Raw genomic sequence first — 57,671 nt, forward strand, 5'->3', positions numbered from 1 at the left:
CTACTTGCATGTATTAGGCACGCCGCCAGCGTTCGTCCTGAGCCAGGATCAAACTCTCATTAAAAGTTTGAGTTCTCACTCATTTCTGTCACTGACAGATTTATTGTTTTTTCATTGTTCAGTACTACAACTAAAGTTGTAGTGCCCTGCACATTGGTTCGTCTTGTTCAGTTTTCAAAGGTCTTTGTCACTCTTTCTCTCTCAAGCGACAACTATATTAGTATATCACAGCTGCTGATCTTTGTCAACACTTTTTTGAAACTTTTTTTACTTTTTTCAACCCTGCGATACACCATAGTCCGTACGGGATTCGAACCCGTGTTACCGCCGTGAAAAGGCGGTGTCTTAACCCCTTGACCAACGGACCTGAGCTTTTCAACTCTTTCTATTATACCTACTTTTTTGCCTTTGTCAAGAACTTTTTTCCATCCTATACAAATTCTTTGAAGATAATAGAAAAGAGCCAGTTTAACCGACTCTCTATTTGGCTTGCCAATTAGCCGCACGTTCTTCTCCCCACCAGTAAGGGATCAACTCGGCAGCCTTGATTGTTTTTCTTGTTTCGTAGTCCATCATGAACTCTGCTTCTTTATTTTCAGCATTCAATTCTAAGAGAAATTCTCTGCAAGCGCCACAGGGCATGCCTGATCCTTCGCCGTAGGGAGGTTTATCTCGAAAGGCGAGGATTTTCTTAACTTTAGTTTGTCCTGAAAATTGATACATATTGAAGAGAGCTGCTCGTTCTGCACAGAGATGAAAAACGCCACAAGTGCCCTCCATACAAAATCCTGTGAAGATCTGACCATCTTCTGCTTCTACCGCAGCAACAACATGGTTAGCATAAACAAAGTCAGAAACTTCATGGGGATTGAATAAGGTTCGTGCTTCTTCATACATTTTTTCCCATGTATCCATCGGAAGTCCTTTTTATTTAGAAATCTCTTTCAGCATGTTTTCAATATGCTGGATTGACTTTTCACGTCCGAGTAAGAAAATGGTGTCTGGTAATTCTGGTCCATGCATTTCACCTGAAACGGCAATACGAATCGGCATGAAGAGGTTTTTCCCTTTAATACCCGTTTCTTTTTGAACTGCTTTGATTTGTGGGAAGATGTTTTCTGTCACAAATTCTTCATCTGTCATTGCTTCTAGTTTCGCTTTGAAGGCTTCTAGAACAACAGGAACGGTTTCTCCTGCCATGACCTCGCGCTCAGCATCTGTCAGCTCTGGGAAATCTGCAAAGAAAAGATCTGTCAGTGGGACGATTTCGTCCACTGACTTCATTTGTGGTTTGTAGAGTTCCACCATTTTTTCAGACTTGTCAGTCAAACGCCCTGCTTCTTCTAAGTAAGGTTTAGCCATTTCAAAGATAGTAGCTAGATCAGCTCTCTTGATGTAGTCGTTGCTCATCCAGTCTAGTTTCTTCTGGTCGAAGGCTGCTGGAGACTTGCTGAGGCGGTTTTCGTCAAAGAGTTTAATCAATTCCTCACGTGAGAAAATTTCATCTTCACCACCTGGGTTCCAACCAAGAAGGGCAATAAAGTTAAAGACTGCTTCTGGAAGATAGCCTTTTTTACGGTAGTCTTCGATAAACTGAAGGGTGTTAGTGTCCCGTTTAGACAATTTTTTACCCGTTTCAGAGTTGATGATCAAAGTCATGTGACCGAACTCTGGCGCTTCCCAACCAAGCGCTTCATAGACCATGAGCTGTTTTGGGGTGTTGGCAATGTGGTCATCACCGCGGATAACGTGAGAAATCTGCATATCGTGGTCATCAATAACAACAGCAAAGTTGTAAGTTGGGTAGCCATCTTTCTTTTGGATAACCCAGTCACCACCGATGTTGCCACCTTCAAACTCGATATCACCTTTGACCATGTCATGCCATTTGTAGATACCAGACTCATTAACAGCCAAACGGACAGTTGGGATGATACCAGCTGCTTCACGTTCTGCGATGTAAGCTACTTTTTTTTCTTCGCTCATGCCAAGATATTCATTGATGTAACGTGGTGTTTCACCTGCTGCTTCTTGACGTTCGCGCTCAGCCGCCAACTCTTCTTCTGTAACGTAAGATTTGTAGGCTTTTCCTTCAGCTAGCAATTGGTCGATGTATCTTTGATAGAGTTCCAAACGCTCTGATTGGCGGTAATTTTCATGAGTTTCTGGGCTTTCATCCCAATCCATGCCCAACCAGCGAAGATTTTCAAGTTGTGAGCGTTCTCCATCCTCAACATGGCGTTTACGGTCAGTATCTTCGATACGAATGATAAAAGTTCCACCATGATGGCGTGCGTAAAGGTAGTTAAACAATGCTGTACGGGCATTTCCGATGTGTAGGAGTCCTGTTGGACTTGGTGCGTAGCGTACGCGGATATCTTTTGACATAGTTTCTCCTATAAAGTCTCTAGGCGTCTGCCTTTTTGCTTTCTATATTATATCACAAGTCTCGCCTGAGTCCAATGTCTACGAATAAAGAGAGTAAAAAGAGTGGGCAAGCCACTCTTTTCTTCTATTATAGACGTGCGTTAAGCTCTTTGCTCAATTCTTCAAATCCTGGTTTTCCAAGAAGGGCAAACATGTTGCGTTTGTATGCTTCAACACCTGGTTGGTCAAATGGGTTGATGGCATTCAAGTAACCTGAAAGGGCGATTGCCAATTCGAAGAAGTAGATCGTGTAGCCAAGAGTAAAGGCATCTTGCTCTGGAAGAGTCACATACATATTTGGTACGTCACCGTCAGTGTGGGCAAGAAGAACACCGTCAGTCGCTTTTTTGTTTACAAAGTCAACGTCTTTTCCTTGAAGGTAACCAAGTCCATCAAGGTCTTCTTCCAAAGTAGGAATGATCACGTTCTTACGTGGTTTGTCAACACGGACAACTGTTTCAAACATGATACGAGTTCCTTCTTGGATAAATTGACCCAATGAGTGTAAGTCAGTTGAGAAGTTAGCTGAAGTTGGGTAAATACCTTTTTGGTCTTTCCCTTCTGTTCAGGCACCCCTTGTGGATCCATCTGCTGGGAATTCCCTTGCACTGACTGGCTAGTTTGATTGACTTGCCAATCAACCACTGCGTCATCTATTTTTTCTAATTTAGACCCAGAAGCCTGGACTTTTTGTCCAAGCTCTGAATCAATTTTTTAGACTTTTATTTTTCTAAATTGCTTGATTTGAAATTTTATTATGGTCAAGCAGTTTCGAAAATCTGAATGGTAGAGTCCTTTTCAATTACTACTGCTTGGTCTGCTGCAACATGGAGAGTGCCCGGCAGGCTGCCCTCTTTTGAACCATCAAAAGAAATCGTGATATGGCCCAGTCCAGTTAAATTTTTTTCTACTACATTTCCTACGGCAGTAATCGAATATTCCTGACTATCTACCACCAGCTTTCCACCTTCTAGTATTGCACCTAGAAGATTTTTGTTATCGATTTTAAAACAATACTCTGCTAAGTCTTCCGGAGCTTCTTCTCCAAACAAAATGAGCATATTGGCATCTTGAATCATATTCTGAGCTTCAGGCCCCACTTGAATTACTTTAGCTTCAAAAATTTTCTTCATCTAATTCCTATTCATCCTTTCTCAAATCTGTCATAAACTTATGCTTATAGATAAGTTTAACATAATAGTTGCTATGTTTACGTGCATCTATCAAAAGTTTACTGATAAAGGCCAATACTAGCTATCCAAGCTACTAGCACCCGCGGAACACCATTGAGAAAGCGTGAATAAAGCACAGAAGGGACACCAACCTCAACTGTTTCAGCCTTGGCTTCAGATAGACCGAGTGCTACAGGAATGAAATCACAACCGTTTTGAGTGTTGATAGCAAATATAGCTGGCAGAGCCATTTGGGGCGGAATAGTCCCTTTGCCGATTTCAACTCCAATTAAGGTTCCAATAATCTGACTGATAACAGCTCCGGGGCCTAACAAAGGAGATAGGAATGGCAAGGAACAGATAAAGCCAATCAAAATGAGTCCCCAGATGTTCCCAGCTAGGGGAACCATTAATTTTGCCAGCCAATTTCCAACACCTGAACCTTGAATAACCCCAATCAGCAAGGAAACAAAGGCCATGAAAGGAATGATCGTGTTGAGCATTGTTTGGATGGCTTCACGAGCAGCCTGGTTGAAAGTCGCAACGACCTTCCCAGCGCCCATCCCAATTCTTGCTACAATACTTGTTTCAGCTTTTTGCTCTGTAATTTTTTTACTAGTATCGTAAGTTGGCTTTTCTGTTACCACAGTTGTCGCTTTTTCGTCTTCATTAGCAGCAGAAATTTGATTAAGGCCAACTGCTGACACATAGATTTCCTCGGTTATATATTGAGCTAGAGGCCCACTTTTCCCTGTAGCGACAATATTTATTGTAGGGATCCCCTTTTTAGGATAAATACCACAGCGAAGAGTACCGCCACAATCCACGATTGCTAAAGCAATTTCCTCATCTGGGATAGAAGTTTTAAACCCATTAACAGCTTCCATACCGGTCAAATCAGCAATTTTATCTACAATATCTGGCTTTTCTCCTCCGCCAGTGATATAGATGAATTTATGCTTAGCTTCACTAGGTGTAATGACCAAAGGTCCTCCGAAACCGCCATTTCCTTTAACAACTTTTATACTCTTATATGACATAATTTCACTCTTTCTATAAATCAAATGTTTTACTCAAGGTAACACCTTGCTGTTTTGCTACATAAGCAGTTGTAAAATCGGTCACCCAACCGCCTACAAAGTTCATGACAAGCCCAACAAGCATGTAACGAATGGCTAAGTCCATTTGACTTAAACCTAAAGTTTGAATTCCTGTTGCAATTCCCATCCATACAAACAATTCCCCAGGATTGATATGCGGAAATACACCATTTGAAGTGTGGCAGAACTGCATCTGAGCTGCTACAAAACTAGGTTTATAATATTCTGGTAAGAAACGTCCCATACTGATTGCCATCGGATTCCCCAGCATAAAGGCAGAAATGAAAGGTAAAATCATATACCGGCTAACAGGATTTTTGGCAGAAATCTTAGCCAGGGAATTGACCTTCTCTTCTCCCAAGAAAGCGATAAGGGTATTCATTGCAATCAATAGCATCAAGACAAGCGGTACAATATTTGTCATCCAGCTAATAAAGGTTTCTCCACCTAATTGGAAGAGTTTCATAAAACTCTCTGCAAAATTTGTAATGTGATTCATAAGGAACTCCCTTTCTTATTTTTTTTAAATAACTGTTTAATAGATAATTGTAAGTAATTCGCATAAAAGCCGAATCCCAGAAAAGAATCAGATGAACTTGTCTCTTTCTCAATACCTGCCTCATTCCAAAGATAGACTTTTCTAGCATCTTCTATGGCTGATTGCATCAACTTATTTTCTTTTCTCACAAGAGGATTATACTTGTCAAAATAATGGATGTCTTCTCCAACATAATCGTCCATATTTTGAAAACGTGCTAAGATTGTGACTCCTTGCATTTTGCTAGCTTTAAGAACCCGACCGTTTTCATCAACCGCGAACATGACAATCGTACCGGATTTGATTCTTCCGGACTTCCTGCCAATCGCTACGCGCCCCAGTTTTCGGAGCATCGTATAGGTCTTATTGAAGTCTTTGAGTTGCTGCCAGCCGAGGAACATTTGAAATATATAAGCTGCCATGACAAATACAGCGAAAATTATTAGCGAATTCATTAAAATACTCCTTTGCTCTTAGAAAATGATAGAAACTCTGTCTCTGTTTCTACAGCCCTCAATGCTTCTTTTAGAGAAGGCTCTCCTGCAATTCGAAAAATGTCGTCATACAATTCCAGCAATTCACTCTCCATTTTGCTTTCAATTTCTGAGGGAATGGCGACTAGAAAGATAAATTCAATCCAATCATCTCCTTTTTGATAAGGCTCTTCTAGCTTTCCAAACATTAAAATAGTCTTTGCATAACCCTGGTTAATTGTATGGGGGAAGGCAATTCCTCCACCAAAAATGGTTGATTGTTTTTTATCCCTATCAATTATCCGATTTCTAAAACCTTCATCAATCATCTGAAGTTTCTCTAACTCTGCAACCATATTTAGCAAGTATTGCTGATAGGTTTTTTGGGGAGTCAAACGAAGAAAACGTAAGCTGACTGTTTCTAGATTTTTTTGATGAAAAGCATTGGCCCTCTGCCATTCTTCCTGCAGCCATTGATCATCAAAAAGATGATTAACTTGAATGACTGGAGATTTAGAATCTTTATATTTTAGAGGAACTGTCGTAAAAATCGCGAAATAGTCCTGATTCAAATCCAGATTAAAATCCTCTTCAGAATACTGAGTAATGTCTACATCATTTCCAAGAATTCGTCTGAGTTGCTGAATAATCATCGCAGCAGTTCCTCTTCCTGTTGTGCAAACTACAGCTATCTGCTTGCGAGAACCATTTACAACAGAGTTTTGCTTTCTTAAAATCATTTCAAAATACAAAGCCAGATATCCGATTTCAGATAATTCCAATTCAGAACCAAAAATTGCAGATAGTTCTTCTCCAGCAATTTTCGCCATTTCAAAAGCAAAAGGATATTGAGTTTGAACCTCGCCATGGAATATATCATTAGCTTGCACATGGAAAATCAGTCGATTGATTAAGGAGCCTAGATGAGACTTGATTTCTTCAAATAATTCTTCATCATCAAAGTTAACCAACATTGTTTCTTTGACTTTCTTGACAATCCCTTGAAAAATGTTTGCAAGCTGTTCAGATTGATAAGACGGCTTGCTTAAAGTGTCAATAAAACGGATATTAAACGGAAAACACAAAAAGTCTATCTCAAACTGACTGAGGGAAATCTTATAAGTCATCTCAATATGATAGATTAATTTTTCAACCAAAGGTGTCTCTGTTAAATCATTCCTATAGTAAGGAATAGGGCAACTCAACACCCTAGATGCATGAATACGCTCCACCATAATTGAAATGGTCTTTCGAAGGAGTTCCTTTGTTTCTTTCGGGATTTTATACTCCTGGAGTAGCGTCTCCAGAAAAGAAGATGTTGCCTCGGTGAGTGTCTTTCCTTCAAAGTAAGGGGCCACTTGGTGAATATAGAGCAAGCGCAAATTCAGCTCGGACCCCAAGACCTCCAGCCCACGGTTGGGCTTTCCTGAAATAGTGATAGAGTAACTCTCTGCCAAAGATTTTACTTGTTTTAAATCCTTATTAAGGGTACTTCTACTAACACCTGCTTCCTCAGCCAAGTCGTCAATAAGAAGAGGGGAGGTTGACTCAATTAAACGTTTTAGTAAATAGGCAATTCTTTTACTGGAAGAATTGAAGTCACTCTCCCGTTTTAAACTACCAGATAAAATCCTTTCCAACTCAGTATAGTCATACACCTCTAACATTAACTGATCATCTTGTGAGATAATCTGGATACTCGGAGCCAAAACATCATTTAATTGTTGGATACTCTTTTGCAAGGTTTGCATACTAATATCCAGCTCTGAGCGCATATCTACCAAGGAATAAGTTGGCTGTGAGACCATTTTTTCTAAAATATTATACCATCGATTTACTATGGTCAACTCTCTTCCTCACCTTCATTTTTTTAACCGCGAGTTTTCCCTCCGGCAATATTTGTAGTGACTCCAGTTATATAGCTAGAACGGTCTGAAATATAGAATGCTACAAGGTCAGCTACTTCCCGTAGTTTACCACTTCGTCCCAAAGGAGTTGTTGAAGTTGAAGCATAACCAGCTCGAATATCTTCTACCGTCTTTCCACGGGTATAAGCAAGAGCTTCCTCATAAGAAAGAGTTCGAAGTCCCGTAGCTTCCATAATTCCTGGAGCAATTCCAACCACACGTACACCATGCTTACCCAGCTCTTTTGCCCATGAACGAGTGTAACTATAGACTGCTGCTTTTGTGGCAGCATAGGCACTTTGTCCTTCAGAACCTTCCAAGCCTGCTTCTGAAGCCATGTTCACAATTACACCTTTTCCATTTTTCACTAAAATACGTCCTACTGCCTGACTAACCAAATACAAACCTTTTTGATTAATCATTGTTACTTTTTCAAACGTTTCATCGTCTAACTCGTAAGGACCTTTAGGATTTTCTGCATCAATTAATAATCTGGGAACATTAATCCCTGCATTATTGACTACCGCATCAATATTGCCAAATCTTTCAACTATTTTGGCAACACCCTCTTCTACTTCAGAGCGAGAAGTTACATCAACTTTTACAAATAATAGATTCGGGTGACGCAAATCGTTGTCGCTAAGATCAAAATTCGCTACATTGACTCCTAATTCCAGCAATTCTTCAACGATTGCCTTACCGATCCCAGATGACGCGCCAGTCACAAGAACTGTTTTGCCTTTTATGTTTAACCAATCATTCATTTTGATACCTCTCAAATTTTATTTACAAGGCAATTATACAGCGCTTTCATAAAAGAATTAAGACACTCTTTTTTACACTTTTAAAAAAAATAATAAACTAATTAAGAGGCTTGTACTAAAAATCCACAAGAAATGAACTTGTGGATCTTTTTATATTCTAAATGAACTCAAAGCATATGAGAATCAAAGGCGTGCATTCAACTCAGCACCCAGCTCTTCAAAGCCTGGTTTCCCAAGAAGAGCAAACATGTTTTTCTTATAAGCTTCAACTCCAGGCTGGTCAAATGGATTGATACCATTCAGGTAGCCAGAAAGAGCAATAGCCAACTCAAAGAAGTAAATAGTGTAGCCCAAAGTGAACTCATCTTGCTCAGGCAGTGTCACAAACATATTTGGAACTCCACCATCAGTGTGTGCTAACAGCACTCCATCTGTAGCTTTTTTATTGACAAAGTCAACATCTTTTCCTTGCAAGTAGCCAAGACCGTCCAAGTCTTCTGCCAATTCAGGAATCAGCACATTTTTGCGAGGTTTATCTACACGGATAACTGTTTCAAAGAGGATACGGGTACCTTCCTGGATAAATTGTCCCAGAGAGTGCAAGTCTGTTGAGAAGTTAGCTGAAGTTGGATAAATCCCTTTTTGGTCTTTCCCTTCTGACTCACCAGCCAGTTGCTTCCACCACTCAGAGAAGTATTGCAGAGATGGTTCATAGTTAGCTAGAACTTCTGTCAGATAACCTTTACGGTACAAGATATTGCGTACAACTGCATATTGATATGCTTCATTTTCAGCCAACTTATCAGAAGCATAAGCCTTGCGAGCAGCATTTGCTCCTTCCATTAACTTGCTGATATCAGCTCCTGCAGCTGCGATTGGCAAGAGCCCCACTGCTGTCAATACTGTAAAACGACCACCTACACTATCAGGCACTACAAAAGTATCCCAGCCATTAGCATCTGCTTCAACTTTAACTGCACCTTTAGCGCGGTCTGTAGTTGCGTAGATACGTTGGTTAGCTTCTTCTTGACCGTACTTCTTAACCAAGAGTTCTTTGAAGACACGGAAAGCAATAGCCGGTTCAGTTGTTGTACCTGATTTAGAAATCACGTTTACTGAGAAATCTTTGTCTGATACATAGTCTACCAAATCAGCCAAATAGCTTGAAGAGATAGAGTTTCCAGCATAGAGGATCTGAGGTGCCTTGCGTTCTTCCTTTCTTTGCAAGTTTACAAATGAATTATTCAAGAAATCAATAGCTGCACGAGCTCCTAAATAGGAACCACCAATACCGATTACGATCAATACCTCACTATCAGATTGGATTTTAGCAGCAGCCTTTTGAATACGAGCAAATTCATCTTTGTCATATTCTTCAGGTAAGTTCAACCAGCCAGTCATTTCTGCCCCAGGACCTGTACCATTTCTCAGAGCAGAATCTGCTGCAGTCACTTGAGGCTGCATATAATCTAGTTCATGTGGTGCAACAAATTTATCTAATACTTTTGAATAATCAAATTTAATATGTGACATAATATTCCTCCAAAATTTCTTCTCTTCTATCATAACCCTTACCTTAGATTTTTTCAAGTTTTTATACTGAATTTTTCCAAATTTTATCATAATTTAAACATTTGCGTAAAAAATGTTACAATATTAAAATTTGAACGAAATAAGACAAAAAAACGGCTAGAGATTCTAACCGTTACAATTCATTTAATAAATACTCAAATAATTCTAAATTGCCATCTTCTTCATTGACCAGGAACTCTGGGTGCCACTGTAAACCGATAATACGATGCTCGTCGACAGACTCAATCGCTTCCACTGTCTGATCTCGAGGGTCCACCGCTGTCACACGGAAATTAGGTGCCAGATCTTTGATACTCTGACGATGGACTGAGTTGACCTGACTTTCTTTGCCAAACAACTTAGCCACCACGCTTCCTTCTACTGTCTCAATAGTATGAGAAGTTCCAAAAGGCAAGCCTTGCCAGTGACCTTCAATTTCTTGGTGGAGGGTGCCACCAAAAGCAACATTGACAAGCTGAACCCCACGACAGATTGCCATAATTGGTTTATTCTGACGGAGCGCTTCTTTCAAGAGGGCTAGTTCAAACTCATCGCGTACAAGGTTGTAATCATCGCTCTCAATGGTCTTTTTCTCTCCATAAAACTGGGGATGGACATTTTGCCCACCTGTCAAGATGAGTTTGTCAATCATTTCCACATAATCACGAACAATGGACTCATCCCCTACAGGAATTACTAAAGGAAGACCACCGACTTGACGAATGCTCTCTGCAAATTTACAGGATACAGATGAATGAATGTTTTTCCCTTCTGCATCTACAGGACATAGATTTGCAGCAACTCCTACAACCGTTCTAGCCATGATGGGGCTCCTTTCGATTTTCTAACGATAGCCCTATCTTATCATTCAAGCTCTCTGCTGTCTAATATGTTTTTTAAAAGACAGTGATAAGTATTTTTTATGGGCAAGAAAAAGTTGCCCAAGAGGACAACTTTTTTCTTATTCAAATACAAATTGATTGTGATACAGTTCCGAGTAGAAACCGCCGAGTTTAAGCAACTCGTGATGATTTCCGCGTTCAATGACCTCTCCATCTTTGAGGACAATAATCTGATCGGCATTGAGGATGGTCTTGAGACGATGGGCAATCACAAAACTGGTTCGTCCTGCTACAACTGCCTCCATGGCATGTTGAATCTTGCTTTCTGTTACGGTATCGACATTAGAAGTCGCTTCATCTAAGATTAGGACTTGAGGATCAGTCATCAGAGTTCGAGCGATGGAAATCAATTGTTTCTGACCAGTTGAGAAGATATTTTGCTCATCATCAATAACGGTATCATACTTGTCAGGCAAGCTTTCGATGTAGTCATGAATATGGGTTGCCTTAGCAGCTACTTCGACCATTTCCTGGCTGGCATCTGGCACACCGAAGCGGATATTATCCCGAATCGTTCCACTAAACAAGACCGAATCCTGCAAGACAATACCAACCTTGCTCCGCAAACTGTCCAAGTCGTAGTCACGTATGTCTTTGCCATCAAAGGAAATGCTACCTGCATCCACATCGTAGAAACGATTGATGAGGTTCATGATGGTCGTTTTCCCCGAACCAGTCGGGCCGACAACTGCTATCATCTGCCCCTTAGGAGCAGAAATGCTAACATCTTTCAAAATCGGCTTGTCAGGCACATAAGAAAAATCAACATGACTGATTTCAACACCTTCTCGCAATTCCGTAAAGGCAGGTGCATTTTGCGGGCGAATCTCTTCTTCTGCATCGAACATTTCTTGGATACGATCTGCCCCAGTAAAGGCCAACTGGAGACTCCCCCAGCTAGCAGCCACCTGGATAATCGGCTGGTAGTACTGCTGAGAAAATTGGGTAAACATGACAATCAAACCTAGGGCCGTCGTTGTTTCGATACTTGGATCGTTCAGCAAGACAGCCGAACCTGCAAAAATGACGATGGCCGTATTGACCAGGCTCATCCCATTCATAACTGGAAAGAGGATACCTGAGAACATTCTCCCTTTAAAGGTTGCCTTGCGTACGCGCTCATTTTGCTCCACAAATCCTGCTACGATGTCGTCCTGAATCCCTTGAACGATAACAGCTTTCTGTCCAGAAATACTTTCATCCATGTAGGCATTGAGTTTTCCAACCTCTTTTTGCTGGAGATTGGTGTACTTGCGGGCCATTTTCACGATGAAGACCAGCATGAGAAAGGCCACTGGGGTGCTGGCTACTGTTATCAGGGCTAGCGTCACATTTTTTGAAAACATGACAAAAATCAAACCGATGTAAAGAGCAATATTGCTCATAACCTGAACTAGGCTTTCATTGAAGGCTTGAAGGATGTTATCCAAGTCACTAGTGAAGCGAGAGAGAATATCCCCATCCTGATGGCGGTCAAAGAAAGAAACCGTCAAACGGGAAAGTTTGCCAAAGAGGCCCTTACGCATCTCATTTGTCGACTCGGCAATCACACGGGTCATCAAGGTCATGTAAATCAAGCTAGACACTACTAAGGCAAGGACAACTAGAGCTAGATTCAGCATCAGAGCTGATAAACTCTGCCAGGCTAGTTCGGAAGTCCCATTTTGATAAGCCAGAACCAGGTTAGCGAGCTCTGTGACTGCTTGGCCTGAAAAAACTGGAAAGAGGGCTTGGGCAATTGTCGCAATCGCAACCATCAGAATCACAATGACAAAGGAGAGCTTGTAAACTTTAAAATAATTCCAGAAAAATCGAACTGTTTTCATTTTATTCCTCCTTTCCCTTTTGTGTTTCGTAGATTTCACGGTAGACGGCATTGCTAGCTACTAGGTCTGCATGACTTCCTTCTCCAATCAATCGCCCTTGGTCCAAGACCAAAATCTTGTCTGCATGGACGACTGAACTGATCTTTTGAGCGATGATAATGGTTGTTGTCCCTTTCAGATCATTGTTCAAAGCTTCCTGTACGAGTCTTTCTGACTTAGCATCCAAGGCCGAAGTTGAATCGTCAAAAATCAGGATACGGGGATTGCTGACAATCCCACGGGCAATGGACATCCGTTGCTTTTGTCCACCAGAAAAGTTGGTGCCACGTTCTTCGACCTGACTCTCAAATTTGTTTTCCATGCGTCCGATAAATTCGCTGGCTTGAGCGATTTGTGCTGCACGTTCCAGTTCTGACACGCTGGCATTACTTTTTCCTTGACGGAGATTATCTGCAATGGTTCCGCTAAAGAGAATAGCACGTTGCAAGACGATGGAAACTGTTTTACGCAAGGTTCCCTCGCTGACATTTCGAATATCTTTACCACCAATCTTGATAGAACCCTCCTGTGGGTCAAAAAGTCGTGGAATTAACTGAGCAAGAGTGGACTTCCCTGCTCCAGTCGCTCCAACCACACCGACCATCTGACCAGGCGCAATATCAAAGGTTACATTTTTCAGAATAGGCTCATCATCATTGGGATAGGTAAAGGTCACATTTTCAAAAGAGAGACTTCCTTCTAACTCTTCATCTGGGAGATTTTTAAAGGTCATCGCTGGCTCGGTATCTAAAATCTCACGAATACGGCGCAAGGAAATCATGGCACGGCTGACAGAATTTCCCAAAAAACCAACCATGATGATAGTAAAGATAATCTGGCTGAGATAATTGATAAAGGAAGCAATTGAACCCACTACAGATGGATCTGACTGAGCCATTCCAGCCACCAACCAGATAGAGAGGAAGACCGCTCCATAGCCGACTAACATCATGAAGGGTTCTATAACCGAGAAGGCATAGCCGATATAAAGATTTTGACCGAGAAGTTCATCAGAAACATCAGTAAATTTGTCAAATTGTGCTTTTTCTTGTACAAAGGATTTGACCACGCGCACACCACGTAGATTTTCTTTTGCAATAGCATTGATCCGTTCAAGAAGGGTTTGAAACTTGGCAAATCGTGGTCCCATCATTCCCATCATAATGGCAGTTAGTGCAAAGATTAGGAGCACCATAAGGACAATTACCCACCAAAGTGATGGAAGAGTGTGAACCGCCAAGATAAAGGAACCGATAAAGAGAAGAGGGAGACGGAAGAGGATTTGAAAAGCCATCATCACCACGTTCTGAATTTGGTTGATATCATTGGTCATACGGACAACAAGGTTGCCGGCATTAAACTGCTCGATATTAGCGTAAGAAAAAGTCTGAATCTTGCGAAAGGCGTCTTCCCGAAGATCCGAAGACACTCCTTGAGCAATATAGGCTGCAAGTGTCACATTGACCCCACCTGCAACCAAACCGACTAGGGCTACTCCTATCAACCAGGCACCAATGCTATAGATGGCCTCATGTTGATCAGCCAACAATGCCTCTAACACCTCTTGCAAATAGCGCGGTTGCAAGAGCGAGCTTGCAACCATCAAGCCTGTCATTACTAGGGATGCCAAGGCCTGCCATTTATAGGTTTTTATTTTTTTAATGAGCATAATTCCTCCTAATAAAATAGATAAAGGGAGCGACATCCTGCGTCAGCTCCTTCTCATTCGTTCATATTGATGTTATTCTAGCAAAAAAGAGGAATCTTGTCAAAAAAGTCTCCTTATTATAAATTAGTACGCTTTCATCCACAGATGATGCATGAAAAGGCTTTTTATGGTAAAATGAAAGGAAGAACTCTTACAAGGAGGAAAAAATGAAGAAACAAACCATCGCTGTCTTGGGTCCTGGTTCTTGGGGAACTGCCCTTTCGCAGGTCCTAAACGACAATGGACACGAGGTTCGCATTTGGGGAAATGTCCCTGACCAAATTGATGAAATCAATAGCCAACATACAAATAAACGCTACTTTAAAGATATCCTACTCGACGAAAACATCAAAGCCTACCATGACTTAGAAGAAACACTAAAGGATGTGGATGCTGTTCTATTTGTAGTCCCAACAAAAGTAACGAGACTGGTTGCCCAACAAGTAGCAAAGGTACTCGATCACAAGGTTGTCATCATGCATGCCTCCAAAGGCTTGGAACCAGATAGTCACAAACGCCTCTCAACCATTCTTGAAGAGGAAATTCCAGCTGACCTCCGTAGTGACATTGTTGTTGTTTCAGGACCTAGCCACGCTGAGGAAACTATTGTACGCGATATCACCTTGATTACGGCAGCATCTAAAGATCTTAAAACTGCCCAGTACGTCCAAAACCTCTTTAGCAATCACTACTTCCGCCTCTATACCAATACCGATGTTATCGGGGTTGAAACCGCTGGTGCTCTTAAAAACATCATCGCAGTTGGTGCAGGGGCACTACATGGCCTAGGCTTTGGCGACAATGCCAAAGCGGCCATCATCACTCGTGGCTTGGCAGAAATCACCCGCCTAGGGGTCGCTCTTGGGGCAAATCCTCTAACTTATAGCGGTCTTTCTGGAGTTGGGGATTTGATTGTAACGGGAACATCTGTCCACTCTCGTAACTGGAGGGCCGGTAATGCTCTCGGTCGTGGAGAATCCCTCGCAGACATCGAAGCAAACATGGGCATGGTCATCGAAGGCATCTCAACAACTCGAGCAGCTTACGAACTAGCTCAGGAATTGGGTGTCTACATGCCAATCACGCAGGCTATTTACCGAGTTATCTATGAAGGTGTCAATATCAAAGAAGCAATCAACGACATCATGAGTAATGAATTTAAAGCAGAAAACGAATGGTCTTAGACCTTTAGAGAAAGGAATATTATGAAACAAAAAGTAAGAAAAGCAATTATCCCTGCAGCTGGATTAGGAACTCGTTTCCTCCCAGCAACTAAGGCCTTGGCTAAGGAAATGTTACCAATCGTCGACAAACCAACGATCCAGTTTATCGTTGAAGAGGCCCTCAAATCTGGCATTGAAGACATCTTGGTTGTTACGGGTAAGTCAAAACGTTCCATTGAGGACCACTTCGACTCAAACTTCGAATTGGAATATAACCTCAAAGAAAAAGGAAAAACGGATCTTTTGAAGCTAGTTGATGAGACAACTGGCATGCGCCTGCATTTTATCCGCCAAACTCATCCACGTGGTCTTGGAGATGCTGTTTTGCAAGCCAAAGCTTTCGTTGGAAATGAACCTTTTGTCGTTATGCTTGGCGATGACTTGATGGATATGACCAACGAAAAGGCTGTTCCACTTACCAAACAACTCATGGATGACTACGAGCGTACCCACGCGTCTACTATCGCTGTCATGCCAGTCCCTCATGACGAAGTCTCTGCTTATGGGGTTATCGCTCCGCAAGGCGAAGGAAAAGACGGTCTTTACAGCGTTGAAACCTTCGTTGAAAAACCAGCTCCAGAAGATGCTCCTAGTGATCTTGCTATCATCGGACGCTACCTCCTCACGCCGGAAATTTTCCAAATCCTCGAAAACCAAGCTCCAGGTGCCGGAAATGAAATTCAGCTGACAGATGCGATCGACACCCTCAATAAAACACAACGTGTATTTGCTCGTGAGTTCAAGGGAGCTCGCTACGATGTCGGAGATAAGTTTGGCTTTATGAAAACGTCCATTGACTACGCCCTCAAGCACCCTCAAGTCAAGGATGATTTGAAAGACTACCTCATCCAACTCGGAAAAGAGTTAGCTGAGGGAAAATAAGACAATGATCAAGTTATCATAAACAAGGAAACACCCAATATTCGCCCTCAAAACTTGGAAAAATCTAAGTTTGGGGGCTTTTTTTCACCCTCTACTGAACTCTTCTGTCATATAGACTCACGAAGTTTTTCCTAAAAGACGTGAAAAGGAGAAAAAAAGACTTAGTCCTGCCAATTTCAAGACTAAATCCTTTACAAACACATAAGCTCAACTTTTGAGAAACAAATCTGTTTTGGAACGATTTATAATTTCTGTTTGAACGCGACCAAGACATTCATAGCCTGCATAGGTGTCATATTGTACACATCCAGCTGAGCTAATTCTGCTAGGATAGGGTGTTCTTCAGGCGTATCAAAGAGTGAAATCTGTTCAGTAACGGCACTTGTTTGCCTCATCGGAGCTGGGCTTTCTTGCCCCTGACTCTCCAGTTGCGTTAAAATCTTATCCGCTCTTGCTAAAAGTTCTGCTGGTAAACCAGCAATCTTAGCAACATGGATACCGTAGGATTTGTCAGCTGGTCCTGGTTCGATCTTGTGAAGGAAGGTGACCTGCCCATCCTGCTCCAAGGTTGCCACATGAACATTGACCAAGTGTTCCAAACTGGACTCCAGACTGGTCAACTCATGGTAGTGGGTGGCAAAGAGGGTCTTGGCTCCGATATGCTCATGGATGTATTCGATGATGGACTGGGCCAGAGCCATCCCGTCATAAGTCGCAGTTCCCCGTCCCAATTCATCAAAGAGAATGAGAGAGTTCTTGGTCGCATGCGAAATGGCATTATTGGCCTCCATCATCTCTACCATAAAGGTTGATTGACCTGAAACCAAATCATCTGCCGCTCCGATACGGGTAAAAATCGCATCAAAAATTGGCAAATGAGCACTTTCTGCTGGCACATAAGAGCCTAGCTGGGCCATAACCGCCGTCATGGCTAGCTGACGCATGTAGGTAGACTTCCCACTCATGTTTGGCCCTGTAATCAGCTGAATGCTGGTATCTTCTGACATCTGGATACTGTTCGGAATGTAAGTCTGCGCTCCCATGACCTTTTCGACGACAGCATGACGACCTTTCTGAATATCTATTTGTGAATCGTCACCGAACTCAGGTCGAATCAAATGCTGGGTTTCAGCCACAACTGCTAAACTTTGCAGGACATCAATTGTCGCAATTCCTTGAGCCAAAGCCTGCAAACGCTGGATGTACTTGCCGACTTCCTCACGGATACGCATAAAGATTTCGTACTCTAGGTTGGCTGACTTCTCACGCGCCTCCAACATATCTCCCTCGATACGGGCTAATTCCTCAGTCCCAAAGCGTTCCGAGTTTTTCAGCGTCGCCTTGCGGAAAAAGTGGGCTGGCACATTCCCCAGTTGCGAATTGGTCACATGGAAATAGTAGCCATCTTTTTTATTGTAGTCAATCTTGAGCGTGCTGATGCCTGAGTTTTCCCTCTCTTTAGCCTCAATCTCAGCAATCCAGCTAGTCCCTTCTCTGAGTACTCGGCGGTATTTATCCAAAGTCTCATCAAATCCCGTCCGAATAATGCTACCTTCTGTAATCACGTGAGGGGCCTCAGGAGCAATCGCTGCGCTAATCAGGCTCTCTAACTCTGGAATGGCATCCAACTGTTCGATGAGATAGGCCAGAGCAGGCTGCTCCATTCCCTCTAAAATCGCACGAATCCGTGGCACACTAGATAAGGTGGTCGCCAATTGCAAGAGATCCTTGGGATTGGTCTTGCCAAACGAAACCCGACTAGCCAAGCGTTCGATATCATAAACTCCCTTGAGACTGTCTGTTAAATCACTGCGCTCAAAGAAGTGGTCAAGAAAGACCTGCACCACCTCTTGACGTTGGATGATTCGTTTCTTATCAATTAAGGGACGATGAATCCAAGAACGCAAGAGCCGCATACCCATAGCTGTTTTGGTTTCATCCAAAAGCCAGAAAAGACTCCCCTGCTTCTTACCTGAACGGGCATTCTCAATCAAATCTAGACTGGCCTTGGTCGCATAATCCATCTGCAAGAAATCTTTGATTTCATAACGGATTACCGGTTTAAGATGGTTCAATTCCCGCATCTGGGTACGGTGAACATACTGGAGCAACTTACTAGCTGCCGCTTGCTCCACAGCTGCTAAACGTGAATCCAATAAATGGATGTCCTCAAAGCCTTCTTTCTCGTAGGAAAGTACCAGATTCATCTGACGACTGAGGATTTGTTCTTCTTCCTCGAGCAAGTCATAACCCAGCACCACTTCTCGAGCCTTGAGGTTACGGATTTCCCCACAAACCAGCGTAAAATCCAATAAACCTGTCACATAAAAATCACCAGTCACTAAATCCATATAAGCCAGCCCAAACTGATTACCATCACGATCTAAGGCGACCAAGAAGTTGTTTTGGCTGTCTGGCTTACTGCTATCGACCACTGTCCCTGGTGTAATAACCTGAACCACCTCTCGCTTGACAACCCCAACCGCCTGTTTAGGATCTTCCATCTGCTCGGCAATGGCTACCTTATAGCCCTGCTCAATCAAAACATCAATATACTGCTGGGCAGAATGATAGGGGACTCCTGCCATGGGTATCGGATTTTCTGCATTTTTATTACGACTGGTCAGTGAAATCTCTAAAATCTGCGCTGCATTGACCGCATCTTCATAAAACAACTCATAAAAATCACCCATCCGAAAGAGCAAAAAAGCATCTGGATATTGCTTTTTAATATCCACATACTGCTGCATACCAGGTGATAGTTTTTCTGTCGTCATATTGGCTCTCTCCTTGTCAAAAATAAGGCTTGGGAACAAGTCCCAAAACCCTATCTATCCCTCATCAAATCCAGCAAACGCTCTTCCATGACCTTGGCAACATGCTGGTCTCGACAAATAACCAGTAAGGTATTGGCACCAGCAACCGTCCCTAAAATCGACTCGTCCTTATTTTCATCAACAATATTTGCTAGAACCGCCGCTTCTCCAAGCTTGGTGTGTAACACCAAGGTAAACTCTGCTCTCGCAACTCCCTCTAGATGATGAGACAAAAACTCTACCAAATCAATCTTGTCTGTCTCATTAGCTAAAACATAGAAAAACTTGTCATTTTTCTTGACCTTGGTCAAGCCAATTTCACGCAGGTCGCGAGACAAGGTCGTCTGTGTCACAAAAACATTACAAAGTTCCAAACGATCTTGAATTTCCTTCTGGGTTCCTAGTTTTTCCTCTGCAATCATCTTTTTAATCAACTGATGCCGTTCTTTTTTTCTCATTTTAACCTCTTACATGAATATTTATAACTGATTTTAGAGTTGTTTTTAGATATAATTATACCAAAAAAACTGAATAATTCAAAAAAATTTTCTTCTTTATCTAAAATTATGATAAAATAGAAGAAAAGCCCAAAAGGAGCCTACTTATGAATACAAAAGAACTGATTGCTAGTGAATTGGCTAGCGTCATTGATAGCCTGGATCAAGAGGCTATTTTAAATTTACTGGAAACACCTAAAAACTCTGAAATGGGGGACATCGCTTTCCCTGCTTTCTCGCTAGCAAAGGTCGAACGCAAGGCACCGCAAATGATTGCTGCCGATATTGCTGCAAAGATCAACAGCCAAGCCTTTGAAAAAGTGGTGGCAACGGGTCCTTACGTAAACTTTTTCCTTGATAAATCTGCTATTTCTGGTGCAGTTATCAAAGAAGTCATCGAAAAAGGTGCTGACTACGCTCAACAAACGGAAGGCCAAGAGCAAAATATCACGATTGACCTTTCTAGTCCAAATATCGCAAAACCCTTCTCAGTCGGCCACTTGCGTTCAACGGTTATCGGAGATGCCCTTTCTAATATCTTTAAGAAAATGGGCTACAACACTATTAAAATCAATCACCTTGGAGACTGGGGTAAACAGTTTGGTCTTCTCATGGTTGCTTATAAAAAGTGGGGCTCTAAAGAAGCCATCGAAGCCAACACAATCGATGAATTGTTGAAACTTTACGTTCGCATCAATGCCGAAATCGAAACAGACAAGGCTCTCGATGATGAAGGTCGCCTCTGGTTCAAAAAACTAGAAGATGGTGATCCCGAAGCAACTCAACTTTGGCAATGGTTCCGTGATGAAAGTTTGGTCGAATTCAACCGCATCTACAAACTACTCGGTGTTGAATTTGATAGCTTGAACGGTGAAGCCTTCTATAATGACAAGATGGATGAAGTCGTACAAATCTTGGAAGAAAAAGGCTTGCTAGAAGAGTCTCAAGGGGCTTGCATTGTCAACTTGGATGATTTTGATTTGCCACCTGCTATGATTAAAAAATCAGATGGCGCTACTCTCTACATCACTCGTGATATCGCAACAGCCATCTACCGTGCTCGTACTTACAACTTTGTTAAAAATGTCTATACTGTCGGCCAAGAGCAATCTAACCACTTTAAACAGTTGAAAGCTGTCTTGAAGAAAATGGGATTTGCTTGGAGTGACGATATGGTTCACGTTGACTTTGGTCTTGTAACCAAGAATCGCCAAAAACTCTCTACTCGTAAAGGAAACATCATCCTGCTCGAGCCAACTCTCCAAGAAGCCATCACTCGTGCTAAAGCTCAAATCGAAGCGAAAAATCCTGACCTTGAAAACAAGGATCAAATCGCCCAAGCTGTTGGAGTTGGAGCTGTCAAATTCTACGATCTGAAGACTGACCGTCGAAATGGTTATGACTTTGATTTGGAAGCAATGATTTCCTTTGAAGGTGAGACTGGTCCATACATCCAATACGCTTACGCTCGTATTCAGTCTCTACTTAGAAAAGCCGATTTCCAACCAAATGCTCAAGCAAGTTACAGTCTAAATGATGCCGAAAGCTGGGAAATCATCAAACTTCTCCAAGACTTTGCCCGTGTCATCAAACGTGCTTCTGACAACTATGACCCATCGCTCATTGCCAAGTACGCAATCAGCCTAGCTCAAGCTTTCAATAAATACTATGCCCACACTCGTATTCTAGATGAAAGTCCAGAGCGCGACAGCCGTCTAGCCCTCAGCTACGCAACCGCAGTCGTTCTCAAAGAGGCTCTTCGCTTGCTCGGAGTAGAAGCGCCAGAGAAGATGTAAATCGTTACAAGAGACTGGAACTAAAGTTCCTAGTCTCTTGACGGCAATCGCTATATGGCGAATTGCCTAAACGCTTCACTAATTCACCAAACCAAATAATATCGATTTGTTTTGGCTCATGTCGTAATACTTCAATTACTTGATTGCAAAGCAATCTAGGTAACTAACGCCCAATCCTATATGGACTTTGGCTTGGCGCTTTACTAGTCTTTATATCAACTGGGCGGACTTTTCAGTTAAAGGTCCAAATTGTCTGTTTTTAGCTATTGGATATCTGTTCTGCTCACCTAGTGACTTAGTTGAAAAGCGAAAATTTCTTTCGCTTTTCTTATACCTTCAATTTTTTATCAAATCAGGGGAGATTTTATGAGCCAGTATGCTTATATCTTAGTTCTTATCAGTCTTGTCGTTCTTTTTCTCATCAATAAATACGAAAAAGAAAAGCTTCAGAAACTCCTTCAGGAACAGCTTTTGAAAGACGAAACTTTCAAAGCAGATATCCACGAAAGAATCCAAACTACAGAGAATATCAATGATGTCATCGCCTACATCAACAAGAGCTATCGTTTGGGACTCATACTTTCCAAGGAAATTACTGATCAACTCAAATAATCAAAATCCGAGAAATCTTCTTCTCGGATTTTTCTCTTCTTCATGAAACTTATAATGAGCTATCAGGACTGATAATCAAGCCTTCTTTCTGAAATTTTCTAAATTTTTTCAAAATTTTCTTGCATTTTTCCTGACTTTCTTGTAGAATAGAGTTTATCTATTCAGATTATTCTGAAAATTCAAAAACGGGAGGTTTTTATGTCACAAGTTACTTCATCACACCAGTCTACCTGGACAAGCAAGCTGAAAGCGATGGGACCAGGGATTCTAATGGCTTCCGCTGCAGTCGGAGGTTCTCACATCGTATCCTCCACTCAAGCTGGCGGTTCTTATGGATGGTCTCTGCTTCTCTTGGTCATCTTAGCCAATGTTTTTAAATACCCATTTTTCCGTTTTGGTGCTGAATACACAGCAGATACTGGAAAGACCTTGGTTGAAGGCTATGCAGAAAAAGGCAAGCTCTATCTCTGGATTTTCTTTATTCTCAATGTCTTCTCTGCTATGGTCAATACAGCTGGGGTCGCTATCCTTTGCTCCGCCATCATCGCTAGCGCTTTTCCAATGATTGGTCTTAGCATCACTCAATGGTCTCTTATCCTTGTTGCGGTCATTTGGGCTATGCTGCTCTTTGGTGGCTACAAACTATTGGACGGTATGGCAAAATGGATCATGTCTGCCTTGACTATTGCGACCGTTCTTGCAGTTATTATTGCAGCAATTAAGCATCCAGAATACAGCTCTGATTTTGTCGAAAAGACACCTTGGCAAATGGCGGCACTCCCTTTTATCGTTTCCCTCCTAGGATGGATGCCTGCTCCTATTGAAATTTCAGCCATCAATTCACTCTGGTCTGCTGAAAAGAAAAAGACCGTCAACTTTAATACAGCGGACGCTCTTTTCGACTTTAACGTTGGTTACATTGGAACTGCTATCCTAGCTGTATTCTTCGTGGCACTAGGAGCACTTATTCAGTATCCTACAGGTCAAGCAGTTGAAGCCGCTTCAGCCAAGTACATTTCTCAATTCGTGGGCATGTACGCCTCTGTCCTTGGCGAATGGTCTCGATATTTGATTACCTTCATCGCTTTCCTCTGTATCTTTGGGACAGTCATCACCGTTATAGATGGCTACTCTCGTGTCAATCAGGAATCTCTTCGACTCTTGCTAAGTCAAAAAGAGGATAATCGTAAATCTTTGAACATCTGGATGACCATTACAGCTATCATCGGTATCGTCATCATCAAGTTCTTTGCTGGACAAGTTTCAATCATGCTCCGCTTTGCCATGATTGGATCTTTCCTGACAACACCATTCTTCGCTCTTTTGAACTATGTATTGGTGACGCGTGAAAATAAAAATCTTCCTTCCTGGCTAAAACTCCTCGCTATTGCAGGATTGATTTTTCTCTTTGGTTTTGCTATCTTCTTTATCTATGCACTTGCCATCGGAAAAGCAGGATAGTTTATAAAATGGCACCCTTATGGGGTGCTTTTTGCATACATAAAAAGCAGTTGAAAATCTCAACTGCCCTTCAGTACTGCTTTATTTTTCTGTCTCCAACTCATATAAGTCCGCGATAATCGCTGCGACCTTTTTAATATCTCCCAACATTCCTCGCATTTCAAAGTCAGCCAAAACTGGGAAACCAAAGCGCTGACTATACTGCTTGGCGGTCAGGCAGTATTGATTGTTAAAATTGCGATTCCCAGAACCCACTACCCCAAAACACTTACTAGCATTGTCTCCATAGGCGATAAAATCACCCACTGGAGTCGTTAAAATCTCAACATCGCCGTTATCGACACCATTTCCACCTTGCAGATAGGTTGGCAAGAAAGCGACATAGGGATGCTCCATTTCAAAGAATTCTTGACCTTCCTTGACCAAGTCCTTGATATGGATTTTTTGGACCTCAATCCCCTCATACTGGGACAAGAGATAATCCTTGAGCCGGGTTACAAAACTCTCTGTATTCCCGCTCAAACTGATATAGACTAAGGATATTTTTTTCATGATGACCTCGATTTTTATGTTTAAAATATTAAAAGAACTACCAAGATTGTAACTTGATAGTTCTCTTTTGTCAATACTTAGGCAACTTCCTCTGTTTCGGCTTCTTCAGCCAAATCTTTTTGTTGGCGCCACATCTTGTAAAAGACTAAGGCTAAAAAGAGGATATTGATGATGATGAACAAAATATTTGTTCCTTGTGCTAATGCTCCCATTCCTAAGCCGAGGGTAGTATCTTTGATTAATTGAACTGCATCTTGAACGTTCATATAGCTATAAACCAAACCAACAATAGCTAGTAGAACATAGCCAATATAAGCATAGTTTGCGAATTGCACATTTTTACGTACTAGGAACACAAAGGCTACTACAACTAGAATTGCTGATAAGACAATCAACAACGTATTAAAAATAGAGTGCGATGACGCTGTTACTTGGTAAGTATAATTGACTGTGTCTTCTAATTGCTGGGCAGTGAGCGTCCCGCTATTTGCCAGGCTAGCACGAAGAGCATCTTTACTCGGCAATGGACTCAAGATTCCAAATAATGACATAGATGAAATAAGGGCTGATAGGACTAACAAGACCCAAAGATAAATAGGATTCTTTTTCATGTTTTCCTCCATAAGATATTTTAAACATTATAGCATTTTTTGTACAGGAATACAACTTTTACAAGCTGGTTTCAACTTGTTTCCGATAAGCTTTCGGTGATTTTCCGCACAATTTACGGAAAACCTTGTAGAAATATCCAACATTACTGTAACCTACTGCATAGCAAATATCTTCAATACTATCACTGGTCGAAAGTAAGAGTTGCTGCGCTGCCTTAATTCGCTGTTTATTGAGCAATTCCGCAAAGGTTGAGTTGGTTTCCCTCTTGATCAGCTGACCGAGATAGACAGGATTGATAAAGAGATCCTTGCTAATATCCTTAAGTGAGAGTTCTTTCTGATAATCACGCCCAATCACCTCCAGAACGCTCACCACATTTTCATTCATGCGGTACTGGCCAAAGAACTTGATCAAGGTCTCTTTGATGTAGGCAACCAATTCTTCAAAGGAGTTAATGGCATGGATGGCTTTGACAATCTCGGTCATATCATCTGCTTTTAGGTGTTCAAACAAATGAAAGACATCCATGACAAACTGGGTGAAGAGCTGCTTCGTGATGGCCACGCGCGGAGTATTCTCCAAAACAACCTTCTCTAGCAAGGTTAATTCTTCGATGATTTGATTGATATTCCCTTGGATAATCACCCGATAAATCGGCTCGTAATAAGCAAACAAACTCTCGGATTTTTCTAGATTGACAGAACCGTAAAAGAGGGCTTTTTCTGCGTTGATTTTCCATTTTTCAAAGGCTTGTTGGTAGGGCGCTCCAAAAGACGTTACTACGATTCCATCTAGTGGCTGATCAGAGATAAAAATCTGCCAGTCTTGACCTAAAACATAGTAAGGAATAGTGAAAGACCCTTGTTTTTCCTTGGAAAGACCAATCCACCAGTTGTCTTTACCTGCTAAGAAGTTGACAAAGCCTTCTTCATCCAATTCTTGGCTGAGAATCTGGCTCTGCACTACCTTTTCCTGAAGTTGGCTCGCAATTTTTTCTAATAAATGACTCAACTCCACCTTATCCACTGGCTTGACAAGATAATCCACGACACTAAGATTCATTGCTTTTTTAACGTAGTCAAACTCCTGATAGCCAGACAGCAAGATATAATAGGTATCTGGAAGCAGCTCCTTCATTTCCTTAATCATCTCAAGTCCTGTTTTATCCGGCATGTTGACATCGGAAATGATTACATCTACTGGATTTTCCTTGACATAATCTAAAGCATCATCTGCGTGATTAGCTGTTGCGACGACTTGCATATCCCATTTTTCAAAGGGGATTAACCGCTTGAGCCCCTCTGTCACCATGTACTCATCGTCTACTAATAAAACTTTATACATTTCCCTTCCTTTCTATTCATTTTGAATAGTAATACGGTAACGAACACCTTCTTGTTCAGCTGACTCTACACTGATTTGGTAGCGATCTCCAAAATAGAGGACAAAGCGTTCGTGTACATTGATTATTCCAATTGATTGTCGCTCTCCGCTATAGCTTGCCTCGTGCTCAAAACTTCTCTGAGTTAGTTTTTCTTGCAAGCTAGCCAATTTCTCAGCAGTCATCCCGCGACCATTGTCTACCACTAGGATTTCAACGAATCCCTGGCCCTTCAAGGCTTTGATGCTGATTACATTATCTGTCCGACGGTGGTCAATACCGTGGGCAAAGTAATTTTCTACCAATGGTTGGAGCGTAAACTTGGGAATCTTCATATTTTCTAATTCTGGCGCGATCTTAAAGCCATAAGCAACAGACCTTGGATAGCGAACCATACAGAGATAGCTATATTTTCGGCAAAATTCCAACTCCTGCTTCAACGTTGTTTCCCGCTCGTCGGAGATATTATTGCGTAACAAACTACTAAATTCATAGATAATATCTGCTAGCTCATCTTGGCTTTCCATCACCGCATACATCCGCAAGAACTCCAAGGTATTATACATAAAATGCGGGTTAATCTGAGCTTGCAAGGCCCGCATATTGGCATCTTTTTGGCTCAATTCCAACTGATAAATATCGTGGATATTCTTTTCCAGTCGGTCCAACATATCATTGGTTGTTTCTGAGATGAGGAGCAATTCCTGGTCTTTCTCAGAAGTATCAATGCGAAGTCTCTCTTCTCCTTGAGCAATAACCTGAATAGACTCAACCAAATCCACCACCTGCTTTTGGTAATTGGAAAAGGTCTGCCTCAGAGTGGTATACAAGATAATGATAAAGAGAATGCTTAGTCCAATAATGATAGCCGAACTGGTCAACGTTCCCTTAAGAACAAAATCCTTAGGAACGGCTACACGAACTTGATAGCCATGGGAGGTAACTCCTACAAGCCAGTCCTCCCGCTCGGCAGATACTGTCTCCCCAATCTGAAACATCTCGGTCTCAAAAGGCGAGATTACCGTCACAGCCATTGGTGTGTGGCCACGGGTATTGTCAATAGCTCCACGTAAGACATCCGGAGATAAGGATATGTAAATCACTCCTAAATCCTTGTCAGAAACTGGATCGGATACAGGAATGGCAAAACTATTGGGAGCTGGTTTGAAATTTTCTGCTGGAATTTTCTCTCCACTTCGTTTTTCTCTAGTCGAAACAAAGACTTCTTTATAATCCTGAAGGACAATTGCCACACCCGTCACAAAGTCATTTCTTACATACAAATCGTCAATGTTTTCATACAAGGATACCGAGATATAGGGCGAGGCCTTGCGCTCTAATTGCCAATAAAAATAGTCTGGTGTACTGAGACTAAAGTACTTATAAATCCCTTCAATCCGAGCCTGATTTTCAACCAAAGCCTGGGCAATCTGAGTCGACTCTCTATGGTAATATTCAATCTCGCTCACTGTCCGAGTCGTCACACGTTGAGCTACTCGTTGGGCTTCTTTTTCACGGGAACTCCAGTCAGCATAGGAGAGCATGACCGCAAAACTTGCAATGATGGCAATCATCACCAAGGTATAGATGCGCAAGAGCGAATGGAGCCAGAACGGCTTCATTTTATTTTGTCGCCAATTTTTCATGGATACTTTCATATACGGGTTCCAACATATCACTGATAAAGAAATGCCACACACCAATTCCTACGAAAAAGAGGAGGGCAGGCATATAGTAACCAATTCCTACAAGCATGACCGTACCAAATAAAACCTTGGCAATTGCCGGCAAATTCATAAAAATCCCGATAAGAGCGAGTTTTACGGTATTTCGATAAGAGAGCTCATAGTGAACTTGGAGTTTCAATGAAACGGTATAAGCTAAAAAAACAAAGGCAACAACAAGGATATTGAGAAAGGTTGCCAAGAGATGGAAGATAGTTTGATGGGGCAATTGAACCAAAAGGTACAAACCATAAACTAAGACTAGATCTACAAGTACAAAACTATAGAAAGCGAGGTTGCTCTTGACAAAATTACTCTTATACAATTCCCAAGCTTCTTTCAAACTATAAGCTCGGTAAGTATAACCGTGCTCCGCATATAAACTCATAAGAGTTGCACTAGCTGGTGCCAAACCAAAGACTACACCTCCTGCTAGTGTGAATAACCAGAAAAAAGCCGTCGCAATCATTCCTAAAAAGAAACGATTAAAGACGAATTCTAGAAACTTTCCCATAATATCCTCCTTAAAACAACTATGTAACTATTATATCATATTTCAAACGTTTTCAAAAACATAGAGCATCCATTTACAATCCTCTAAAAGCGTGATACAATTGATTTTGACAGTTTTATATAAGGAGATTCTCATGAAGAAAAATATCTTAACTACCCTCTTAGCCGTCGTTCTCTACTTTCTCTGTCTAGGAATTGGAGTATTGCTTGGACACTTGGTGGATTCAACGGGCAATATGTTCTATGCGCCTGCCTTTTCTGCCCTTGTTGGAGGGAGCGTCTACATGTTTCTTTTGGCAAAGGTTCCTCGTTTTGGTGCGATTACCACTCTCGGACTCTTTATGGCACTATTTTTCCTGGCTAGTAAACACGGTGCCGGCGCCTTTCTCCCAGCTATCACTTGTGGTCTTGCAGCAGATGCTATTGCTCGCCTCGGTCACTATCAGGATAAGATTAAAAATCTTCTCTCCTTCCTCGTTTTTGCTTTCAGCACAAGTGGTCCCATCCTTCTCATGTGGATTAGTCCAGAATCCTACGAGGCAACTCTCCTCGCTCGTGGAAAATCCCAAGAATACATTGACCGTATCATGGTCGCTCCAGAGCTAGACAAAATTTTTCTCTTTGTCGCAAGCATTCTCCTTGGTGCTGTAATGGGTGCTGTTATTGGGCAATTTCTAAGTCAAAAAATAGCTGATAAACTATAAGATAAAAGCCCTGAAGACTAGCAATGCCTAGTTCCAGGGCCTTTTTGTATACAATCTTAAAATTCACTATAGATAAATTCTTGAATATTCGAAAAATCGGTCACAAAACAGTAAATCACGATGCTCAAGATGACCGTATAGAAAAATAGTGTCCACAAGATTAAACGATGTGTGTTAGTTAGCTTGGTTTGCAAATTTGTAAAGTTCTTTTTCAACTTCCATCCATCCTTTCACTCCAACGTGCATCACGTCAAATAAAAAGTAATCATCATACTCTCTGTTTCCATAGTTTAATACAGTTGCACCATGGCTTTTTGCGACATCTTCTATTTTTTTATAAGTTTTTTCTCGCATCTCTCTTGAAACTCCTGTGTAGTCGTTCCATTTCCCGTTTACTGGGAAAATAATAACCTCAACTTCAATGCCCAATTCTTTGGCAACTGTCAAGAAGAGTTCCATATCTGAATATTCTGGTGACTCCAGATAGCTCAAATCTTTATTAGAATCTTTCAGCGATGCGTAGCGGTCTTTTAAGTAAGTATTGTAGTAGTTATTATCAACAGCATAGTCATTATTGTCTGTTTTCTTTTTGACCTCTTCCACAAACTGAGCCGTCATTTTCTCCCAATCATAGTCTGGGATTTTGTCTCCTAGCGAAGGGTAATCTGATTTGGCATGTTTTTGATAAAAAGTCTGTTTGAGCTTAAAGGAATACATCGCCTTATCAAACTCTAATAGTTTTTTATCAACAATCGTTCCTTTTCCATCTATGAAATAACTTTTATATTTTTTGTAGATGTCATTTTGTTGCTTGTTCCCCTTGGTAATCTCAATAATGCGATTGATTATTTTTTCTTTCGTTTCTTTGCTAATCTTGTCATTATCTAGCATGTGAAAAATATGTTCCTGAGAAGCCTTATTCAAAAAGGCATCTTGATGAGTCCCATCTTTTTCAAACCACTGAACCGACTCTACTATAGCCACTTTTCGCTTACTCATAGATCCTTCAATAGAGCCCAAGGTCGTAGCCTGAATGATGTTTTGAGAATAACTGGTCCCAATCTGCATGATATTAAAATCGTTGTAGTTAAAAATTTTATTGGGATGATAGTCTTCATTTATCGTCGCAACCAACTCTGAGGAACCCATTAAAACCAGGGTATTGGGAGTGATATTGCTTGTTAAAATATCTCTACTTTTATACTTTTCATACGAGGTACTATAACGAATACTGTTATCCTTGACTTTATAATAATCATCAATCTTCTTGACATAGGTCACATTTAAAAGGGCAAGCGTCGCAATTACGAGCACAAGCGATAGTAAAAATGCTTTTAATTTAATCATCTCGTTTTATCCCATCCCTTCGATCCGTCCGATCTCTTTTCAATCTCTTATCTCTTTAAAATCGTAAGTAAGATTTTATAGAGTTCACCTGAAAAGATAAAGAAACCAATCATAACCAAATTCATGGTCACAAACCAACTTAGTAGCTTATACCAGTTTTTATTTTTATTTTTCTTATAAAAATTGCTTTTCTTTTGATATACTTCAAATCCAGCCATCAAGACACCATGATAAAAACCATAGACAATGTAGCTAACACTAAGACCATGCCAAAAACCCATGACCAACATATTGACCATATAGGCATAGGTTGCATTGTGTAGTCTATTTTTAAACCATTTTTTCCTGATGACCTGCATCAATACTCTTGAAAACACAAAATCTCTCAACCAAGTCGACAAGGTGATATGCCATCTGGTCCAGAAATCCTTGATATCAACACTCAAGAAAGGCTTGTTAAAGTTCATCGGTGTCTGAATACCTAGAATGTTACTACTTCCAACAGCCATTAAACTATAGCCTGCAAAGTCGAAGAATAGATATAAGGTATAGAGGTACATATATTTAATTGAGTAGACAACTGTACCCGTATTGCTTAGAGCGAGTAACATCTGGTAAACATAGGTTGACAAAACAACCTTATAAAGTAGACCTAAAACGATACGATAAACACCGTCCCCTGCCAACTCTAGATAGTCTTTACGAGGCATGACCTCGTTTATCTCTTTTAGAAATCTCCTGCTTCGATCAATCGGCCCTGCACTAACCGTAGGGAAAAAAAGTAAAAATTGCAGGTAGTCTTTTATGCTAATCTTTTCTTTGATCAAACCATCCGATATTTCTAGCATGATCTGAATGGTCTTAAAGGACATGTAGGAAATTCCAATAAAGGCCAACAAATGCAGAGAAGTCAGGGCAAAGACTTTATTAATCACTAAGGGAAGAATAGAAAGGAAAACCAGTGGTTTCAGCCGCTTTGCCTCTATCCTCTGTGCTAGAAAAACCAGAAAATACTGGTAAACGACAAAGGCAAGCAAATAGACCATCATCGCTCGACTCTTACCATAGATAGCTCCTGCAAATAAGAGGGAGAGCACCAAAATATAGTAGTCCTTACGTTTTTCAAAAAAGTTTACCACAAAACCAATCAGTAAAACTACAAACAAGAGAAGGAAAAACTCATTCCCCTCAAAATAATTCATACCAGCCAAACTCCTTTTTCATTTTCTCATCTTGCTTCAGAACTTATCTTTCTAGTTTTTTCCTATCCTATCACTAGAGAGAATTAGCTTTATCTATTATACCATAATTTAAAAACTTTAAATGCCCCTGTTGGCAGCTACCTAGAACAAAAAAGAGCCCTTCGGCTCTTTTTATTTATGACTTAATTTCTTGGTCAAGAAATCTCCCAAGAACTGGATCGTAAAGATAATCAAAATGATAATGATGGTTGCTAAAACTGTCACATCGTGATTGTAGCGGTTAAATCCATAAGCAATGGCTACGTTACCGATACCACCAGCCCCAACCGCTCCGGCCATAGCTGTTTCCCCAACAAGGGAAATCAAGGTCACAGTCGTCACACGGATCAAATCTGGAAGACCTTCTGATAGGTAAACACCCACGATATCCCAGAAAGTCGCTCCACTGGCCTGCGCTGCTTCAATGACACCACCATCCAGTTCAGCCAAGACGACCTGCACCTGACGGGCAAAGAAGGCAAAGACTGCAAAAGAAAGTGGAACAAGGGCTGCGTTTGGCCCAATGCTAGTCTTCACAATCAAGTGAGACAGTGGTGACAAGATAGCCAAAAGGATGATAAAGGGAACCGCACGGAAAATAGAGGTAATCTTGTCTAAAATCCAGAAGATAACCTTATTTTCCAAAACACCGCCTGGCGCTGTCAAGACGAGGAAAAGACCTGCCACTAGCCCCAAGAACCCTCCGATGATGAAGGAAAGAACTGTCATATAAAGAGTTAGGTAGATAGCCGTTCCCCAGCCAGCTTGACCTGCCCAGCCCATTTTATAGACATTTGGTAAATAGGTTTGAATAAACTCTGTCATTCTACTGTCCTCCCTTCAATACTTTTAACTGCACACCCGCTTGACGGATGGCTTCTTGAGCGCCTGCTAGCGCTGCTTTTTCACCAGACAGTACCACAACCAATTCTCCGACGGGAGTGCCATCAAGGATTTCAATATTTCCATAGAGAATATTAGCCGTTACTTGGTAATGTTTGTACAATTCATTCAAAAGTGGCTCGTCTGTTGAAGCACCTGCATACTTGAGTTGGACCAAAAGGCTGTTTTCTGACAAGTTTTCCACGATTTCTTGCTTCTCAATCTTAACCATGGCTTCTTCAATACCCGTAGCTGTTGAGATAAAGTCCTGAGTCAAAGGTTGTTTAGGATCCGAGAAGATTTCAAGGACACTGCCTTCTTCAATCAAACGGCCATCCTGCATGACTGCCACACGATTGGCGATATCTTTGACAATCTGCATTTCGTGTGTAATTAAGACAACGGTCAAGCCTAATTTTTGGTTCAAATCTTGCAACAAGGCCAAAATCTGCTTGGTTGTCTTAGGGTCAAGAGCAGACGTTGACTCATCTGAAATCAAGATTTTTGGATCATTGGCCAAGGCACGCGCAATGGCCACACGCTGTTTTTGCCCTCCCGATAGTTGAGAAGGGTAGTTTTCAGCACGATCTGCCAAGCCAACCAAGTCCAACAACTTAGCCACTTTAGCCTTCTTTTCTTCCTTGCTGAGTCCAGAGTGTTTGAGGGCAAAGGCCACATTTTCCTCTGCTGTTTTTTGACTCATCAGGTTGAAATGCTGGAAAATCATTCCGATGTCTTGACGTTTGCGACGCAACTGCTCTGCCGTCAAGGTCACCTTACCGTCAAAAATCACATCGTTATCAATGGTAATTTTACCTGCAGATGGTTTTTGCAAGAGGTTAATCACCCGCACAAGAGTGGATTTCCCTGCTCCAGAATATCCAACGATTCCGTAGATATCCCCTTCTTGGATGTGAATAGTCACATCCTTGACCGCTGTGATGGTTCTCTTCTTTTGGTGAAAGGTCACATCGATCTGATCTAACTTGATAATATCTCTACTCATAGCTTCTAATCAGCTCCTCTACTAATTCAATATGGGTGTAGTAATCGGCGATTCGCACATTTTCATCTCCACCGTGGTCTCGGCTATTGGCATTCCCTAGACCAAAGGCCACCATGGGTACCTTTAGGGCATCAAAGACCGTATGCATGGGACCTGTCCCAGCTGTGGTCGGCAAGACTGACACGCCCTCAGGATAGAATTTCTTGGCCAACTCGATCACATTGAGAATAGCTGGCGCACTCATATCGCTTCGATAGCTCATCTCCCCCAAGGTATAGTATAATTCTACCTTATCAAAGCCATTTTTGTCTAGCTGTTTCCGAATTTTTTCCAGAACATCATGCGGTTCTAAGCCAGGAACCAGACGAACCTCTAGCTTGGCACTAGCTTCTGCTGGCAAAATAGTCTTAACACCCTGACCTTGGTAACCAGACTGGATTCCTTCGATATTGAGAGCTGGTTCAAAAAAGAATCGTTTTAGAAAAGCAACGCGCTCCTCTTGTAAGAGAGGCAATTCCAAGCCGTAAATGCGACTGATTTCCTCTGGACTGCCTTGTGCATAGGTATCCACCAAGGCTAGTTCTCGTTCATTCGGCTCTTGGACATCCTCGTACAAGCCTTCGACCAAGATACGACCATCTGCAGCACGCAGGCTACTTAAAGCCTGGAGGAGATACCACGGAGCTGATTCCACGACACCACCATAACTCGAATGAATGTCCACATCCGCACTTTTCACCTTGGCATCAAAGGTCACGATTCCCTTGTTTCCACCAGAAATTTCTAACTGCTCCAAGGCATTTTTGGTTCCTTGCTCCCAAACTAGCAAATCTGCTCCACGAAGTTTGTCTGCGTGTTTCTCTAAATACTTATCTAAATCCATAGAAGCAGACTCCTCTGCCCCTTCCATGATAAAGCTGATATTGACTGGCAGGTCATCATGGTGCTGCATATACTTTCTCAGAGCACTCAAACGAGCCGTGATATGACCCTTGTCATCATCAACCCCACGCCCATACATAAATCCATTACGCACAGAAAGTGTAAAGGGATCCTCTGTCCAGATCTGATCTCCGTCCGCTGGTACAGTATCATAGTGGTTATAGAAGATCAAGGTCTTGGCATCTGGACGCGAACTCTTGAAATGCGCCATGACAAAAGGCGCCGTGTAGCTCTCATCAATCTCAACTTCAGCTCCCACACGCTTGAAAATCTCACCTAGATAGTTTGCGACTTCCTTGAGCCCGACCTGCTGGGCAAAGACTGATTTCTTGGAAATCAAGGTACGCAAAACTTCAAAATAATGCTGGGTGACATGATCCTTTTCAAATTTTTCAATCTGTTCTTGTTCGCTAGGAAAAACCATTTTTCTCTCACTTTCTACTGAGGACTTGTGTCTATGGACGGACTATAAGATCATCTTCTTCAAAACCAACAGTCTAGACAAAAGCAAGAGGTGGAAACTCTCTCCCACCTCCCTGTGTCTTATTACCAAACTGGTTGGTCCAAACCGTCTGATGTTTCTTCGATAACTTTTTTCACTTCATCAGTGTGGTAAGCTGCGATAATTTTCTTGATGGCATCCGCTTTAGGTGATGATTCCCAATCTTTTTTCGCAACGATGATGTTGTACCATTGTTTTGAGTTTTCATCAGCTTGTTCTTTGAAGAGTGCTTTCTTGTAGTCCAATTTTGCTTCTGTAACGAAGGTATTGTTTACAACGGCAGCGTCAACTGATGATAATGAACGAGCTGTTTGACTAGCATCCAATTCAGTAATCTTCAAGTTCTTTGGATTTTCTTTGATATTAGCAACTGTTGCAAGAGCAGTTCCAGAAACATCCAATTTGATCAAACCAGCTGATTGAAGCAAGTAAAGCGCACGGCTTTCGTTTGTTGCATCGTTTGGTACAGCAATTTCACCGTTATCTGGGATTTCTTCCACTTTAGTGTACTTGTTTTCTTCCCCATTTTTACCTGAGTAAAGGCGGATTGGTGAGATGTAGGTATCTGCAATCGCTACAAGATCTTTTCCGTTTTCTTTGTTCCAGTTGTTCAAGAAGTTATAGTGTTGGAAAGCGTTCAAGTCAACTTCACCATCAGCAGTTGCCTTGTTTGGCTGTGAATAGTCTGTGAACTCTGTGAATTCCAATTTAATGCCATCTTTTTTAACCAATTCTTGGATTTTATCCCAACGCGCTTCTTCAGAACCGCTACGGTTAACTGTTGCAATTTTGACAACTGTTTCATTGTCTGCTTTCTTTTCTGAATTTCCGCAAGCTGCAAGAGCCAAACCTGCGACTGTAGCAAGAGCTGCTACACCGAGCCATTTTTTAATTTTCATGATTCTATCTCCTTTAAAAATAATACCGTAATAGTATCTCATACTTTATTTGATTTCGCAAATTGTTATTAGATAGGCAGACATATAGTTTGAAACTATATACCTAAAAATTGAGAAATCATCCGCCCTTCTCAGACTGGATGATTTCATACGACTATTTAATATCAGCTTCTGCTGGGAGATAAGTGTCTCCAAAGAATTGTTTAGACAATTTTTCAAGAGTTCCATCTTTGTAGAGTTCTTGGATACGTTTGTCTACAAATGATTTCAACTCATCTTGACCTTTGGCAAGAAGTGGGTAAACATAAGGTTGTTGGTCGCTTGGAAGTTCGATGACTTTCAAGTTGTCCAAACCTTGGTTCTTGATAACTGTCTCTACACCGATTTTATCAAAAATCTTATAGTCAAACTGACCATCACTCAAACGTACCATGATTTGTTGGAAATCTGCCTTGGTGTAGTTAAGGATAGTTGGGTTATCTGCGTGTTGTTTGTTATATTCTTCCAACTGTTTGGCTGATGTAGTCGCTTGAACAATCTCTGTCGATTTTCCACCGATATCATCAAGAGACTTGATACTGTTGTCATCTTTCCTCACTACAAGGACATTAGGGTTTTGGGCAATTGGTGCTGCATAGAGGTATTTCTCCGCACGTTCTTTAGTATAACTAAGATTGTTGACAGCCATAGTGTAGCGGTCAGCGTCAAGTCCTGCAAAGACACCTGACCACTCTGTCTTTTCAAACTTGACTTCATACTTGTCAGAGTCTTTAAAGATGGCACGAACCACTTCAATCTCGTAACCAGTCAATTCACCATTTTCTTCATAGATAAATGGTTTTGGTGACCCGTTAGTCGCTACGACAATTTCTTTCTTACCAGGTGCTGCTGCTTCACTCGATGCAGTATCTTTCTTATCTCCACCTGAGCAAGCTGCTAGTACACCTGCGGCAACAAGTCCCAGAGCAGCAAGAGATGAATATTTGACGATTTTTTTCATGTCATTTCCTCCAAAATAGAATACTTTACTATCTTAACAGAAAAAAATTTTTTTCGCTATTATATGATATCTATCTCGGTGATAGTTTTTTTTTATGGCTGACTAAAAGACCAGACGCAAGACTGCAATCAAGACCACTCCAAAAAGAACTGTACCCACTAGATTGCGATAGCGAAAGGCTACCCAAGCCGTTGGAAAGACTGCCAAGAAGTCCAACCACTTGATCTGAGGAAGGCTCCCAACCTTGCCTGTCACTACGCTTGAAAGGATCAAAGCAAAGATAATGGAAACAGGCAAAAATTTCAAAAAACGCTCGACAATAGCTGGCAAACCCTTGTACTTGACCAAGATGAAAGGAATCATACGGGGAATCCAAGTCACCAAGCCAGAGAAAATAACTGCTAATAAAAGATACTTACTGACCATCTAAGATCACCCCCATAGTACAACCTAGCAAGGTCGCAAACAAAACAGCTAGTGATTGAGATACCACTGTCAAGAGCAAAAAGAAAGACACCGCAACAACTGCTAGGATCAGCAGCAGATTCCGTACAGGAACCCGTCTTTGCATAATCTGAAATTGCGAGGTAAAAATCCCGATAAACATCCCAACAAGGGCAAAGTCTAAGCCAAAGACTTCAGGATTTGGAAGAAGGCCACCTAAAGCCGTCCCCGCCACTGTCCCAATAAACCAGGCTACATAACTATTGAGATTGTTCCCGTGCATCCACATAGGATGGACCTTGTCTGTATGGGCTAATTCTTCCATCAAAACTCCGTAAGTCTCATCCGTCAAGAGACTAGACATACCGATATTTTGCCAGAGGCTAGTATGACGGAAATAGGTCGATGCATGCAAGCTCAGCAAAAAGAGACGCAAGTTGATCAAAAAGACCGTCATGGCAATGGCCGCCACAGGCGCTTGGACCGCAATCAATGCCAACATGGCAAACTGGGCACTCCCAGCATAAACAAAGAGACTCATCAGGCCCATCTCAACAGGTGTCACATGGGGAGCGCCGATAATCCCGCAAGCTAGACCGATACTAACATAGCCAAGGGCAGTCGGCATGGCAGCCTGAACACCTTCCCAAAATCCTTTTTCTTTCATCTCTCTCCTCTTATTTTCTTCGTTTGAGGCTGTTCATGGTCACAGCCACAGCAAGGAATATTATAACACATTCAAAGAAGAGAAAAAAGTTTAGAGTTTGAAACTAGTAGTTCGCAAACATTGTTAAAAAGCATTACTTGCTTATTGATACATAAGAAACTGATCCACTCGGATAGTGTACTTATCAACTTGGCTTTCAACATACCCATCTTCTGTCGGGTAAACATCGACCCAGAGTTCTTTCCTTTTCCCTTTCAGCTTGACTTTATAGCGATAGCCGTCATCATATAGTCCTACTGTATCAGTTGCCATGGATTGGTAATCTGGAAGAGCTTCAAGTTCTTTTTTTACAGTCTGGAATAAGTTAAAGAGCAATGCTTGCTGCTCAGCTTTTGAGGTAACGGGGAAATGAGCCGTCACTTCTTCCAAACGATGTGATTTTGAAAATGTGAATCTTGCTCGGCCAGTATAGCCTTTCAAAGTAATCTGTTCACAGTGATAGAAAAGGCGACCTGTTTTATAGAAATAAGGGTCTTCTGCACGCCAAGTATCGCGATAGGCCATTTCCTCTTCTTCCACCACTTGGCTAGCCTCTCCAAATACTTCTTCAAAGGATTTAACAGGCATACCGAAAGAAAGGGATTCAAACAAGACCAGTTGCGTCTTTTTAAAATTCTGGCAAGCTGATAAAAGCATGAGTAAAGCTCCAAGAGCAAGCAAACTACTGATTATTTTTGTAATTTTCATATATCTACTATACAAAAAAAGGCTAGGATTTGTCCAAGAATAAAGAGTCAACAATTAGCTGACTCTTTATTCCATGGTATCAAAGGCGAGACTTGGTTTGGCATTAAGCTCCAAGCCTGCGAAGTTTTCTTTGTTCCATTCGCTGACGCTGGCATAGGCAATCATACCTGCATTGTCTCCGCAAAGGCGCAGAGGCGGGATGATGACCTTGACATCTGTGATTTCGGCTGCTAGGCGTTCTCTGAGGCCTTTATTGGCTGCTACACCACCTGCGACAACAAGGGTTTTAACAGGGTATTTTTCTAAGGCTTTCTTGGTTTTAGCCATGAGAATATCCATAACTGCTGCTTGGAAGGAAGCACACAAATCCTCTGTAGGCAGACTTTCTCCCTTTTGCTCGGCATTGTGGTGAAGATTGATAAAGGCAGACTTCAAACCTGAGAATGAAAACTCCAGATTGTCTTCCTTAATCATGGCACGAGGAAAGTCATAAATATCCTGACCTTGATGGGCCAACTCGTCAATCTCGCGACCTGCTGGATAGGTCAAGCCCATGACACGGCCGACCTTGTCATAGGCCTCACCAACTGCGTCATCTCGTGTTTCCCCAACAATCTTGTAATCACCAGCCTCCGAAACATAGACCAACTCTGTGTGACCACCGCTGACCAAGAGGGCTAGCAAGGGGAACTCCAAAGTCTCCACACTCTGAGCTGCCATGAGGTGACCAGCCATGTGGTTAACGGGAATCAGCGGAAGGCCGTGAGCCCAAGCAAAGGCCTTGGCAGCTGATAAACCAACTAGTAAGGCTCCAACTAATCCTGGCCCATAGGTGACTGCAACAGCTGTCACGTCCTCTTCGGTAATTCCTGCTTCTGCCAGTGCCTCCTCGATACAGGCTGTAATAACCTCAACATGGTGACGACTGGCTACTTCTGGCACTACGCCTCCGAAACGCTTGTGACTCTCAATTTGACTAGCAATGACATTGGACAAGAGTTCATCGTCGTTTTTCAAGACTGCTACACTGGTCTCATCACAGGATGTTTCAAATGCTAAAATATATCTATCCTTCATCTACTTCTCTCTTCATGATAATGGCGTTCTCGACTGGGTCATGGTAGTAGGCCTTTCGCTCAGCGATAACCGCCATCTTTTTTTTCTTGTAAAATGCTTGCGCTCGGTGATTTGACTTTCTAACTTCGAGGAAAAGCTCCTTATCTGTCGGCAATTGAGCAAACAAGGCTGACGCAATTCCCTGACCCTGATAGGCGTTTTTGACAGCGATTTGTAGGACTTCTGCCTCAAAGAGATTCTCCTGAACGGCTAGAAATCCAATCACTTCTGCTCCATCATAAGCCAGAGCATACCAAGTCTGGTCTTGGGACAGGTCTGCTTGGATTTGCTCCAAAGTCCACGGGCTGACTGAGTAAACATCTGTCATGACTGCGTAGATAGCCTGAGCCAAGTCAGGCCGCTGTTGGATTCGTCTGATCTCTATCATAGGCGTTTAATGTAGGACTGGCCAGACTCGGTGTGGTTCTTGAGCCAGTTTTCCTCGGCTTCAACACGTTTGAGATAGTTGGGCACAAAGTCGTGTAAGGAGTCTGCTTCCTTGTCCCACGCCCAAAGAGCTAGATTAGCTGCATTTGGCAAGATTTCTTGGTAGTTAGCTTGTGGCAAGCATTCTTTTATTTGTTCCACAAAGGCACCAACTTCTCCGACAAAGGTTACCTGTTCAGCATCCTTGACCTGCTCTAACACTTCCGCAAAAGACAGGTGCGCTTCTGGCAAGACAGGTTGGGCATTTTCATAAAATCCTGCGTAAACATTGTTGCGACGTGCGTCCATAACAGGAACCACCAAGCCTTCTTGCTGAGTCGGCACCAAAGCCAAGAGGCTAGACATGCCAACCAACTCGATGTTCAGGGTATGAGCCAAGGTCTTGGCAGTTGCTACCGCAATTCGCAAACCAGTATAACTACCTGGCCCTTCCGCCACCACGATTCGGTCCAAATCCTTAGGCGTCCAATCCAGACTCGCCATCAAAAAATCAATGGCAGGCATGAGGGTGATGCTGTGGTTTTTCTTGATATTGATCGTGGTCTCGGCAAGAACTTGCTTGTCCTCTAAAATGGCTAGAGAAAGAGCCTTGCTGGACGTATCAAAAGCTAATACTTTCATAATACATTCCTATCTTTTGGTCTGCTTACTATTATACTACAAAAGCCGACGCATGGGAATTTTCTTTGCCCCAAACAAAAAAGACCTGCCAGTAAATGAGTAGCAAGGTGCAAAAAGTTTTTTAGATTTTCTTATTTTTTCGAATAGAATAAGTGAAGGATAAAAAGGAAGGCTTTTCGTAAGAAATTTGGATCAATTATGCTAGATAAAAGACACATTTTTAGAAGAGTAAATTTTATTCTCTTCATCTCTTACAGTTTGCTCATCATTTTCAATGATTTAAACATCATCGTTACACCCTTACCAGTTGATTCATCTGTTTGCATTGTTTTCTTTTTATGTTTTAACTCGATTATCGATGCGAGAGATCATCATCGTAAGAATTAAGATATCACCTGAAAATAGAAAAGTCCGCCCCTTTATCAAGATGGGGTGGATTTTCTCTATATTTAGATGAGTACTGGAGCTTAAGCATTTAAACCAAAGTAAAAAACAAACCAGACAACATAGGTGACAAGAAGGAGAAAAATTGAATAGAGTGTCACAAAAGCAAGCTTCCAAAGGAATTTTGTTTTGCGGTGTTCTAGATACGTAAAAATAAGATTTCCACCATATACACAGGCTGCAAAAACTATAAACATCAAGAGGCGAACCCCAATCGCAAATTCAAACAAACTAAACATTCTTGATCCTCCTTGTTTTAAAAGCTATAGGGAATATTCCCGTCCATGAACTTCCCTTTCTCTTTTCATTATAACACCTTATTGCTATCCGACCAAGCCCTACTCATCTTTTTGCTTCCTCTTTCCCTCAAGACTTTCTCATTTTCCGTCTTTTACTAATTTTTCATTTTATGGTATAATTGAAATAATTGTAACGAATCAAGGTCAATCTAGACACAAAATGGAATGAAATCAAGCAAATCTCTACTAAAAGTTTGGAATAAGCTGACCTGTAAATAGAAAGGAACTATATGATTTACAAAGTTTTTTATCAAGAAACAAAAGAACGTAGCCCACGTCGTGAAACAACACGCTCACTTTACCTAGACATCGATGCCAACTCAGAACTTGAGGGGCGTATCGCTGCTCGCCAACTTGTCGAAGAAAACCGCCCAGAGTACAACATCGAATTTATCGAACTCTTGTCTGACAAATTGCTAGATTACGAAAAAGAAACTGGCGCTTTCGAAATCACGGAGTTCTAATATGGCCTACACTCTTAAACCTGAAGAAGTCGGCGTTTTTGCCATCGGTGGTCTGGGAGAAATCGGGAAAAACACTTACGGAATTGAATACCAAGACGAGATTATCATCGTCGATGCTGGGATTAAATTCCCAGAAGATGACTTGCTGGGTATCGACTATGTCATTCCTGATTACTCTTACATCGTGGACAATATCGACCGCGTCAAGGCTGTCTTGATCACACACGGACACGAGGACCACATTGGTGGGATTCCTTTCCTGCTCAAGCAAGCAAATGTCCCTATCTACGCTGGACCACTTGCCTTAGCTTTGATCCGTGGAAAACTCGAAGAACACGGTCTCTTGCGCAACGCCAAACTTTACGAAATCAACCACAACACTGAGTTGACCTTTAAAAACCTCAAGGCAACTTTCTTTAGAACCACTCACTCCATTCCAGAGCCTTTGGGGATTGTCATTCATACTCCTCAAGGGAAAATCGTTTGTACGGGTGACTTTAAGTTTGACTTCACTCCAGTTGGAGAACCTGCAGACTTGCACCGGATGGCAGCCCTTGGTGAAGAAGGCGTGCTCTGCCTCCTCTCTGACTCGACAAATGCAGAAGTCCCAACCTTTACCAACTCTGAAAAAGTCGTTGGTCAGTCCATCATGAAGATCATTCAAGGTATTGAAGGACGCATCATCTTTGCATCCTTTGCTTCAAATATCTTCCGTCTCCAGCAAGCAACGGATGCTGCTGTTAAGACTGGACGCAAGATTGCTGTCTTTGGTCGTTCTATGGAAAAGGCCATTGTCAATGGGATCGAGCTTGGCTACATCAAAGCTCCTAAGGGAACCTTTATCGAGCCAAATGAAATCAAAGACTATCCTGCAGGCGAGGTTCTTATCCTCTGTACAGGTAGTCAAGGGGAGCCGATGGCAGCCCTCTCTCGTATCGCTAATGGAACTCATCGTCAGGTGCAACTCCAACCCGGCGATACCGTTATCTTCTCTTCAAGTCCAATCCCTGGAAATACGACTAGCGTCAACAAGCTGATTAACATCATTTCAGAAGCTGGTGTTGAAGTTATCCACGGTAAAATCAACAATATCCACACCTCTGGACACGGTGGTCAGCAAGAGCAAAAACTCATGCTCCGCTTGATCAAGCCCAAATACTTCATGCCTGTCCATGGTGAATACCGTATGCAGAAAGTCCATGCTGGACTAGCGGTGGATACTGGTGTCGAGAAGGACAACATCTTTATCATGAGCAATGGTGATGTGCTTGCCCTTACTGCTAACTCTGCTCGTATCGCAGGCCATTTCAACGCCCAAGACATCTATGTCGATGGAAATCGTATCGGTGAAATCGGTGCGGCTGTCCTCAAAGACCGTAGAGATCTATCTGAAGATGGTGTCGTTCTAGCAGTCGCAACTGTTGACTTCAAGTCTAAAATGATCTTGTCTGGGCCTGATATCCTCAGCCGCGGCTTTGTCTACATGAGAGAATCTGGAGACTTGATTCGCCAAAGCCAGCGCATCCTCTTCAATGCAATTCGTATCGCATTGAAAAATAAGGACGCCAGCATACAATCCGTCAATGGTGCTATTGTCAACGCCATTCGTCCTTTCCTCTATGAAAATACAGAACGTGAACCAATCATCATCCCGATGATCCTCACACCAGATGAAGAAGAATAAATCATCCCTCACCCATGAAGCACACCCCAAAAAGTAAGAGTAAAATCCAACTTTTGGGGTGTGCTTCATTATTGTGTGAGCTTTATTTAAGTAAAAATTCCTGAGGACTATCAGTTCCTCAGGAATTTGATGTGCTTATGCACCACATCTTCGTTATTCTAGTCTGTTATATTTTTTCTTTTATTTTTATAAAGTAGTTAACTGTAAGTTCTCAACTCGGTCCAAACATTTTTATTACTAAATGTCTTAATTCGTCCAGCTGGACGCCATTCATTAGTTCCTTGATATTTAACCTCTAATTTATAAATATTAACTGTAAAAGAAGCTTTCAAAACTATATAACCATATTTATAAGGTGGAACAAAATGAGTAGCTGCGCTTCCATAAGTAAAACCTATTCCATACTCAGAAGAAGAAAAACTTTGTCCTGATGATATTGACACACTAGCTCCTGAGCTCCCCCATAAACAGTATAAGAAACTCGTCCAGAAACCGCTGTATCACGGTAAGAGCTGAGGTATGTTCTACGGACACTACTCACTCCATAAGAACGGAATGAACTTGCATTAGAAGACGTTATATTTCTAGATTTTAAAAATTGTTCTCTAGTTTCTAAATTTTCAAACTCATAAATTACTCCAGTTTTATTTTCTTTTAATACCAACTCTGATATCACTTCAAAATCAGGACTTGGAATAGTATCTGCTTTGACGTCTAAAAATATTCCAAAAGTGAGCAAGCTAAACAACAATAAGAATATCAACTTAAGTTTGTTCCTATCCAATCTCCATTCTAACTAGAAAATCGAATACTAAAAATAAAACGATATTATTTTTTTAAACTCTTAAAAATCATAATCACCCCTACCGCCATTCCTAAAGATGGAACTGGACGCCACAACAAACTCCAAAATATAGATTGTATTTTTAACATTAGCTCGTCATCAGCTACATGGTAAGGATTTATATGGAAAAGCAAAAAAGAGCAACATATGACCAAAACACCACATAGAAATAAGATATCTGGATTTATTTTTCTAATTTTAATCAGCTCCTTCCACAATACTTTATTTTTTCAAAAAATGGGAACTTCTTATAGAGAGAAGTGTCTTTTTATTCGTGATAAGATGCAAAGACTAGGGTTAGTGTAACGATGTCGAAAACTAAAATCCACTCAAAGAATCTTAGGCGAGACAATCGTTTCAGCTACCAAGTAATAGGTACTAATCTCTGATCAACCTCCGCAACTACATTTGAAATTTGTATATATCTGCCAATTTTGAAAGTATAAAGTATAAACTAAAATACGAATAGTGTATTCAGCAAAACAACTACTGACAAACTCCTCCTTTCTAGTTTAGCTAAATTCTTTTGTTAACGCTTTCATTTTATCATAAAATAATTTTAATGTCAAATTTATTTATAAATATAGTTCTATAAATAATAATAAGTAACAGATTCTCCTATAGTCAATATTCCCCATCACTATCATTACTTTTACAACTATCAATCTCAAGTCAACATTTCTTCTATCAAAATTATATTTACTCATCATTTTAAATGTTTTAATAATAATTTATCGGTAGCATAAAAGATTTCTTTTAATCAAATATTTAAATATGCAATAAAAAACTAGAGTCCATTAACAAAACAGCCCCGTCTTCGGAGCTGTTTTTCTCTATGCTTTCTTTTGAGATTGAAACTCAATAAAAATCGAAATCAGACTAGAAGGCTAGGCAAAAGCATAACTCAAGTTAGCTCCCATAGTTCGGGGAACTATGGGAGGTTGTAGATGAATCAAAGCCAAGCTTTGAACTCATTCGTAAGAAGCCGACGACGTATCATTTTGATTTTTGAAGAGTTTTAGAAATACTACGATTTTTACCTTCAAGATAGACCATCAAAATAGAAATATCTGCTGGATTCACTCCCGAAATACGGCTTGCTTGGCCGATAGTTTCTGGATTGATGAGTTTGAACTTCTGACGGGCTTCTGTCGCAATCGAGTCAATATCATCCCAGTCGATATTGGCTGGAATCCGTTTTTCTTCCATGCGTTTCATCTTGGCAACCTGATCCATGGCTTTGGAAATATAGCCTTCGTACTTGATCTCTGTTTCAATCAATTCGATAATCTTGTCATCCAAGTCCTCGGCAGCTGGCCCTATGAAGGCCACCACATCTTGGTAAGAAACTTCTGGACGGCGAAGGAATTCCTTGGCTGTAACCGCATCTGTCAACGGCTTGAAGCCCATCTCCTCAACCTTAGCATTAGTTTCCTTGACTGGCTTGAGTTTGATGCTGTCGAGACGCTTCATCTCATTGTCAAATTGATTTTTCTTGATTTCAAAACGAGCCCAGCGTTCATCATCCACAAGCCCAATCTCGCGTCCCATCTCTGTCAAACGCATATCGGCATTGTCATGACGGAGGATGAGGCGGTATTCAGCTCGACTGGTCAAGAGACGGTAGGGTTCAATGGTTCCCTTGGTCACCAAGTCATCAATCATGACCCCAATATAGCCGTCGCTGCGCTTCAAAATCAACTCAGGCTTGCCTTGGATTTTTAGAGCCGCATTGATACCCGCGATAATCCCTTGGCCAGCAGCTTCTTCGTAACCTGACGTTCCATTTGTCTGACCAGCTGTGAAAAGTCCTGAGATTTTCTTGGTTTCCAAAGTCGCACGCAACTGGTGTGGCAAGACCATGTCGTACTCAATGGCATAACCTGTTCGCATCATCTCTGCATTTTCCAACCCTTTGATAGAATGAACCAAGTCACGTTGGACATCCTCAGGTAAACTGGTTGAAAGACCCTGGACATAGACTTCCTCTGTATTGCGTCCTTCTGGCTCAAGGAAGAGTTGGTGACGTTCCTTGTCCGCAAAGCGAACAATCTTGTCCTCAATCGACGGACAGTAACGAGGTCCCACACCCTTAACCACACCTGTAAACATAGGCGCACGATGGAGGTTGTTTTGGATAATCTCATGGCTGGTGCCGTTGGTGTAGGTCAACCAGCATGGCACTTGATCCTTGACATAGTCCTCATCACGTGAAGTATATGAGAAGTGATTTGGCGCTTCGTCCCCTGGCTGAATCTCTGTCACGTCGTAATTGATAGAAGAAGCCTTGACACGTGGAGGGGTTCCTGTCTTGAAACGACCGATTTCGAGGCCCAGTTCCTTGAGATTATCAGCTAGGTTAATCGAAGCCAGACTGTGGTTAGGACCTGACGAATACTTGAGGTCTCCGATTATGATTTCCCCACGGAGTGCAGTCCCTGTCGTCACGATAACAGCCTTGACAGCATACTCTTGATGGGTCGCTGTACGAACACCGACAACCTTGCCATCTTCCACCAAAATCTCATCAATCATGGTTTGACGAAGGGTCAGATTCTCTTGATTTTCAACTGTCTTGCGCATCTCCTTAGAGTAAAGCTCCTTGTCAGCTTGCGCACGAAGGGCACGGACAGCTGGCCCTTTCCCTGTGTTGAGCATCTTCATCTGGATGTAAGTTTTGTCAATGTTCTTGGCCATTTCCCCACCAAGTGCATCCACTTCACGCACGACAATCCCCTTGGCAGAACCACCGATAGAAGGGTTACAAGGCATGAAAGCCAGCATTTCAATGTTGATGGTCGCAAGCAAGACCTTACAACCCATACGGCTGGCAGCCAAGGAAGCCTCGACCCCAGCGTGCCCCGCACCGATTACAATAATATCGTATTCTTCTGTAAAATTATAAGTCATTTCTTAACCTTTCAAAAATTTCTCGCAAATAAGGAACTAACTTCTCCTCCTCTAGAGCTTGATCCATAGTAACCCATTTAAAGTGTGTATGCTCTTCAGGATCTAATCTGATAATTGGCTTCTCCTCAACCCACTCTGCTTTATAAACTAAGCGAGTAAAGACCGTATCCTTAGAGGTATCCAGTTGACTATCTTCGTGAAGAAGTTTGAGCGAACTGCTATCTAGCCTAACTCCCGCTTCTTCAATGCATTCTCTAAGAGCTCCATCTCGCGGAAGTTCACCCTTTTCAACCCCGCCACCAGGAATATCCCAGTAAGTCGGATAAACGTTGGGTTCTCCTCTTTTAATTTCCGAACGCTGAATGAGTAAATAATCACCACCACTATGAACAAGTACATGGGCAATAAGCTTAACCATCATTTTCTCTCCTATTCTTCAAGATGAATGTGTTTTAGTTGGTCGTCCCAATTTGGTAGGGCTGTTTTTAAAAAGGCTGGAACTAGCTGGATATTCTGGAGCTGGTCCAAATCAATCCACTCACAAGGCTGCGGTTTTTCGTCTTCCTGCATGGTCAACGGGGCATCCTCCAGCAAGTCTACCAAATAATGAAATTCGATGTTGTGATAGGAAACACCGTCTTGTTCAAAACGATTCTCAACTACAAAGGCTAGTCGCCCAGCTTGAGCTTTGACACCTAGTTCTTCCCTCACTTCACGGACTATCGCTTCTTCCGTGCTTTCATTGACTTGGATCGCACCACCAATAGTGTAAAAGTAATCGCCTTCTTTTGTAACCAAAAGCTGATTATTTTGAACAATCAAGGCTGTCGCCCGAACACCAAAGACCGTGTTCCCCACTTTGGTCCGAAAGTCTTGTTGAGTCATTTTTATCCTTTCCCTTAAACGACACAAAAACAGTCAAAACTCCAAAGAAGTGCAGGACAAAAAAGCCTGCAACATCCATGAGCTTTGACCATCATTTCTATTGCTTTTATTATTGTAGCAAATTGAGAAAATTTGTCAATCTAAATGTACTGACAAATCTGTCCATCTCGATAAGCATTATCAATCAAACCGCCACCGAGACACTCTTCGCCATCGTAAAAGACAACTGCCTGTCCTGGTGTGATGGCGCGTTGCGGTTCCGCAAAGATGACCTCTGCCTTATCTCTTTTGACATGTACTGTCACCTTAGAATCAGGCTGACGGTAGCGGAATTTTGCTGTGCATTCTAGAGTAAATTCCTCTGGCATCTCACGAGTAAAGTGGACTTGACTGGCCTCTAGACTGGTTGACATGAGCGAATCATGGTAGAATCCTTGTCCGACATAGAGGATATTTTGGCTCAAATCTTTTCCGACAACGAACCACGGTGCATTATCACCGCCGTGTTGGCCACCGATACCAAGTCCGCCACGCTGACCGATTGTATAATACATCAGACCTGCATGTTCACCCATATCGCGACCATCCACAGTCATCATGCGACCTGGCTGGGCTGGTAGGTAATTGCTGAGAAAGTTTTTAAAGTTCTTTTCGCCGATAAAGCAAATTCCTGTCGAGTCTTTCTTCTTAGCAGTCGCAAGGCCTGCTTCTTCTGCTAGTTTTCGTACTTCAGGCTTTTCCAAATGCCCCAGTGGGAACATGGTTTTTTGGAGTTGTTCTTGCGAAAGTTGACTGAGGAAATAGGTCTGATCCTTGCCATTGTCCACGCCACGAAGCATGTGAACGATGCCATCCTCATCACGCGCCACACGAGCATAGTGCCCAGTCGCCACATAGTCTGCCCCCAAGGTCATAGCATAGTCCAGAAAGGCCTTGAACTTGATTTCCTTGTTGCACATAACATCTGGATTTGGCGTGCGCCCTGCACGGTATTCCGCTAGGAAATACTCAAAAACGCGGTCCCAGTACTCTTTTTCAAAATTGACAGAGTAGTAGGGAATGCCGATCTGGTCTGCCACCGCAGCCACATCCTTGTAATCTTCGGTCGCCGTACAGACGCCGTTTTCATCTGTGTCATCCCAGTTCTTCATGAAGATGCCGATTACATCGTAGCCCTGCTCCTTGAGCAAAAGAGCCGTCACCGACGAATCAACACCACCACTCATCCCCACAACAACACGTGTTTTAGAGTTATCACTCATGGTAAGTCTCCCATCTATTCGTTTATTCATACCCTCAAAATTCTATTTACTATGACTTTCAATAGAATTTCTTCGAGTATAGTCTTTTCGTTTGCTTTTAGGAGTAAAATGGTCTGGGAGACCATTTTAGCCTATCATCTTAAAATGAAAATATGATAGGCAACGAGTCGCAGGCATATCTCGAGTTCGCTCAATCAGTCTGGGAGACTGATTGAGGTTATAAATCAGACAAGCTCAGCTTGCATCTCATTTCGAGTTAACGACGTAATAAAAGATAAACGAAATGACCAGTTCACGATTGAAGGTCGTGTGTGCTTTAACGATTGAAGGTCGCTTGAGCAGTATTCATTATAACACGCTTGGTTGGAGAAGACAAGAAAGAGGCTGATAAATCATCTCAACCTCTCTTTCTTCCTTTGCAAACGAATCAATTTTCCCCTTTAAGTTCTTTCTTCGCTTGTTCTATCTGGTATTTCACTTGCTCAAAGCCGGTTCCTCCTAAGGAATTCCGTCTCTGAACAGCGGTTTCTGGGCGCAAGTAGATATAAATATCCTCTTCAATCAAGGGATGGTAGACTTGCAACTCCTCCAAATCCCAATCTTGAATATTTTTACCATGCTTGATAGAGTCTAGAACCAATTTCCCTACTATTTCATGCGCTTCTCTAAAGGGAAGACCTTTTTCAGCCAAATAATCTGCCAGTTCGGTCGCATTCGAAAAATCATTCTCTGTGGATTGCTGCATTTTGGCCTTATTAACCTGCATGCTCGATAGCATACCTGCCAACACATCCAGAGAATTTAAAATCGTTTCTACTGTATCAAACATGCCTTCCTTGTCCTCTTGCAAATCCTTATTGTAAGCCAGAGGCAAAGACTTCATGACGGTCAATAGCCCAAGCAAGTTCCCGTAAACTCGGCCTGTCTTCCCTCGAATCAATTCCGCCATATCAGGATTTTTCTTCTGGGGCATGATAGATGAACCCGTTGAAAAGCTATCAGACAAGCTAATGTACTGATACTCAAAACTGCACCAATTGATGATTTCCTCACAAAAACGACTCATATGCATCATCAAAATGCTGGCATTTGACAGAAATTCTAAGATAAAATCACGGTCACTCACTGCGTCCAAGGAATTGGTATAGGGTTGTTGGAAACCCAATAAATCACTCGATAATTGACGATCGATTGGAAAAGTTGTCCCCGCTAAGGCAGCCGCACCCAGTGGAGATAGGTCCGTATGTTTCAAGTTAAATGCAAAGCGCTCGCTATCCCTTTGGAACATATTATAATAAGCCATGAGATGATGGGCAAAACTAATCGGTTGGGCATGTTGCAAATGAGTATAACCTGGCATGATGGTTTCCACATGTTTTTCAGCCAAATCCAGCAAAACACTGTTCAGATTCGCCAACTTATCCAAGACATGGCCAAGCTGCTCCTTTAGATATAAGTGCATATCCGTTGCGACTTGGTCATTCCGAGAACGAGCCGTGTGTAGTTTCCCAGCCAGAGGACCAATTTTCTCTGTCAGCAACACTTCCATATTCATATGAATATCTTCATTTGCAATATCAAAATGAAGCTCTCCTGCCTCTAAATCTCGCAACAAAGCTTGCAGACCATCTTGGATCTGCTCTGCCTCTTCCAAGCTTAAAATGCCAGTCTGTCCTAGCATTTGAACATGAGCTAGGGAACCCATCAAATCAAATTTTGCCAGCTGGTGGTCAAAAGAAATACTCGCACCGAACTGTTCTACCCAATCTTCCACAGTGCCTTCAAATCGACCACCCCATAATTTTGTATTTTTCGGCATATCCTGTCGTCCCTTTCTATCGCGTCACTACTCAACATTTTTCTGAACTTCTGAATAAACCTTAGTCGGAAGCCCCCAAAGCTTGATAAATCCAACAGCCGCATCTTGGTCAAAAGTATCCGCACTAGTATAAGTCGCCAAATTTTCATCGTAAAGAGAATTTGGTGATTTCCGAGCCACTACCTGGGCGTTCCCCTTATAAAGTTTAACTTTTGCAGTTCCATTGACAACTTTCTGTGTCTCCTTGATATAGGCAATCAAAGCCTGAGTTGCTGGGCTAAACCACAAGGCATTATAGATGAGATTGGACAACTCATTTTCGATAATAGGTTTGAAATGAGCCACTTCTCTCACAAGAGTCAAGTCTTCAATCTCCTTATGAGCTGCCAATAAAGTCACAGCGCCTGGGCACTCATAAATCTCTCTTGACTTAATACCGACTAGGCGATTTTCCACATGGTCAATACGACCGACACCATGTTTGCCCGCAATTTCATTTAGCTTTTGAATCAAATCCGCTACTTTCATCTTCTCACCATTGAGGGAGATGGGCACCCCGCAGCTAAACTCAATGTCAATAAATTCTGGACTGTCTGGTGCCTCTTCCGGCGAAGATGTGATTCCAAATGCTTCTTCTGGCGCTTGGTTCCAAGGGTTTTCCAAGACACCACATTCATTTGCACGTCCCCAAAGATTTTGATCGACAGAGTAAGGATTGTCAAGGTCAGCAGGAACTGGAACACCGTTTTCTTTGGCATATTGGATTTCTTCTTCACGAGACCATTTCCACTCACGAACAGGCGCAACTACTTTTAAATTGGGATTCAAAGCTGCAATAGAGACTTCAAACCGAACTTGGTCGTTTCCCTTGCCTGTACAACCATGGGCAATTGTGGTTGCCCCCGTCTGATGAGCTATTTCAACGAGTTTTTTTGAAATAAGAGGGCGACTCAGAGCAGATACCAAGGGATACTTCTGTTCGTAGTAAGCATGTGCCTGAAGAGCCACTAAAACATAGTCATTAGCAAATTCTTCCTTAACATCAATGACATAAGACTCAACAGCCCCAACCTTGAGAGCTTTATCGTGGATGAACTCCAAATCTTTTCCTTCACCCACATCCATACAAACAGCGATTACATCATAGTCTTTTTTTAACCATGTAATAGCAACCGATGTATCCAATCCACCTGAATAGGCTAAAATGACTTTTTCCTTACTCATTTCTCTTCCTTCTTTCTATTTTTCGATAGAGGCTTTAAAAGCATCGTCAATCAATTTGTCCAACTCCCCAGAATCCTTCAACTTCTGGATGGTTTTGTCAACCGCCTCTTTTAATTCTTTACTGTCTTTTTTCATCGCCACAGCGTAGGAATCTTCTTTGTCATTGTCAAAATCAAACTCAGCGATGGCTAGGTCTGGATTATTCTCTACAAATCCTTTCGCCACTGGTTCTTCAAAGATAACCGCATCTAGTTGCCCTGATTTCAAATCTGTTATCAAATTTCCATTTTTAGGAAGTGAAACGAGAGAAGAATCCTGCAAGGTTTCTTTAGCCAGAGTTTCCTGGATAGAACCTTTCTGCGCTCCAACCTTTTTCTGGGCCAAATCCTTGACTGATTGGTAATTCGTTAATTCAGATTTTCTTACGATAACCTTATTTTTCGAAGTGTAGTAGGGAATTGAAAAATCGTAAACTTGACTTCTCTCTTCCGTTTTAGAAACACCTGATATGGCAAGATCGGCCTTACCTGAATCAAGACTAGCTAGTACATTGTCAAAACTCATTGGAGAGAGCTCCACTTCTACACCTAGTTCCTTTGCGATGGCTTTGGCTAGCTCAACATCTGAACCTACAATCTGATTTTTCCCATCGACCAATTTCTGGTATTCGAATGGAGCAAACTCTGGATTTAGGGCCACCACCAATTTTCCTTTAGCCTTAATGCCTTCAACACCTTGGGATTGAGTGTTACTACAAGCAAATAATAAGGGAAACATAAGCAAACCAAACATCGTCATCAACACCTTCTTCACTTTATTCATAGAAGAACCTCCTTTTATTTTTATACTTTATTATTGTATAAATAATACTCCTCTCATTTTCGTTTGTCAAGAAAAAATTGTATTTTATTTCATTAAAATCAAGAAAAAGCTTATTATATGATATATTTTTACACATAATAAGCTTATTTATACTATTTGAGTTTTAAAACAATTTGAAGAATTTTGTCGGAATTATACAAATAGAGCATTGCTGAGAAGCTCGTTTCGCTTTTTGTTCTAGAGAAACAAAAAAGAGCCCTAAAGGACTCTTGTATTCTTAATACCAACCGTTGTTAAGCCAGAAGTTCTTGGCAGCTGTCCATGAACCGTAACGTCCTGCAACGTAGGCATCTGCTACACGTTCTTGGTTTTCAGCTGAGTAGTCACCGTTCAAGTATGAATCTGTCAATTGGTAACGTCCGATGTAACGTCCGTTTGTAGCAGTGTAGCTACCACCTGATTCTTTTTGAGCGATCCATTCTTTGGCTTCTGCTTCAGAACCACTTACAGTAGAAGCTGCTGCAGTGTTGCTTTCTGCTGCTGGAGCTGCAGGTGCGGCTGGAGCTTCATAGGTTGTTGTTTCAGTTACTTCTTCTGCAGTTTCTTCCGCAGCTGCTGGTGCTTCATAAGTTGTTGTTGAAGCTGCAGCGGTTGCAGTTGCTGTCGATGGAGCTGTTCCTTCGATAACCAAAACTTGGTCAACATAGATAAGGTGAATATCTTTGATGTTGTTTTTTGCTGCCAATTTTTCAACAGTTGTGTTATACTTCTCAGCGATTTCTGAAAGAGTATCACCTGATTTAACTGTGTAAGTTACAGTTTCTTGGGCAGATGCAAGTGATGGAGCAAAGAAAGCAAGCAAAGTTGCTACTCCTGCGATAGTTGTTTTAATTTTTTTAGTTGTTAATGACATATCTAAAAATTCTCCTTCCATTGGATATATCTATGATACCTTTTAAATGTTACCGTTGTTTAACGGTTTTATGTAGAAATATTACAAAAATGTTTTATATTTACCGTTTTAAGGAGGTTTTTGTCACAAAAGACCTTATTTTATACTATCTTTAATCATTTTAAGCTTTTGATAAGGGAAATAAGCGCAGAGGTCCATTCTTTGATATAATAGATATAAGAATCTTTGTAAGGGGAAACAGATGCACTCACTTCGTTTTCAATCTGTCTTTGACATTATCGGACCAGTTATGATTGGCCCATCAAGTAGCCATACTGCTGGAGCTGTTCGCATCGGGAAAATCGTCTCTTCCATCTTTGATGATACGCCGACAGAAGTCGAATTCCAATTATTTAATTCATTTGCCAAAACCTACCGTGGTCATGGAACCGACCTTGCTCTCGTCGCTGGTATATTAGGTATGGATACGGACGATCCCGACATTCCAAATAGCCTAGAGATTGCCCATAAACGTGGTATCAAGATTGTCTGGACCATTCAGAAAGACAGCAATGCCCCTCATCCTAATACCACTAAAATTACTGTGAAGAATGAACACAAATCCATTAGTGTGACAGGAATTTCCATCGGTGGAGGAAATATCCAAGTTACGGAACTTAACGGCTTTGCTGTCTCTCTCAACATGAACACACCAACCATTATCATCGTACATCAGGATGTTCCAGGTATGATTGCCCATGTTACTGAAGCCCTCTCTCGTTTTGATATCAATATCGCTCAGATGAATGTGACTCGAGAAAAAGCTGGAGAAAAAGCCATTATGATTATCGAAGTCGATAGTCGAAGTTGCGAAGAGGCGATTGAAGAAATCCGAAAAATCCCTCATCTCCACAATGTCAATTTCTTTAAGTAGGAGGAAACATGTTTTATTCTATCAAAGAATTGGTTGAGCAAGCAGATCTAGACTTCCAAGGAAATGTCGCAGAACTCATGATTGCGACCGAATATCAATTAACAGGTCGGGAACGCCCAGAAGTTCTCCTCCTCATGGAACGCAATCTAGAAGTCATGAAAGCCTCTGTCGAGCTCGGTCTCAGTGAAAATAAATCCCGTAGTGGCTTAACGGGTGGAGACGCGGCCAAACTAGACCGCCATCTCAAAAGTGGCAAGGCCTTGTCTGACTTTACCATCCTATCAGCAGCCCGTAATGCCATCGCGGTCAATGAACACAATGCGAAGATGGGCTTGGTCTGCGCTACCCCAACCGCAGGAAGTGCCGGCTGTCTGCCAGCCGTTCTCACTGCTGCTATCCAAAAACTTGACCTCAGCCACGAAGAACAGTTAGATTTCCTCTTTGCTGCTGGTGCCTTTGGACTAGTCATCGCAAACAATGCCTCTATCTCAGGCGCTGAAGGTGGCTGCCAGGCCGAAGTTGGCTCTGCCTCTGCCATGAGTGCCGCAGCCTTGACCTTGGCTGCAGGTGGAACTCCCTATCAGGCTAGTCAAGCCATCGCCTTTGTCATTAAAAATATGCTGGGCCTCATCTGCGACCCCGTCGCTGGTTTGGTTGAAGTTCCCTGTGTCAAACGAAATGCCATGGGAGCCAGCTTTGCCTTTATCGCAGCAGACATGGCCTTGGCAGGTATCGAGTCTAAGATCCCTGTTGACGAAGTCATCGATGCAATGTACCAAGTTGGATCAAGTCTTCCAACTGCCTTTCGTGAAACGGCCGAGGGTGGACTCGCCGCCACACCTACTGGTCGTCGCCTACAAAAAGAAATCTTCGGAGAATAAGTTTATCTGTTAGGAGAAATCATGCCCTCTATCTCAGCTATCTTTTTTGATCTGGACGGAACCCTGGTTGACAGTTCCCTCGGGATCCACAATGCCTTTACCCATACCTTTAAAGAGCTAGGAGTTCCAAGCCCTGATGCCAAAACCATTCGTGGTTTCATGGGCCCGCCACTTGAAAGTAGCTTTGCAACGTGTCTTCCCAAGGAACAAATCTCAGAAGCTGTTCAAATCTATCGTTCTTACTACAAGGAAAAAGGAATCCACGAAGCGCAACTCTTCCCCCGAATAACGGAATTGCTTCAAGAGCTTTCGCAAAACTACCCTCTCTACATCACTACAACAAAGAATACTCCTACTGCTCACGATATGACTAAAAATCTGGGAATCCATCATTTCTTTGATGGCATTTACGGTTCTAGTCCTGAAACGCCACACAAGGCGGATGTCATCCGTTACGCCTTGCATATGCATCAACTGCCTGCAGACCAAGTCCTCATTATCGGGGACACCAAGTTTGATATGATCGGAGCCCAAGAAACTGGCATTAAAAAGTTCGCTGTTTCTTGGGGATTTGGAGAAGAGGCTGATTTACTCATCTATCAACCTGACTGGATTGCCCATACCATTGACGATATCATTAGCCAGCTCTAACCATACAAAAATACTCCTAACACTAGTGAACTAGGTTGAGGAGTATTTTTGTGTATAGGGTCATCCTTAGCGAATAATCAAAATGAAACGGAAAGATAGATTAACTGATTTGTAGCATACATCCACCAGTAGTCCGAACGAGTCGAAGACCAGTAAAGTTTACATACACCTTCCAAAAGTTCTTATAAGCATTGAACAGACAATAATAGCTTTCCTCTTCATAAAGCCTACCATACAGCATCATGATTGACAAATCCTGAAACGACTCAGCCGTTTTTAACTAGACTAAAAATATCTTAATATTTTCGTACCATGTCTTCAAACTGAGAGTCTTCCTTATTCTCTTTATTTTTGTCACTATTTTTTATCACTTTTTTTCCAAAGCGTTGACTGGGCATAGCGAGCATAATTAACAGTGTTAATGCACCCAAAGGGACAAATACAATAAAGATATAAGCCCAATAGACACCCACATCCCGTAAACGGCGTTAAGTAAAAACGCTCTCTTAAACACGGAACAAACCCAGAAATCAACGTTTTAAGACAAAGCAAAAAGCCCACTGTTGTAGGCTTCTTGCAATATAAAGTCTTATC

Annotated in this window: 53 protein-coding genes, 1 tRNA gene, 1 rRNA gene and 1 pseudogene; 11 read left to right on the forward strand and 45 right to left on the reverse strand. The window is 41.9% G+C overall.

Going from position 1 to position 57,671, the window contains the following annotated elements; genetic code table 11:
- From DF216_RS04180 to DF216_RS04250, 15 genes and pseudogenes are all read right to left on the reverse strand, one after another.
- A 16S ribosomal RNA gene (locus DF216_RS04180) occupies positions 1-64 on the reverse strand; the annotation flags it as partial.
- Between the two features lie 231 nt (positions 65-295).
- Positions 296-367, reverse strand: a tRNA-Glu gene (locus tag DF216_RS04185).
- A 113-nt stretch (positions 368-480) separates the two neighbouring features.
- On the reverse strand, positions 481-915 hold the full coding sequence (locus DF216_RS04190; RefSeq protein WP_129326072.1) for a cytidine deaminase family protein: 435 nt from the start codon (positions 913-915) through the stop codon (positions 481-483).
- Positions 916-927: 12 nt separating this feature from the next.
- Entirely contained in the window at positions 928-2,388 is a 1,461-nt protein-coding gene (gltX, locus tag DF216_RS04195) for a glutamate--tRNA ligase (RefSeq protein ID WP_042901972.1), read from the reverse strand.
- Positions 2,389-2,515: 127 nt separating this feature from the next.
- A pseudogene (pgi, locus tag DF216_RS04200) lies at positions 2,516-2,992 on the reverse strand (glucose-6-phosphate isomerase); the annotation flags it as partial.
- A 196-nt stretch (positions 2,993-3,188) separates the two neighbouring features.
- Positions 3,189-3,560, reverse strand: a complete 372-nt coding sequence (locus DF216_RS04205) for a PTS glucitol/sorbitol transporter subunit IIA (RefSeq protein WP_008808177.1) — start codon at positions 3,558-3,560, stop codon at positions 3,189-3,191.
- Between the two features lie 98 nt (positions 3,561-3,658).
- Positions 3,659-4,639 carry a PTS glucitol/sorbitol transporter subunit IIB gene (gene srlE / locus DF216_RS04210; protein ID WP_038804194.1) on the reverse strand — a complete coding sequence of 327 codons (981 nt, stop codon included), beginning with the start codon at positions 4,637-4,639 and terminating at the stop codon, positions 3,659-3,661.
- 13 nt (positions 4,640-4,652) lie between these two features.
- Positions 4,653-5,198 carry a PTS glucitol/sorbitol transporter subunit IIC gene (gene srlA / locus DF216_RS04215; protein ID WP_001015684.1) on the reverse strand — a complete coding sequence of 182 codons (546 nt, stop codon included), beginning with the start codon at positions 5,196-5,198 and terminating at the stop codon, positions 4,653-4,655.
- Positions 5,195-5,692 (reverse strand): transcriptional regulator GutM, encoded by a 498-nt coding sequence (locus DF216_RS04220; protein WP_033585448.1) that lies wholly within the window; start codon positions 5,690-5,692, stop codon positions 5,195-5,197. The genes srlA and DF216_RS04220 overlap by 4 nt, the downstream gene beginning before the upstream one ends.
- Positions 5,692-7,518: a BglG family transcription antiterminator gene (locus tag DF216_RS04225; protein ID WP_080639548.1), complete on the reverse strand. Its 1,827-nt coding sequence runs from the start codon at positions 7,516-7,518 to the stop codon at positions 5,692-5,694. Before DF216_RS04225 ends, DF216_RS04220 begins: the two co-directional genes overlap by 1 nt.
- Positions 7,519-7,580: 62 nt before the next feature.
- Positions 7,581-8,381 (reverse strand): SDR family oxidoreductase, encoded by an 801-nt coding sequence (locus DF216_RS04230; RefSeq protein ID WP_038804195.1) that lies wholly within the window; start codon positions 8,379-8,381, stop codon positions 7,581-7,583.
- A gap of 183 nt (positions 8,382-8,564) precedes the next feature.
- A complete protein-coding gene (locus DF216_RS04235; protein ID WP_000018239.1) occupies positions 8,565-9,914 on the reverse strand; it encodes a glucose-6-phosphate isomerase in 1,350 nt (449 codons plus the stop codon).
- Positions 9,915-10,086: 172 nt separating this feature from the next.
- Positions 10,087-10,776, reverse strand: coding sequence for a gamma-glutamyl-gamma-aminobutyrate hydrolase family protein (locus tag DF216_RS04240; protein ID WP_049478403.1), 690 nt, complete (start codon positions 10,774-10,776; stop codon positions 10,087-10,089).
- Positions 10,777-10,914: 138 nt separating this feature from the next.
- Complete coding sequence (locus tag DF216_RS04245) at positions 10,915-12,681, reverse strand: ABC transporter ATP-binding protein (protein ID WP_129326073.1); 1,767 nt, start codon at positions 12,679-12,681, stop codon at positions 10,915-10,917.
- Position 12,682: 1 nt separating this feature from the next.
- Complete coding sequence (locus DF216_RS04250; protein ID WP_129326074.1) at positions 12,683-14,389, reverse strand: ABC transporter ATP-binding protein; 1,707 nt, start codon at positions 14,387-14,389, stop codon at positions 12,683-12,685.
- A gap of 206 nt (positions 14,390-14,595) precedes the next feature.
- Between DF216_RS04250 and DF216_RS04255 the strand changes: the two genes are divergently transcribed.
- The gene (locus tag DF216_RS04255; protein WP_129326075.1) at positions 14,596-15,612 is read left to right on the forward strand and encodes an NAD(P)H-dependent glycerol-3-phosphate dehydrogenase; all 1,017 of its coding nucleotides are present in this window, start codon (positions 14,596-14,598) and stop codon (positions 15,610-15,612) included.
- A gap of 21 nt (positions 15,613-15,633) precedes the next feature.
- The gene (gene galU, locus DF216_RS04260) at positions 15,634-16,533 is read left to right on the forward strand and encodes a UTP--glucose-1-phosphate uridylyltransferase GalU (protein ID WP_129326076.1); all 900 of its coding nucleotides are present in this window, start codon (positions 15,634-15,636) and stop codon (positions 16,531-16,533) included.
- A 242-nt stretch (positions 16,534-16,775) separates the two neighbouring features.
- Here the strand turns inward: galU and mutS are convergent, their stop codons facing one another.
- Positions 16,776-19,310 carry a DNA mismatch repair protein MutS gene (gene mutS / locus DF216_RS04265; RefSeq protein WP_129326077.1) on the reverse strand — a complete coding sequence of 845 codons (2,535 nt, stop codon included), beginning with the start codon at positions 19,308-19,310 and terminating at the stop codon, positions 16,776-16,778.
- A 50-nt stretch (positions 19,311-19,360) separates the two neighbouring features.
- Positions 19,361-19,807, reverse strand: coding sequence for an arginine repressor (argR, locus tag DF216_RS04270; protein WP_125827692.1), 447 nt, complete (start codon positions 19,805-19,807; stop codon positions 19,361-19,363).
- Positions 19,808-19,953: 146 nt separating this feature from the next.
- On the opposite strand from argR, the gene argS reads away from it, so the two are divergent.
- The 3 genes from argS to DF216_RS04285 all read left to right on the forward strand — a co-directional run bounded on the left by argS (position 19,954) and on the right by DF216_RS04285 (position 23,715).
- Positions 19,954-21,642: an arginine--tRNA ligase gene (gene argS / locus DF216_RS04275; protein WP_129326078.1), complete on the forward strand. Its 1,689-nt coding sequence runs from the start codon at positions 19,954-19,956 to the stop codon at positions 21,640-21,642.
- 366 nt (positions 21,643-22,008) lie between these two features.
- Entirely contained in the window at positions 22,009-22,254 is a 246-nt protein-coding gene (locus tag DF216_RS04280; RefSeq protein ID WP_061454133.1) for a hypothetical protein, read from the forward strand.
- Positions 22,255-22,452: 198 nt separating this feature from the next.
- Entirely contained in the window at positions 22,453-23,715 is a 1,263-nt protein-coding gene (locus tag DF216_RS04285; RefSeq protein ID WP_125827689.1) for an NRAMP family divalent metal transporter, read from the forward strand.
- 81 nt (positions 23,716-23,796) lie between these two features.
- Here DF216_RS04285 and nrdI read toward each other — a convergent pair whose 3' ends face one another.
- The 5 genes from nrdI to DF216_RS04310 all read right to left on the reverse strand — a co-directional run bounded on the left by nrdI (position 23,797) and on the right by DF216_RS04310 (position 28,498).
- A complete protein-coding gene (gene nrdI, locus DF216_RS04290) occupies positions 23,797-24,267 on the reverse strand; it encodes a class Ib ribonucleoside-diphosphate reductase assembly flavoprotein NrdI (RefSeq protein WP_061454135.1) in 471 nt (156 codons plus the stop codon).
- Between the two features lie 77 nt (positions 24,268-24,344).
- Entirely contained in the window at positions 24,345-24,878 is a 534-nt protein-coding gene (locus tag DF216_RS04295) for an ABC transporter permease (RefSeq protein WP_061454136.1), read from the reverse strand.
- A 58-nt stretch (positions 24,879-24,936) separates the two neighbouring features.
- Positions 24,937-26,223: a response regulator transcription factor gene (locus DF216_RS04300; protein WP_061454137.1), complete on the reverse strand. Its 1,287-nt coding sequence runs from the start codon at positions 26,221-26,223 to the stop codon at positions 24,937-24,939.
- Between the two features lie 12 nt (positions 26,224-26,235).
- Positions 26,236-27,906: a sensor histidine kinase gene (locus DF216_RS04305; RefSeq protein WP_129326079.1), complete on the reverse strand. Its 1,671-nt coding sequence runs from the start codon at positions 27,904-27,906 to the stop codon at positions 26,236-26,238.
- A complete protein-coding gene (locus DF216_RS04310; protein WP_061454138.1) occupies positions 27,884-28,498 on the reverse strand; it encodes a YesL family protein in 615 nt (204 codons plus the stop codon). The genes DF216_RS04305 and DF216_RS04310 overlap by 23 nt, the downstream gene beginning before the upstream one ends.
- 133 nt (positions 28,499-28,631) lie before the next feature.
- Between DF216_RS04310 and DF216_RS04315 the strand changes: the two genes are divergently transcribed.
- On the forward strand, positions 28,632-29,201 hold the full coding sequence (locus DF216_RS04315) for an MptD family putative ECF transporter S component (RefSeq protein ID WP_129326080.1): 570 nt from the start codon (positions 28,632-28,634) through the stop codon (positions 29,199-29,201).
- Between the two features lie 174 nt (positions 29,202-29,375).
- Here DF216_RS04315 and dltD read toward each other — a convergent pair whose 3' ends face one another.
- From dltD to DF216_RS04390, 14 genes are all read right to left on the reverse strand, one after another.
- Complete coding sequence (gene dltD / locus DF216_RS04320) at positions 29,376-30,548, reverse strand: D-alanyl-lipoteichoic acid biosynthesis protein DltD (protein WP_129326081.1); 1,173 nt, start codon at positions 30,546-30,548, stop codon at positions 29,376-29,378.
- 47 nt (positions 30,549-30,595) lie between these two features.
- Positions 30,596-31,750, reverse strand: a complete 1,155-nt coding sequence (dltB, locus tag DF216_RS04325; protein WP_129326082.1) for a D-alanyl-lipoteichoic acid biosynthesis protein DltB — start codon at positions 31,748-31,750, stop codon at positions 30,596-30,598.
- 171 nt (positions 31,751-31,921) lie between these two features.
- Complete coding sequence (locus DF216_RS04330) at positions 31,922-32,614, reverse strand: methionine ABC transporter permease (protein WP_129326083.1); 693 nt, start codon at positions 32,612-32,614, stop codon at positions 31,922-31,924.
- A 1-nt stretch (position 32,615) separates the two neighbouring features.
- Positions 32,616-33,677, reverse strand: coding sequence for a methionine ABC transporter ATP-binding protein (locus DF216_RS04335; protein ID WP_129326084.1), 1,062 nt, complete (start codon positions 33,675-33,677; stop codon positions 32,616-32,618).
- On the reverse strand, positions 33,670-35,043 hold the full coding sequence (locus DF216_RS04340) for a M20 family metallopeptidase (RefSeq protein WP_129326085.1): 1,374 nt from the start codon (positions 35,041-35,043) through the stop codon (positions 33,670-33,672). The genes DF216_RS04335 and DF216_RS04340 overlap by 8 nt, the downstream gene beginning before the upstream one ends.
- Before the next feature lie 122 nt (positions 35,044-35,165).
- Positions 35,166-36,020: a MetQ/NlpA family ABC transporter substrate-binding protein gene (locus DF216_RS04345; RefSeq protein ID WP_084972125.1), complete on the reverse strand. Its 855-nt coding sequence runs from the start codon at positions 36,018-36,020 to the stop codon at positions 35,166-35,168.
- A gap of 154 nt (positions 36,021-36,174) precedes the next feature.
- The gene (locus DF216_RS04350) at positions 36,175-37,020 is read right to left on the reverse strand and encodes an amino acid ABC transporter substrate-binding protein (protein ID WP_125827678.1); all 846 of its coding nucleotides are present in this window, start codon (positions 37,018-37,020) and stop codon (positions 36,175-36,177) included.
- Positions 37,021-37,122: 102 nt separating this feature from the next.
- Complete coding sequence (locus DF216_RS04355) at positions 37,123-37,446, reverse strand: AzlD domain-containing protein (protein WP_000253936.1); 324 nt, start codon at positions 37,444-37,446, stop codon at positions 37,123-37,125.
- Positions 37,436-38,131, reverse strand: coding sequence for an AzlC family ABC transporter permease (locus DF216_RS04360; RefSeq protein ID WP_129326086.1), 696 nt, complete (start codon positions 38,129-38,131; stop codon positions 37,436-37,438). The genes DF216_RS04355 and DF216_RS04360 overlap by 11 nt, the downstream gene beginning before the upstream one ends.
- Positions 38,132-38,272: 141 nt before the next feature.
- Positions 38,273-38,878: a hypothetical protein gene (locus DF216_RS04365; protein WP_125827677.1), complete on the reverse strand. Its 606-nt coding sequence runs from the start codon at positions 38,876-38,878 to the stop codon at positions 38,273-38,275.
- 66 nt (positions 38,879-38,944) lie between these two features.
- Positions 38,945-39,955, reverse strand: coding sequence for a tRNA (adenosine(37)-N6)-threonylcarbamoyltransferase complex transferase subunit TsaD (gene tsaD / locus DF216_RS04370; RefSeq protein WP_129326087.1), 1,011 nt, complete (start codon positions 39,953-39,955; stop codon positions 38,945-38,947).
- Positions 39,945-40,382 (reverse strand): ribosomal protein S18-alanine N-acetyltransferase, encoded by a 438-nt coding sequence (rimI, locus tag DF216_RS04375; RefSeq protein ID WP_129326088.1) that lies wholly within the window; start codon positions 40,380-40,382, stop codon positions 39,945-39,947. The genes tsaD and rimI overlap by 11 nt, the downstream gene beginning before the upstream one ends.
- A complete protein-coding gene (gene tsaB, locus DF216_RS04380; protein WP_129326089.1) occupies positions 40,379-41,062 on the reverse strand; it encodes a tRNA (adenosine(37)-N6)-threonylcarbamoyltransferase complex dimerization subunit type 1 TsaB in 684 nt (227 codons plus the stop codon). The genes rimI and tsaB overlap by 4 nt, the downstream gene beginning before the upstream one ends.
- A gap of 467 nt (positions 41,063-41,529) precedes the next feature.
- A complete protein-coding gene (locus DF216_RS04390; protein WP_129326091.1) occupies positions 41,530-41,745 on the reverse strand; it encodes a hypothetical protein in 216 nt (71 codons plus the stop codon).
- A 290-nt stretch (positions 41,746-42,035) separates the two neighbouring features.
- On the opposite strand from DF216_RS04390, the gene DF216_RS04395 reads away from it, so the two are divergent.
- Both DF216_RS04395 and rnjA read left to right on the forward strand, forming a co-directional pair.
- Positions 42,036-42,269: a DNA-dependent RNA polymerase subunit epsilon gene (locus tag DF216_RS04395; RefSeq protein ID WP_000639581.1), complete on the forward strand. Its 234-nt coding sequence runs from the start codon at positions 42,036-42,038 to the stop codon at positions 42,267-42,269.
- Between the two features lies 1 nt (position 42,270).
- Positions 42,271-43,953, forward strand: coding sequence for a ribonuclease J1 (gene rnjA, locus DF216_RS04400; RefSeq protein ID WP_000331969.1), 1,683 nt, complete (start codon positions 42,271-42,273; stop codon positions 43,951-43,953).
- Between the two features lie 197 nt (positions 43,954-44,150).
- On the opposite strand, the gene DF216_RS04405 is transcribed toward rnjA, so the two are convergent.
- The 9 genes from DF216_RS04405 to DF216_RS04450 form a co-directional block, all read right to left on the reverse strand.
- Positions 44,151-44,396 (reverse strand): hypothetical protein, encoded by a 246-nt coding sequence (locus DF216_RS04405; RefSeq protein ID WP_129326092.1) that lies wholly within the window; start codon positions 44,394-44,396, stop codon positions 44,151-44,153.
- A 1,397-nt stretch (positions 44,397-45,793) separates the two neighbouring features.
- A complete protein-coding gene (gene mnmG / locus DF216_RS04415) occupies positions 45,794-47,707 on the reverse strand; it encodes a tRNA uridine-5-carboxymethylaminomethyl(34) synthesis enzyme MnmG (RefSeq protein ID WP_129326094.1) in 1,914 nt (637 codons plus the stop codon).
- Positions 47,697-48,128, reverse strand: a complete 432-nt coding sequence (locus DF216_RS04420; protein ID WP_129326095.1) for an NUDIX hydrolase — start codon at positions 48,126-48,128, stop codon at positions 47,697-47,699. The genes mnmG and DF216_RS04420 overlap by 11 nt, the downstream gene beginning before the upstream one ends.
- Positions 48,129-48,136: 8 nt before the next feature.
- Positions 48,137-48,592 (reverse strand): NUDIX hydrolase, encoded by a 456-nt coding sequence (locus DF216_RS04425; protein WP_164979001.1) that lies wholly within the window; start codon positions 48,590-48,592, stop codon positions 48,137-48,139.
- Positions 48,593-48,732: 140 nt separating this feature from the next.
- Positions 48,733-49,854: a tRNA 2-thiouridine(34) synthase MnmA gene (gene mnmA / locus DF216_RS04430; RefSeq protein WP_129326096.1), complete on the reverse strand. Its 1,122-nt coding sequence runs from the start codon at positions 49,852-49,854 to the stop codon at positions 48,733-48,735.
- A 427-nt stretch (positions 49,855-50,281) separates the two neighbouring features.
- Positions 50,282-51,673: an argininosuccinate lyase gene (gene argH, locus DF216_RS04435; RefSeq protein WP_129326097.1), complete on the reverse strand. Its 1,392-nt coding sequence runs from the start codon at positions 51,671-51,673 to the stop codon at positions 50,282-50,284.
- A gap of 27 nt (positions 51,674-51,700) precedes the next feature.
- The gene (locus DF216_RS04440; RefSeq protein ID WP_045592735.1) at positions 51,701-52,897 is read right to left on the reverse strand and encodes an argininosuccinate synthase; all 1,197 of its coding nucleotides are present in this window, start codon (positions 52,895-52,897) and stop codon (positions 51,701-51,703) included.
- A 15-nt stretch (positions 52,898-52,912) separates the two neighbouring features.
- Positions 52,913-53,719, reverse strand: coding sequence for an ABC transporter substrate-binding protein (locus DF216_RS04445; RefSeq protein ID WP_061588571.1), 807 nt, complete (start codon positions 53,717-53,719; stop codon positions 52,913-52,915).
- A 277-nt stretch (positions 53,720-53,996) separates the two neighbouring features.
- Positions 53,997-54,632 carry a LysM peptidoglycan-binding domain-containing protein gene (locus DF216_RS04450; protein WP_000060322.1) on the reverse strand — a complete coding sequence of 212 codons (636 nt, stop codon included), beginning with the start codon at positions 54,630-54,632 and terminating at the stop codon, positions 53,997-53,999.
- A 241-nt stretch (positions 54,633-54,873) separates the two neighbouring features.
- Between DF216_RS04450 and sdaAB the strand changes: the two genes are divergently transcribed.
- From sdaAB to DF216_RS04465, 3 genes are read left to right on the forward strand one after another with little or no spacing between them, the layout of a single operon-like run.
- On the forward strand, positions 54,874-55,545 hold the full coding sequence (gene sdaAB / locus DF216_RS04455; RefSeq protein ID WP_000555868.1) for an L-serine ammonia-lyase, iron-sulfur-dependent subunit beta: 672 nt from the start codon (positions 54,874-54,876) through the stop codon (positions 55,543-55,545).
- Positions 55,546-55,553: 8 nt separating this feature from the next.
- A complete protein-coding gene (sdaAA, locus tag DF216_RS04460) occupies positions 55,554-56,426 on the forward strand; it encodes an L-serine ammonia-lyase, iron-sulfur-dependent, subunit alpha (protein ID WP_000500031.1) in 873 nt (290 codons plus the stop codon).
- A gap of 21 nt (positions 56,427-56,447) precedes the next feature.
- Positions 56,448-57,077 carry an HAD-IA family hydrolase gene (locus DF216_RS04465; protein WP_129326098.1) on the forward strand — a complete coding sequence of 210 codons (630 nt, stop codon included), beginning with the start codon at positions 56,448-56,450 and terminating at the stop codon, positions 57,075-57,077.
- Positions 57,078-57,671 lie beyond the last annotated feature (594 nt).

The sequence above is a fragment of the Streptococcus oralis genome (assembly GCF_004127215.1).
In the GTDB taxonomy this organism is placed as follows: Bacteria; Bacillota; Bacilli; order Lactobacillales; family Streptococcaceae; genus Streptococcus; species Streptococcus oralis_BD.

What these genes read in the sequence shown, in the direction of transcription:
- dltD (WP_129326081.1), bottom strand. Translation starts at nt 30,548, where the DNA reads ATGATTAAATTAAAAGCATTTTTACTATCGCTTGTGCTCGTAATTGCG.
- gltX (WP_042901972.1), bottom strand. Translation starts at nt 2,388, where the DNA reads ATGTCAAAAGATATCCGCGTACGCTACGCACCAAGTCCAACAGGACTC.
- DF216_RS04340 (WP_129326085.1), bottom strand. Translation starts at nt 35,043, where the DNA reads ATGGTTTTTCCTAGCGAACAAGAACAGATTGAAAAATTTGAAAAGGAT.
- mnmG (WP_129326094.1), bottom strand. Translation starts at nt 47,707, where the DNA reads ATGACTTATAATTTTACAGAAGAATACGATATTATTGTAATCGGTGCG.
- DF216_RS04250 (WP_129326074.1), bottom strand. Translation starts at nt 14,389, where the DNA reads ATGCTCATTAAAAAAATAAAAACCTATAAATGGCAGGCCTTGGCATCC.
- DF216_RS04335 (WP_129326084.1), bottom strand. Translation starts at nt 33,677, where the DNA reads ATGAGTAGAGATATTATCAAGTTAGATCAGATCGATGTGACCTTTCAC.
- DF216_RS04230 (WP_038804195.1), bottom strand. Translation starts at nt 8,381, where the DNA reads ATGAATGATTGGTTAAACATAAAAGGCAAAACAGTTCTTGTGACTGGC.
- DF216_RS04305 (WP_129326079.1), bottom strand. Translation starts at nt 27,906, where the DNA reads ATGAAAAATTGGCGACAAAATAAAATGAAGCCGTTCTGGCTCCATTCG.
- argH (WP_129326097.1), bottom strand. Translation starts at nt 51,673, where the DNA reads ATGCCGAAAAATACAAAATTATGGGGTGGTCGATTTGAAGGCACTGTG.
- DF216_RS04465 (WP_129326098.1), top strand. Translation starts at nt 56,448, where the DNA reads ATGCCCTCTATCTCAGCTATCTTTTTTGATCTGGACGGAACCCTGGTT.
- sdaAB (WP_000555868.1), top strand. Translation starts at nt 54,874, where the DNA reads ATGCACTCACTTCGTTTTCAATCTGTCTTTGACATTATCGGACCAGTT.
- DF216_RS04315 (WP_129326080.1), top strand. Translation starts at nt 28,632, where the DNA reads ATGAAGAAAAATATCTTAACTACCCTCTTAGCCGTCGTTCTCTACTTT.
- rnjA (WP_000331969.1), top strand. Translation starts at nt 42,271, where the DNA reads ATGGCCTACACTCTTAAACCTGAAGAAGTCGGCGTTTTTGCCATCGGT.
- galU (WP_129326076.1), top strand. Translation starts at nt 15,634, where the DNA reads ATGAAACAAAAAGTAAGAAAAGCAATTATCCCTGCAGCTGGATTAGGA.
- DF216_RS04360 (WP_129326086.1), bottom strand. Translation starts at nt 38,131, where the DNA reads ATGAAAGAAAAAGGATTTTGGGAAGGTGTTCAGGCTGCCATGCCGACT.
- mutS (WP_129326077.1), bottom strand. Translation starts at nt 19,310, where the DNA reads ATGACGACAGAAAAACTATCACCTGGTATGCAGCAGTATGTGGATATT.
- DF216_RS04350 (WP_125827678.1), bottom strand. Translation starts at nt 37,020, where the DNA reads ATGAAAAAAATCGTCAAATATTCATCTCTTGCTGCTCTGGGACTTGTT.
- nrdI (WP_061454135.1), bottom strand. Translation starts at nt 24,267, where the DNA reads ATGAAAAAAATATCCTTAGTCTATATCAGTTTGAGCGGGAATACAGAG.
- DF216_RS04310 (WP_061454138.1), bottom strand. Translation starts at nt 28,498, where the DNA reads ATGGGAAAGTTTCTAGAATTCGTCTTTAATCGTTTCTTTTTAGGAATG.
- tsaD (WP_129326087.1), bottom strand. Translation starts at nt 39,955, where the DNA reads ATGAAGGATAGATATATTTTAGCATTTGAAACATCCTGTGATGAGACC.
- DF216_RS04300 (WP_061454137.1), bottom strand. Translation starts at nt 26,223, where the DNA reads ATGTATAAAGTTTTATTAGTAGACGATGAGTACATGGTGACAGAGGGG.
- rimI (WP_129326088.1), bottom strand. Translation starts at nt 40,382, where the DNA reads ATGATAGAGATCAGACGAATCCAACAGCGGCCTGACTTGGCTCAGGCT.
- DF216_RS04220 (WP_033585448.1), bottom strand. Translation starts at nt 5,692, where the DNA reads ATGAATTCGCTAATAATTTTCGCTGTATTTGTCATGGCAGCTTATATA.
- DF216_RS04190 (WP_129326072.1), bottom strand. Translation starts at nt 915, where the DNA reads ATGGATACATGGGAAAAAATGTATGAAGAAGCACGAACCTTATTCAAT.
- DF216_RS04205 (WP_008808177.1), bottom strand. Translation starts at nt 3,560, where the DNA reads ATGAAGAAAATTTTTGAAGCTAAAGTAATTCAAGTGGGGCCTGAAGCT.
- DF216_RS04425 (WP_164979001.1), bottom strand. Translation starts at nt 48,592, where the DNA reads ATGACTCAACAAGACTTTCGGACCAAAGTGGGGAACACGGTCTTTGGT.
- DF216_RS04345 (WP_084972125.1), bottom strand. Translation starts at nt 36,020, where the DNA reads ATGAAAATTAAAAAATGGCTCGGTGTAGCAGCTCTTGCTACAGTCGCA.
- DF216_RS04420 (WP_129326095.1), bottom strand. Translation starts at nt 48,128, where the DNA reads ATGATGGTTAAGCTTATTGCCCATGTACTTGTTCATAGTGGTGGTGAT.
- DF216_RS04450 (WP_000060322.1), bottom strand. Translation starts at nt 54,632, where the DNA reads ATGTCATTAACAACTAAAAAAATTAAAACAACTATCGCAGGAGTAGCA.
- argR (WP_125827692.1), bottom strand. Translation starts at nt 19,807, where the DNA reads ATGAGAAAAAAAGAACGGCATCAGTTGATTAAAAAGATGATTGCAGAG.
- srlE (WP_038804194.1), bottom strand. Translation starts at nt 4,639, where the DNA reads ATGTCATATAAGAGTATAAAAGTTGTTAAAGGAAATGGCGGTTTCGGA.
- DF216_RS04355 (WP_000253936.1), bottom strand. Translation starts at nt 37,446, where the DNA reads ATGGTCAGTAAGTATCTTTTATTAGCAGTTATTTTCTCTGGCTTGGTG.
- tsaB (WP_129326089.1), bottom strand. Translation starts at nt 41,062, where the DNA reads ATGAAAGTATTAGCTTTTGATACGTCCAGCAAGGCTCTTTCTCTAGCC.
- DF216_RS04225 (WP_080639548.1), bottom strand. Translation starts at nt 7,518, where the DNA reads ATGGTCTCACAGCCAACTTATTCCTTGGTAGATATGCGCTCAGAGCTG.
- DF216_RS04440 (WP_045592735.1), bottom strand. Translation starts at nt 52,897, where the DNA reads ATGAGTAAGGAAAAAGTCATTTTAGCCTATTCAGGTGGATTGGATACA.
- DF216_RS04330 (WP_129326083.1), bottom strand. Translation starts at nt 32,614, where the DNA reads ATGACAGAGTTTATTCAAACCTATTTACCAAATGTCTATAAAATGGGC.
- DF216_RS04390 (WP_129326091.1), bottom strand. Translation starts at nt 41,745, where the DNA reads ATGTTTAGTTTGTTTGAATTTGCGATTGGGGTTCGCCTCTTGATGTTT.
- DF216_RS04395 (WP_000639581.1), top strand. Translation starts at nt 42,036, where the DNA reads ATGATTTACAAAGTTTTTTATCAAGAAACAAAAGAACGTAGCCCACGT.
- DF216_RS04280 (WP_061454133.1), top strand. Translation starts at nt 22,009, where the DNA reads ATGAGCCAGTATGCTTATATCTTAGTTCTTATCAGTCTTGTCGTTCTT.
- DF216_RS04245 (WP_129326073.1), bottom strand. Translation starts at nt 12,681, where the DNA reads ATGAAAACAGTTCGATTTTTCTGGAATTATTTTAAAGTTTACAAGCTC.
- DF216_RS04445 (WP_061588571.1), bottom strand. Translation starts at nt 53,719, where the DNA reads ATGAATAAAGTGAAGAAGGTGTTGATGACGATGTTTGGTTTGCTTATG.
- DF216_RS04285 (WP_125827689.1), top strand. Translation starts at nt 22,453, where the DNA reads ATGTCACAAGTTACTTCATCACACCAGTCTACCTGGACAAGCAAGCTG.
- argS (WP_129326078.1), top strand. Translation starts at nt 19,954, where the DNA reads ATGAATACAAAAGAACTGATTGCTAGTGAATTGGCTAGCGTCATTGAT.
- DF216_RS04240 (WP_049478403.1), bottom strand. Translation starts at nt 10,776, where the DNA reads ATGGCTAGAACGGTTGTAGGAGTTGCTGCAAATCTATGTCCTGTAGAT.
- DF216_RS04235 (WP_000018239.1), bottom strand. Translation starts at nt 9,914, where the DNA reads ATGTCACATATTAAATTTGATTATTCAAAAGTATTAGATAAATTTGTT.
- dltB (WP_129326082.1), bottom strand. Translation starts at nt 31,750, where the DNA reads ATGAATTATTTTGAGGGGAATGAGTTTTTCCTTCTCTTGTTTGTAGTT.
- mnmA (WP_129326096.1), bottom strand. Translation starts at nt 49,854, where the DNA reads ATGAGTGATAACTCTAAAACACGTGTTGTTGTGGGGATGAGTGGTGGT.
- DF216_RS04255 (WP_129326075.1), top strand. Translation starts at nt 14,596, where the DNA reads ATGAAGAAACAAACCATCGCTGTCTTGGGTCCTGGTTCTTGGGGAACT.
- srlA (WP_001015684.1), bottom strand. Translation starts at nt 5,198, where the DNA reads ATGAATCACATTACAAATTTTGCAGAGAGTTTTATGAAACTCTTCCAA.
- DF216_RS04295 (WP_061454136.1), bottom strand. Translation starts at nt 24,878, where the DNA reads ATGAAAAAGAATCCTATTTATCTTTGGGTCTTGTTAGTCCTATCAGCC.
- sdaAA (WP_000500031.1), top strand. Translation starts at nt 55,554, where the DNA reads ATGTTTTATTCTATCAAAGAATTGGTTGAGCAAGCAGATCTAGACTTC.
- DF216_RS04365 (WP_125827677.1), bottom strand. Translation starts at nt 38,878, where the DNA reads ATGAAAATTACAAAAATAATCAGTAGTTTGCTTGCTCTTGGAGCTTTA.